Raw genomic sequence first — 57,410 nt, forward strand, 5'->3', positions numbered from 1 at the left:
GCCCTCGCCGATCGCCGCCTGGAGGGCGAGGAACACCAGCACGAGGACGGCGAGGGTGTCCCCGACTCCGCCCACGAGCTGTGCGCTCCACAAGCGTCGCAGCTGCGGTCGGCGCAGCAGGGCGCGGACGGCACGCTCGCGGGAGTCCGCGACAAGGGCGTCGTCGGGGGCCGGGTGGTGGCCCGTTGGCTGCTCGGCTCGCGTCATGCATTCAGCCTATCGGGACCGACCGACAGCCCGGGGCGCGCGTGCGGACGTGCGCACGCCCCGACACCAAAGCGATATCGGGGCGTTCGTTTTGCGAAGCGTCCGTGGAGGAAGGTGCCTCGGCTCAGTCGTCGTGACTCAGTCGTCCTGACTCAGTCGTCCTGACTCAGTCAGTCTGACTCAGTCATCTGTCGCCGTCTTCGAAGCCGTCGCCTTCTTCGCGGTGGTCTTCTTGGCGGCGGTCGTCTTGGCAGCCGTCTTCTTCGCCGTCGTCGTCTTCTTCGCAGCCGTCTTCTTGGCGGCCGTCGCCTTCTTGGCCGGGGCCTTCTTCGCGGGCGCCTTCTTCGCCGTCTTCTTGGCGGGCCCCTTGGCCCGCTTCTCGGCGAGCAGTTCGAAGCCGCGCTCGGGGGTGATCTCCTCGACACTGTCGCCGGAGCGCAGGGTCGCGTTGGTCTCCCCGTCGGTGACGTACGGCCCGAAGCGGCCGTCCTTGACGACCACGGGCTTCTCGCTGACCGGGTCGGTGCCCAGCTCCTTCAGCGGCGGCTTGGCGGCCGCGCGGCCACGCTGCTTGGGCTGCGAGTAGATCTGCAGCGCCTCTTCGAGCGTGATCGTGAAGAGCTGCTCCTCGGACTGCAGGGAACGCGAGTCCGTGCCCTTCTTCAGGTAGGGACCGTAGCGCCCGTTCTGCGCGGTGATCTCCTGGCCCTCGGCGTCCGTACCGACGACCCGCGGCAGCGACATCAGCTTGAGCGCGTCCTCGAGCGTCACCGTGTCCAGCGACATCGACTTGAACAGCGAGGCCGTACGCGGCTTCACGGCGTTCTTGCCGGTCTTCGGGGTGCCCTCGGGGAGCACCTCGGTGACGTACGGGCCGTAGCGGCCGTCCCGGGCGATGATCTGGTGGCCCGTCTGCGGGTCGGCACCGAGTTCGAAGTCGCCGCTCGGCTTGGCGAGCAGTTCCTCCGCGAGCTCGACGCTCAGCTCGTCCGGCGCGAGGTCCTCGGGCACGTCCGCCCGCTGGTGGCCCTCGGCGTCCTTCTCGCCGCGCTCGATGTACGGGCCGTAGCGCCCGACGCGCAGCACGATGCCGCTGCCCACCGGGAACGACGACACCTCGCGCGCGTCAATGGCGCCCAGGTCGGTCACGAGCTCCTTGAGGCCGCCGAGGTGGTCCCCGTCGCCGTTGCCGGCGTCGGCCGCGGTGCCGTTGGTGACGCCCTCGCCGAAGTAGAACCGCTTCAGCCACGGCACGGACTGCGCCTCGCCGCGGGCGATGCGGTCGAGGTCGTCCTCCATCTTGGCGGTGAAGTCGTAGTCGACGAGCCGCCCGAAGTGCTTCTCCAGGAGGTTGACCACGGCGAAGGACAGGAAGGACGGGACGAGTGCCGTGCCCTTCTTGAAGACGTAGCCGCGGTCGAGGATCGTTCCGATGATCGACGCGTACGTCGACGGACGGCCGATCTCGCGCTCTTCGAGCTCCTTGACCAGGCTGGCCTCGGTGTAGCGGGCCGGGGGCTTGGTGGCGTGCCCGTCGACCGTGATCTCCTCGGCGCTGAGCCGGTCGCCCTCGGCGACCTGCGGCAGCCGGCGCTCGCGGTCGTCCAGCTCGGCGTTCGGGTCGTCGGCACCCTCGACGTAGGCCTTCAGGAAGCCGTGGAAGGTGATCGTCTTGCCGGACGCGCTGAACTCGACGTCCCGGCCGTCGGCGGCCGTGCCACCGATCTTCACCGTGACGGAGTTGCCGGTCGCGTCCTTCATCTGGGAGGCGACGGTCCGCTTCCAGATCAGCTCGTAGAGCTTGAACTGGTCGCCGGTCAGGCCCGTTTCGGCAGGCGTGCGGAAACGATCACCCGAGGGCCGGATCGCCTCGTGCGCCTCCTGCGCGTTCTTGACCTTGCCGGCGTACGTCCGCGGGGCCGACGGCAGGTAGTCGGCGCCGTACAGCTGCGTGACCTGGGCGCGGGCGGCGGCCACGGCCGTGTCGCTCAGCGTCGTGGAGTCCGTACGCATGTAGGTGATGTAGCCGTTCTCGTACAGCTTCTGCGCGACCTGCATGGTGGCCTTCGCGCCGAAGCCGAGCTTGCGGCTCGCCTCCTGCTGCAGCGTCGTCGTACGGAACGGGGCGTACGGCGAGCGGCGGTACGGCTTCGACTCGACCGAGCGCACCGAGAACTGCGTGTTCTCCAGGGCGGCGGCGAGGGCGCGGGCGTTCGCCTCGTCGAGGTGGAGGGTGTTCGCGCTCTTGAGTTGTCCCAGGGAGTCGAAGTCGCGGCCCTGCGCGACGCGCCTGCCGTCGACGGTCCCCAGGCGGGCGACCAGCGACGACGGGTCCGACGGATCCCCCGCGCGGCCGGTCGCGAAGGTGCCCGTCAGGTCCCAGTACTCAGCAGAACGAAACGCGATGCGCTCGCGTTCCCGCTCCACCACAAGTCGTGTCGCGACGGACTGGACACGGCCGGCCGACAGGCGCGGCATGACCTTCTTCCACAGGACCGGCGAGACCTCGTAGCCGTAGAGACGGTCGAGGATCCGGCGGGTCTCCTGGGCGTCGACCATGCGCTTGTTGAGGTCGCGCGGGTTGGCGACAGCCTCGCGGATGGCGTCCTTGGTGATCTCGTGGAACACCATGCGCTTGACCGGGACCTTGGGCTTGAGCACCTCCAAGAGGTGCCAGGCGATGGCCTCGCCCTCGCGGTCCTCATCGGTGGCGAGGAAGAGCTCGTCGGAGTCGGCGAGCAGGTCCTTCAGCTTTTTGACCTGGGCCCTCTTGTCGGCGTTGACCACATAGACGGGCTGGAAGTCGTGCTCGACGTCCACACCGAGGCGGCGGACCTCGCCGGTGTACTTCTCCGGCACCTCCGCGGCACCGTTGGGAAGGTCGCGGATGTGCCCGACGCTCGCCTCGACGATGTAGCCGGGGCCGAGGTAGCCCTTGATCGTCTTCGCCTTGGCAGGCGACTCGACGATGACGAGTCGGCGGCCGCCGTGTGCGGTCTCGCTGGTCGGGGACAACTTCGCTCTTCTCTCCGGTCGACGCTGTGGCCTCCCCGGGGGCTTCTCGGTCCCGAGGGCGGGTCGTGGTGACGCTGCGGAGTGTGACGGTACATCCCGCCCCCGTGTCAAACGGGAAAAGCCCGCAACGGCCACTCGAACGGTAACCCGACTACCGCCATTCCTGCCGCCCGGAGTACCCACCGGCCTTTTCGAGCCAGTCCGGAGGATCACCTCTCAATTAACCAAGCCGCAGCTCCGGGGCTCCTTTCAGACCCGGGTCAGGCACCATGTTCCGAGGGCCAGCATGATCACCGAGGCAAAGCCCGCGAGGGTTGCCGATGCGACGGGGTTCACACCGTGGGCGACCGGCTCGCGGTGCCGTACCCGGGTCACGGTCCATGTCAGCAGCGCCCCTCCGAACAGGGCGAACACCACTCCTGCGAAGATCGCCGGTCCGCGCTCCATGGCTTGCCGTGCCCCTTTTCTCCGGTTCGCGAGTGCCCCGCCCGGCGAGACTGACACGCGTGGGCGGCGCACAGGCGAACCCTGGGTGAACGCGGAGCCGACGCACGCGTGGACTCACCCGGGACCGGGACCCCGCCCCGGCCTTCACCCGCGTCCCCAGCCGTTCCGGTCCGCCACGCAGCCGTGCCCGCTGCGCAGGGGCCGCGGCTCCCAGATCGACTCGAATTAGTTGCCGCACAGCTTGTTCCTGCACAACTCGTTCGCTTTGTCGACGGCCTTCTCGCCGCTCAATTTGCCGGGGCGCACGAACAGCCGCTGTGACAGACCCGCAAATCCGTGCCGGCGTCCCGAAAACGGCCCCCCTTCGCCGCCCCGCCCTACGCCGGCTCGAGGAATCCCTGCTCCACCAGCAGTCTGATCTGTGCCGGCGTACGGTCGCGCAGCAACACCGGATCCTCGCCGACCAGTTGGGCGATCGCGTCCAGAATGCGGCCCGCGCTCAGCGAGCCGTCGCAGACGCCCGCGAAGCCCGCGCCGACCGTGTCCACCTTGGTGGCCCGGCGCATGCCCCGGTGCTGGCGCAGTACGACGTGCTCCGGGTCCTCGGCGCCGGGCAGCCCGACCTGCTCCTGGACGACCTCGGAGGCGAGCTTGAAGTGCCCTTCCAGCAGCGCCGCGTCATCGTGCGCGCGCAGATAGTCGAGGCGGTCGAAGTGCGCCCGTACCGTGTCGCCGAGAGGCTGCTCGACCGGGTGCGGCCACTCCTCGACGGTGATCGAGGGCACGGCGGCCGTCGTCCTGCGCAGGGTGATCCAGCCGAAGCCGACGGCCTTCACCTTGCGCGTCTCGAACTCGTCCAGCCAGGCGTCGTAGCGCGCCTGGTACTCGGCGGGGTCGCCCCGGTGGTCACCGGCGTCCCTGAGCCACAGCTCGGCGTACTGTGTGACGTCCTGGGCCTCGCGCTGCACGATCCATGCGTCGCAGCCGCGCGGCACCCACGACCTGATCCTGTCCTGCCAGTCCTCCCCCTCCACGTGCTGCCAGTTGGCGAGGAACTGCGCGAACCCGCCCTCGTTCAGCCGCTCCCCCGCCTGCTGAACGAGCGTGCGGCACAGATCGTCCCCGCCCATCCCGCCGTCCCGGTACGTCAGCCGTGCGCCGGGGGAGATCACGAAGGGAGGGTTCGACACGATCAGGTCGTACGTCTCGTCCTCGCGCACCGGCTCGAACAGCGAGCCCTCGCGCAGATCGGCCGCCGGGGCGCCGGACAGCGCCAGCGTGAGCGCGGTGATGTGCAGCGCGCGCGGGTTGAGATCGGTCGCCGTCACGCGCGTGGCGTGCTGCGCGGCGTGCAGCGCCTGGATGCCGGAGCCGGTGCCGAGGTCGAGGGCGGCGGAGACGGGGGTACGGACGGTGATGCCCGCAAGCGTCGTGGACGCGCCGCCGACGCCGAGGACGACGCCCTCCTCCCGGCTGCCGATCCCGCCCGCTCCTCCGACCGCACACCCGAGGTCGGACACGATGAACCAGTCCTCGCCGCCGGGCCCGCCGTACGGCCGTACATCCACGGTGGCGGCCACGTTGTACCCGGAGGCTCCGCCGACGCGCACCAGCCAGCCGCTCTCCAGGCACTCCTCGATCGGCAGGACGTCGGCCACGCGCGCGTGCGGCACGGGCTGCTGCAGCAGGAACAGCCGTACGAGCACCTCCAGCGGTGTGTCCCCACGGGTCGCCCGCAGTGCGGGCACGGTCTCGCTGCGCGCCAGCGCCGCGTACGCGGGGGCGCCGAGCAGTTCGAGCAGCCCGTCGGCGGTGAAGGACGCCCCGAGCAGGGCGTCCCGCAGCCGGGCGGCGACGTCATGGCGGCCGGGAACAGGGGCAGCGGGCAGGGCGGGCAGGCCTGAGGTACTCACGCCCCCATTGTGGCGGGGCGGAGGGGTCGGCTGCAGCTTCGGCTCAGCTCCCGGCCGGTGAAGGGGCGGTGGAAGCGCTCTTGCAGCTGGACTGCTTGGCCATCGACTTGCCGACGTCGCCCGCCTCAAGGGTCTTCAGGGCGTCGTTGCCGCTCGTGCTCAGCTTGTCCAGCGAGGTCGCGATGCCCTTGAGGCCGTCGGCGAACTTGGCCTGGTCCTTGACGTCGAGCCCGTCCACCTGCTTCTTCAGAGCGGCGTACGACGCGGCGATGTCATTGAGTTCCTTGACCGCGTCCGTCTGCTTCTTCGCACCGTTGTCGACATCGGGGGCCCCGGCCTTCTGGACCGCGTCGCCGATCGCCTTGTAGGCGTCCGACATGTCCTGGAAGGCCTGGGCGTCGGTCTTGCGGACGTCGTCCGGCGTGCTGTTGTCCGAGGTCTGCTTCTGGATCGCGGCATTGGCGGCCCCGATCTTCTTGGCCTGCGGCTGCACCGCGTCGCAGACCTGCTTGGCCCAGGCATCCAGCTTGTCGTTGCCTTTGCTGCTGCTGGTGCATCCCGACAGCGCCAGTACCAGTACCGCACCGCCGGACAGTGCGGCCGCGAGCTTCTTGTTCACCGGATTGGTCCCTTCCATGGCTCTCGGCCCCGGAACATACACGCCGGGCGGGTGACAGCCGCATGCCGAACGACGACTATGGCACCTTTTGTGACCAATTACACCAGGCGAGAGAAGCCTCACGGTGAGGGTGTGAAAACACGAGGCGGGCGGGCGGCGCGTCAACACGCGCCGCCCGCCCGCCTCTTGAGCCGGACCTCGTGGAGCCGCCTACGAAACCACCGCAGGATCGGCCGAGTTGGACACCCGCTCGGCGCCGCCCTCGTCGCCCACGGCGATCCCGCGCCGCTTGGAGACGTAGACCGCCCCGACGATGACAAGCAGGGCGAGGATTGCGATGGCGATCCGTACCCCGAGGTTCTTGTCGTCGCCGTAACTGAACTTGATCACCGCGGGCGCGATGAGCAGCGACACCAGGTTCATCACCTTCAGCAGCGGATTGATCGCGGGACCCGCGGTGTCCTTGAAGGGGTCGCCGACCGTGTCGCCGATCACCGTCGCGGCATGGGCCTCGCTGCCCTTGCCGCCGTGGTGGCCGTCCTCGACGAGCTTCTTGGCGTTGTCCCAGGCGCCGCCTGAGTTGGCGAGGAACACCGCCATCAGCGTGCCCGAACCGATCGCGCCGGCCAGGAACGCGCCGAGCGCGCCGACACCGAGCGTGAACCCGATGGCGATGGGCGCCATGACCGCCAGCAGACCCGGCGTCGTCAGCTCCCGCAGGGCGTCCTTGGTGCAGATGTCGACGACCTTGCCGTACTCCGGCTTCTCCGTGAAGTCCATGATCCCGGGCTTCTCACGGAACTGCCGGCGCACCTCGTAGACCACGGAACCCGCCGACCGCGAGACCGCATTGATCGCCAGCCCCGAGAAGAGGAAGACGACCGCCGCGCCCGCGATCAGGCCGACGAGGTTGTTGGGCTGCGAGATGTCCATCATCAGGCTCATCGGGGCGCCCGCTCCGGAGAGCTTCTCGCCGACGTCCTGCGCGCCGGTCGTGATCGCGTCACGGTACGACCCGAAGAGCGCCGACGCCGCGAGGACCGCGGTGGCGATGGCGATGCCCTTGGTGATGGCCTTCGTGGTGTTGCCGACCGCGTCCAGGTTGGTGAGCACCTGGGCGCCCGCGCCCGTGACGTCGCCGGACATCTCGGCGATGCCCTGCGCGTTGTCGGAGACGGGCCCGAAGGTGTCCATCGCGACGATCACGCCGACGGTGGTGAGCAGGCCGGTGCCGGCCAGCGCCACCGCGAACAGCGCGAGCATGATCGACGTACCGCCGAGCAGGAACGCCCCGTACACGCCGAGGCCGATCAGCAGGGCGGTGTAGACGGCCGACTCGAGACCGACCGAGATACCGGCGAGGACGACGGTGGCCGGGCCGGTCAGCGAGGTCTTGCCGATGTCCATGACCGGCCGGCGGTTGGTCTCGGTGAAGTAGCCGGTCAGCTGCTGGATGACAGCGGCCAGCAGGATGCCGATCGCCACCGCGACCACCGCGAGGATCCGCGGGTCGCCGTCCTTGGCCTTGATGGCGGCGTCGGTGACGCCGTCGAGGTCCGCGTACGTGGACGGGAGATAGGTGAAGACGGCCGCCGCGACCAGCGCGAGCGAGATCACCGCGGAGATGAAGAAACCGCGGTTGATCGCGGACATGCCGCTGCGGTCCGCACGGCGCGGAGCCACGGCGAAGATGCCGATCATCGCCGTGATCACGCCGATCGCGGGCACCAGCAGGGGGAAGGCGAGTCCGGCGTCACCGAAGGCCGCCTTGCCGAGGATCAGCGCGGCGACCAGGGTCACGGCGTACGACTCGAACAGGTCGGCCGCCATGCCCGCACAGTCGCCGACGTTGTCGCCCACGTTGTCGGCGATGGTCGCGGCATTGCGCGGATCGTCCTCCGGAATGCCCTGCTCGACCTTGCCGACCAGGTCGGCGCCGACGTCGGCGGCCTTGGTGAAGATGCCGCCGCCGACACGCATGAACATGGCGATCAGGGCGGCCCCGAGGCCGAAGCCTTCGAGCACTTTCGGCGCGTCGGCCGCGTACACCAGCACCACGCAGGAGGCGCCCAGCAGACCGAGCCCCACTGTGAACATGCCGACGACGCCGCCCGTACGGAAAGCGATCTTCATGGCTTTGTGCGAGACGGCGGTGAGATCCTTTTCCGGCTCACCCTCCGCCGGGGTCGCTTCCCGGGCCGCCGCGGCGACACGGACATTGCTGCGCACGGCGAGCCACATACCGATATAGCCGGTGGCCGCCGAGAACGCCGCGCCGATCAGAAAGAAGATCGATCGTCCGGCGCGCTGATTCCAGTCGTCCGCGGGCAGCAGCATGAGCAGGAAGAACACGACGACGGCGAATACGCCGAGCGTGCGCAGCTGCCGGGCCAGATAGGCGTTCGCCCCTTCCTGGACCGCTCCTGCGATCTCCTTCATGCGGTCGGTGCCCTCGCCCGCCGCGAGCACCTGGCGTACCAGGATGCCTGCGACCACGAGCGCGGCCAGCGCGACGACCCCGATGGCCGTCACGATGATCCGGTTGTCGTCCGTCAGTACTGCGGCTGCGAGGGTCGTGGGGTGGTCAAACTGATGAGGGGTAGAAAGCCCCGCCATTCGTCCTCCTTGACGCTTGGGCTGAGCTCAAGATGTGGACGGATTGTAGGTACCGAGACCTGATCAAAACAGTCCGCGGTAAACGGAATTGGCCTTCACATGCTCTTCAGCAAATGATCGACGTCAAGCCACAGAACCCGAAAGAGGTAATGCCTCAAAGGCATTGACGCCTGCATTGACGCTTGATCCAATTATCAGGTAATGATCGTGAATTCCTTCACGAATTCCCGATAACGGCCGGAAAAACACCGAGGGCCCTGCTCAGCAGGGCCCTCGGAGGTCTTACGAAGGGGGAGTCAGGTGAGCACCGCGGTGGGCGGTGTGGTCGGCCAGGTCATACGGATCAGCCCGCCGTGCGCGCCGGCGGACACCTCCACGTCGTCGACGAGACCGCTGATGACCGCGAGGCCCATTTCGTCCTCCTCGGTCTCCACGTCCTCACCCGCCGAGCCCGGCGCCCCGTCTCCGGGGGACGAGCGTGGTGCCTCGTCGCCGACCTCGATGGAGAACTGTTTCTCCTCCTCGACCAGCTGCACCTTCACGGGCGCCGTGATTCCGGCGCTCTGGTGCAGTCCGACGGCACGACTGCAGGCCTCGCCGACGGCGAGTCTGACCTCGTCGAGGACGGCCTCGTCCACTCCGGCCCTGCGCGCCACCGCTGCCGCCACCAGTCGGGCGGTCCTGACGTGCTCGGGCAGCGCGCTGAAGCGGAGTTCAACGGTGGCCATGCATCCCCCTCAGAACTACGGGCGTGCTGTCGGGGGGCCGGGCTGCCGAAAGCCCGGACCCCCTCATTGAACTTCTTCCGCCTTGGGAACGGTCCTTGTCCCGCTCCGTGGGGCGGTGGTCAGTCGGTGGCCGCCACCGCTTCCTCGACCGAGGTGTGGATCGGGAACACCTTGGTGAGGCCGGTGATGCGGAAGATCTTCAGAATGCGCTCCTGGTTGCAGACCAGGCGCAGCGAGCCCTCATGGGCACGCACCCGCTTCAGGCCGCCGACCAGCACGCCGAGCCCGGTGGAGTCGAGGAAGTCCACGCCCTCCATGTCGACGACGAGGTGGAAACTCCCGTCGTTCACCAGCTCGACCAGCTGCTCACGCAGCTTGGGCGCGGTATATACGTCGATTTCGCCACCGACCTCGACGACCGTACGATCGCCGACGGTACGGGTCGACAGGGACAGGTCCACGGATCCTCCAGCACCTTGCTACTCGAGCGGTCGCCCCTCGGGACACCTCGGCAGAGCCCCCGGAACGGTTCGCCAGCCGCGATGGCATTCAATCACTTACGGCAGGCGTGCACGACGCCTTGGTCCCATTGTCCGTCACGCCGGTGACACACTCGGTGCCGATGGCCAAGAATCACCGATCCGATCGATCCCCGACGGAACCCGTCTCCCGGCTCGCCCCGGGCACGGTCCTGGGCCGGCTCGCCTCCGGGCCGAGCCGGGCTTCGCGCATCACTCATACGGAGCACTTGCCCCCGCGCGAGGGAAGGCATGCCGTCTGGCCTGACCGGATTCGCGCGGAGGTCATCGCCGCGGTGCAGGCCTGTGGCATCGAGCACCCCTGGGCCCACCAGGCATGCGCCGCCGAGCATGCGCTGGACGGCGACTCGGTGGTCGTCGCCACGGGCACGGCGTCCGGCAAGTCGCTGGCGTACCTCGTCCCGGTGCTCTCGACGCTCCTGGACGGCTCCGAGGCCCCCAACGGCCGCGGGAGCACCGCCCTGTACCTGGCTCCCACGAAGGCTCTTGCGGCGGACCAGTGCCGATCCGTGAAGGAACTTTCACAACCTCTGGGAAATGCCGTACGTCCTGCGGTGTACGACGGGGACACGCCGTTCGAGGAACGCGAATGGGTCCGTCAGTACGCCAACTACGTCCTGACCAACCCGGACATGCTGCACCGCGGCATCCTGCCGTCCCACCCCCGCTGGTCCTCCTTCCTGAAGTCGCTGAAGTACGTGGTCATCGACGAGGTCCACACCTACCGGGGTGTCTTCGGCTCGCATGTCGCCCAGGTGCTGCGCCGTCTGCGCCGCCTGTGCGCCCGCTACGGCGCCTCACCGGTCTTCCTGCTGGCCTCCGCGACCGCCGCGGAGCCCTCGGTCGCCGCCCGCCGGCTGACGGGCCTCCCGGTGGTCGAGGTGGCCGACGACGCCTCACCGCGCGGTGAACTGGTGTTCGCCCTCTGGGAGCCCCCGCTCACCGAGTTGCAGGGTGAGAAGGGTGCACCCGTCCGCCGTACCGCCACCGCCGAGACGGCCGACCTGCTGACCGACCTCACCGTGCAGGGGGTCCGCTCGGTCGCCTTCGTGCGGTCCCGGCGCGGCGCCGAGCTGATCTCGGTGATCGCCCAGGAACGCCTCGCCGAGGTCGACCGTTCCCTCGCCCGGCGTGTCGCGGCGTACCGCGGCGGCTATCTCCCCGAGGAGCGCCGCGCCCTGGAGCAGGCCCTGCACTCCGGCGAACTCCTCGGCCTGGCCGCGACCACCGCGCTCGAACTCGGCATCGATGTCTCCGGGCTGGACGCCGTGGTGATCGCCGGATATCCGGGCACCCGCGCGTCCCTGTGGCAGCAGGCGGGCCGCGCCGGACGCTCCGGGCAGGGCGCGCTGGCCGTCCTGGTCGCCCGTGACGACCCGCTGGACACCTTCCTCGTCCACCACCCCGAGGCCCTGTTCGACCAGCCCGTGGAGTCCACGGTCCTCGACCCCGACAACCCGTACGTCCTGGCCCCGCACCTGTGCGCAGCCGCCGCGGAACTGCCGTTGACCGACGAGGACTTCGAGCTCTTCGGCCCCGCCTGCGAGGAGCTGCTGCCGCAGCTGGAGGCCGCGCAGCTGCTCCGTCGCCGTACGAAGGCCTGGCACTGGACACGCCGGGAACGGGCCGCCGACCTCACCGACATCCGCGGCGAGGGCGGCCGGCCGGTCCAGATCGTCGAGTCCGGCACGGGCCGCCTGCTCGGCACCGTCGACGCGGGCGCCGCCCACACCACCGTCCACGAGGGCGCGGTCCACCTCCACCAGGGCCGTACGTATCTCGTGCGCTCCCTGGACCTGGAGGACTCGGTGGCCCTGGTCACGGAGGCGAGCCCGTCGTATTCGACGGTCGCCCGCGACACGACGTCCATCACCCTCCTGGAGACGGACACCGAGATCCCCTGGGGCGACGGGCGCCTGTGCTACGGCTCCGTCGAGGTCACCAACCAAGTGGTCTCCTTCCTGCGCCGTCGGCTCATCACCGGCGAGGTCCTGGGCGAGACGAAACTCGATCTCCCTCCTCGTACGCTGCGCACGCGCGCGGTGTGGTGGACGGTCACCGAGGACCAGCTGGACGAGGCCCGGATCGACCCGGAGATCCTCGGCGGCGCCCTGCACGCCGCCGAGCACGCGTCGATCGGCATGCTGCCCCTCTTCGCGACCTGCGACCGCTGGGACATCGGCGGGGTCTCCGTCCCGCTGCACCCCGACACCCTCCTCCCCACGGTCTTCGTCTACGACGGCCATCCGGGCGGCGCGGGCTTCGCCGAGCGCGCCTTCCACACCGCCCGTGCCTGGCTCACCGCCACCCGCCAGGCCATCGCGTCCTGCGAGTGCGAGGCCGGCTGCCCGTCCTGCATCCAGTCCCCCAAGTGCGGCAACGGCAATGACCCGCTGCACAAAAGGGGGGCGGTGCGGCTGCTCACGGTGCTGTTGCGGGGAGCGCCGGAGGAGAGGACCGTGGAAGACCCGGTGGCGGGAGCGCCGGACCAGAAGGCCGAGGCAGCGCCTGATCCGGGGGCCCCGCGGGTCCCGCCCGTGCCCTGACCTCCGCCGCGAACGGCCCCCGTCCCGACCCCGCCGTCACGTCCGAGACCTCGCCGACCACCACGCACCGCACCAGCCGGATGCCCTGCGCCCGGGCCACCCGGCCGGCCCGGGCGCAGGCCGTCGCGGTGCCGTCCGCCCAGTGGTCCGCCGCCGCGAGCGCCGCGAGGTCCGCACCGCCGGCTGCACGGTGCCGGACCACGACGGCCTGCCCCAGGGCGAGCACGACCCCGAACACCACGCACAGCACGGTGATCGCACCCAGGCTCCACACGGTGGCGGAACCGCGGTCCCCGCCCCGGACGGCGGCCCACCGACGGGTGAAGAAGCCGCCGGTCACGGCCCCACCCCCACGGTCTCCTCCGCCGCGGCCACGGCCTCCTCCCGTACGTCGAAGGGCAGACCGCGCAGCAGCAGCGGTCTGGCCACCACGACCACGCGGACCTGGTCCCCCTCCCGGTCGACCGTCACCCTCGCGCCGCGCGGGGCCGCCTCACGAGCCACCTGGACGACCTTGTCGCCCGGGTCCTGGCGGGCCGCCGCACGCGCTGCGGTCCGGGCCGCGTCCACGCACTGGATCTGTGCGGCCACGACCAGCAGCGCCCCCACCAGGGCCATCGCGCACATCACCAGCACGGGCAGCACCATGGCCGACTCCGCCGTCACGAACCCCCTGTCCCCGCCCCGCTCACATCTGCGCATCGAGCGCCCGCTTCACGATGTCCTGCAGCTCCGCGCTGACCTGTCCGCTGGTCACCACCTTGTAGAGGACCACCGCGAACGCCACCGCCGCGACGATCCCCATCGCGTACTCCGAGGTGACCATCCCCGCGTCCCTGCGCGCCGCACGCGCCCTGCACACCCAGGCACGCAGCCGCGCCCGTACTGCCTTGTCCATCTCAACCCCCGTGAGGTTCAGTTCCGTCGACCCTTCAGTGCTCGATGCCGGCGCCGTGCGCCGTCAGCCCCGTCCCGTCATCCACCACCCCCTCCCAGCACCCCGCCCGCGAGCCCGATCACCACGGGCACCACGCCGACCGTGATGAAGGCGGGCAGGAAGCACAGGCCCACCGGTGCGGTGACCATGACGGCCGCCCGCCGCGCGCGTGCCGTCGCGTTGCGCGACCGGTCGGCGCGGACGTCCGCCGCGAGCCGTGCGACCGGTGTGGCGGCGGGGAGTCCGGACACGTCGGCCCGTTCCAGCAGCCGGGCGAGGGCTCCTGCGCCCGGCAGCTCGGCCAGCCGCCGCCAGGCCTCGGCCGGTTCGCCGCCGAGCCGCACCTCGGCCGCACCTCGTGCCAGCGCGTCCCCGACGGGACCGCCCAGGGCTTCGCCCACGGCCTGTGCCGCGACCACGGGCCCGGCACCTGCGGCGATGCAGGCAGCCACCAGATCGGCCGAGAGCGGAAGTTGACGGGCCGCCTCCGCCGGGTCGTACGCTTCCGGGTCGCTCCCTGCCGCCTGCCGGCCACGCCACCGCCACAGCCCGCCCGCGACGGCCAGCCCCACCACGAGTCCGGTGGGGCCGCCGACCAGGACCCATCCGGCGCCCACCACACCCACCGCGGGCAGCCACCGCCGCGCCGCATCCCGTGCCTCGAAGCGCGGCCGGCTCTGCACCGCCTCGGCGGCCACCAGCCCGGCCAGCCGCCTGCGCACTCTCCGTTCACGCCGTACGGCCTCCAGCCGGCGCAGCAGCCACCCGAGGACGAGCAACATCCCCACGGCCGCCCCCAGCCTGTGGACAACTTCCGTGTTCACGCCGCCTCCGCCCGCCGCACGATCCGCATCGCCCAGCACATCCCGAGGCCCTCCAGCAGACCGCCGACCAGCAGACAGCCCAGCCCGGCCCCGGTGTGCAGCAGCACATGCAGGGGGTCGGCTCCGAGGGCCGTCCCCAGGGCGAGGCCCAGAGCGGGCAACCCCGCGAGCATCACCGCCGTGGACTTCGCCCCGGCCAACTGGGCGCGCAGATCCGCGCGTTGGTCCCGCTCGGCACGCAGCGCCCCCTCGAGCCGGTCGAGTCCGGCGGCGAGGCCCGCGCCCTGGTCCACGGCCACCCGCCAGCAGGCGGCGAGGCCCAGCAGTCCCTCGGCGCCCGGTTGCCGTGCCGCCCCCGCGAGCGCGTCCGGGACATCGCCGCCGAACCGCGCCGCCGCCAGCACCGCCGCCTGCGCGCTCCCGAGCCCGCCTGAGTCCCGCGCGGCACGCGGCAGCGCATCCCCCGGCTGCCGCCCGGCCCGCACCTCCCCGGCGAGCGCCCCGCACAGCGCGATCACCGCGTCCCCGCGGCGCTCCCGGGCCCGCCTGGCCTCCGCGGCCAGCCGCATGCGCCGCAGCAACGGCACCCCGGCCGCCCCCGCGACGACCGGCAGCACCGATGCACCCAGCAGCGCCAGCACCACCCCGACGGCCGCCGCCCACCACTCGGGCCGCAGCCGCCCGCGGATCCGCCGCAGCCCTCCGGCGACCTCCCGCCAGGGCGGCGGCCCGCTGCTCACCGCCCCGCCGCCCGCGAGCAACAGCTCCGCCCGCCGCGCCCCGGAGTGCCATCCGCCCCTCAGCAGCGCCGCCGCACCGACGCACAGCACTGCCGCCCCCATCGCCGTCTCACCCATGACGTCCCCCTTCCAAGGATTCGCCGGCCTCGCCGGACTCGCCGTGGAGCAACTCCCGCAGCCGCTCCCAGCCCTGCTCACGCACGAACGCCTTCTCCCCCCACCGCAGCGCCGGCACCGTCCGCACCAGCCCCGACGGATCCCGCTCCAAGACGTGCACCTCGGCGATCCGCCGCCGTCCGGTTCGGTCCCGCACCAGATGCAGGACCACCGACAGCGCCGCCGCCAACTGGCTGTGCAGCGCGGCCCGGTCGAGCCCGGCCGCCGTACCGAGCGCCTCGAGCCGGGCCGGTACACCGGCGGCGGCATTCGCGTGGACGGTGCCGCACCCGCCCTCGTGGCCGGTGTTCAACGCGGCCAGCAGATGCACCACTTCGGGCCCGCGCACCTCGCCCACCACCAGCCGGTCCGGCCGCATCCGCAGCGCCTGCCGCACCAGGTCCTGGAGCGTGACGAGGCCCGCGCCCTCCTGGTTGGCGGGTCTGGTCTCCAGCCGTACGACGTGCGGATGGTCCGGCCGCAGCTCCGCGGAGTCCTCGGCGAGCACGATCCGCTCGCCGCGTCCGACCAGGCCCAGCAGCGCGCTCAGCAGAGTCGTCTTGCCGCTGCCCGTTCCGCCGCTGACGAGGAATGACAGCCGTGCCTCGAGCAGTGCCCGCAGCACGCGGTCACCGCCGGGCGGTACCGTGCCCGCCGCGACCAGCTCGTCGAGCGTGAACGCCCGGGGCCGTACGACGCGCAGCGACAGACAGGTGCAGCCGACGGCCACCGGTGGGAGCACCGCATGCAGCCGCGTCCCGTCGGGCAGCCGGGCGTCGGCCCATGGCCGTGCGTCGTCGAGCCGCCGCCCGGCCACCGCGGCCAGGCGCTGCGCGAGACGTCGTACGGCGGCCGCGTCGGGGAAGGAGACCGATGTCAGCTCCAGTCCGCCGCCCCGGTCGACCCAGACCCGGTCCGGGGCGGACACCAGCACGTCGGTGACCGACGGATCGGCGAGCAGCGGTTCGAGTGGCCCGCTGCCGACGAGTTCGGACCGCAACTGCTCGGCCGCGCCGAGGACTTCGGCGTCCCCCAGGACCCGCCCCTGCTCCCGCAGCGCCTGCGCGACGCGGGCGGGTGTCGGCTCGGCCCCGCTCTCGACGAGCCACTGCCGTACGCCGTCCAGGAGACCGGAGGGCATCTCCGGAGCCACGGCCGCGGATGCCGGATCACCGCCCGGCCGCCATTGCCCCGCCGAGCCGGCGGGCCGCACATCACTCAGCCGCCCAACCACCCCCGGGGACAAACGCGGTCCAGCCCACGACGGCACCTGCGGCCTGTCGTCCGGCTGCCACACCGCTCTGGAGGCTCCCCTCGCCGAAGCGGCCCCGGAGCCGCCCGTCCCTTGGCCTCCGGCGTACGTGCTCATGCGCTCCCCGCCTCCGTCAGTGCCCGCTCCCAGAACTGCTTGCAGAAGCGCGCCAGGGGTCCGCGGCCGTCCGCGGCGGGCGGGGTCCTGCCCTCCCCGGGGCGCAGCAGCCCCGATTCCACGGGCAGCTCGCCGGCCAGGGGCAGTCCGAGCAGCCGGGCCACCTCGCGGTCGTCCAGCCCGGGCGCGTACGGCCCTCGTACCGCGACCCGCAGATCGCGCAGGACCATGCCGACGGCGGACGCCACCCGTCCGGCCGCAGCGACGGCGCGCAGTTCGCCGGGGGCGACCAGCAGGCCGAGATCGAGCTGGGCGAGCGCCTCGGCGACCCCGTCGTCGATGCGGCGCGGCAGATCGACGACGACGGTGCCGCCCCGACGTCTGGCCGCGGCCAGCACCGCCCGTACGGCCTGGGCCGGGACGGCGATGCGGTCGCCGCGGTCCCAGCTGAGCACCCGCAGCGAGTGGAGCTGCGGCAGCGACTCCTCCAGGGCGCCGCCGCCCACCCGGCCGCGGGAGGCGGCGAAGGCGGGCCAGCGCAGTCCCTCGGCGCTCTCGCCGCCGAGCAGTACGTCGAGTCCGCCGCCGAGCGGATCGGCGTCCACGAGCAGGGTGCGCAGCCCCTCGCGTGCGGAGGTGACGGCGAGGGCGCACGCGAGCGTGGACGCCCCGGCCCCGCCTCGGCCTCCGATGACGCCGACCGTGAGGGCGGGCCGGCCCACGCCCTCGGCCACATCGGCGATGCGGTCGACCAGCCACTGTTCGCCGTCCGGCAGCACCAGCACGTGGTCGGCGCCGATCTCGACGGCCCGGCGCCAGACCCCGGAGTCGTCCTGGTCGCGGCCGACCAGCACCACTCCTCGTCTGCGGGCGGCCCCGCGCACCCGCCGCGCGGCGTCGTCGCCGACCAGGACGAGCGGTGCTGCCTCCCAGCCGCCCGCGCGCTCCGGCACCGAGTGGTGGACCTCGGGTGTCGCTCCTGCCGCGGCGCACAGGCGCAGCAGGTCGTCGAGGAGTTCCACGTCCTCCGTGACGATCAATGGTCCTGCCTGCCGCCCCGAGGCGGCGGGCGGCGGTTCATGTGTGACGGCTCCGGCCACGGTCTGAGTCCCCCTTCGCTGCATCTCTCGCGCGGCCCCTGCGGCCCCGCGATTCCCAAACGTGTGAAGAACCGGCAACCGGTCTCCATATGAGCGGCCGATACGAACCGGCCGAACCCGCCCGACAAACCGGAACCGGTCTTGAACCCGGCGCGAGCGGGACGCGTTTGAATCACGGTGCAGCGATCCCGGAAATCCTGCGGATCATGGTCGATAACTGTGGACAACTCGGTGGTTGTGAATAACGCCATCACCCATACCGGTGACCCCTGTGCCCATCCATGCACGCCTTCCTCAGCGCAGCCCGGCGGCTACACACGGTGACGGATCATGGGCATGCGGAAGACGCGGCCGCGGCCGCGTCATGACGGCCGTACAGCCGCGCCAGGAAGTGAAAGAGAGCCGGAAAACCCGCCCGGACATGCGACGACCCCCACCGGGGGGGAGAGTGGGGGTCGTCTCCACGGCCGACTCGGGGGGGGGGAGGAGCCGGACCGGGTTAGCACGGTCGCGAACGATCCGTGACTTCCATGGTGTACCCGAGACCCTTCTCAGGCAAACCCACGCGCCCCACCTTACGCCGAATGGGCTGCGCCTATGCTCGGGGCGTGGAAAACCACTCCTTGCCCCGCACAGCGGCCTTCTTTGACCTGGACAAGACGGTCATTGCGAAGTCGAGCACGCTCACCTTCAGCAAGTCCTTCTACCAAGGCGGGCTGATCAACCGCAGGGCCGCCTTGCGTACCGCATATGCCCAGTTCGTCTTCCTCGTCGGCGGCATGGACCACCACCAGATGGAGCGGACGCGCGAGTACCTGTCCTCGCTCGTCCGCGGCTGGAACGTCCAGCAGGTCAAGGAGATCGTCGCCGAGACCCTGCACGACCTGATCGACCCGATCATCTACGACGAGGCCGCCTCCCTCATCGAGGAGCACCACACCGCCGGCCGCGACGTCGTCATCGTGTCGACCTCGGGTGCGGAGGTGGTGGAGCCGATCGGCGAGCTGCTCGGCGCGGACCGCGTGGTGGCGACACGCATGGTCGTGGGCGAGGACGGCTGCTACACCGGCGAGGTGGAGTACTACGCGTACGGCCCGACGAAGGCCGAGGCGATCAAGGAACTGGCCCGGTCCGAGGGGTACGACCTCGACCGCTGCTACGCCTACAGCGACTCGGCGACCGACCTGCCGATGCTGCGGGAGGTCGGCCTTCCGCATGCCGTGAACCCGGATCGCGCGCTGCGCCGCGAGGCACTCGCGCGCGGGTGGCCGATTCTCGATTTCCACCGGCCGGTGAGGCTCAAGCAGCGGATCCCCGCATTCTCCGTACCGCCCCGTCCGGCCCTCGTGGCGGCCGCGGCGATAGGCGCCGCGGCGGCCACCGCGGGTCTTGTCTGGTACGCCAGTCGGCGGCGGGCGGCGATCGTCTGACCTGTCGGTTCACCGGGACCAAGTCCCCGTTCGAGATCCCGGCGCCCGTTTATGGCCTATTTGAGACCAAAAGTAAAGAAGTGCAGCCGGGGGTTCCACTTGCTTCGGACCTGGAGTACAAAGGGGTTAACGGCCCGCGAGACCAAGGACATCCGAAAGGATCACCTTAATAACGCATTTGGCCCCACGGACCGAAGCATGAACACCGGGCACCCACGCGACGTCGACCCGTCGATTACGGGCCAGCCACACCAGGTGACGGGCAAAGTTCCCGGCCTGATGGGCAACATATCGAGGACGCTTGGTAACTCGGTGAGCATGCCAGCGGCGGTACGAATCCTCGTACCGCCGCAACCCTTTTCCGGACCCTGCTGGGGTCCCTACGCCGCCCCGCGTTGCAGCGCCTCGCACACGGCCGTCGACTCGCGCGCACCCAGCTCGACCGCCCTGCCGCAGTGGGCGATCCAGGCGGCCATGCCGTCCGGCGTGCCGGAGACGTACCCCTCGAGCGCCGCCAGGTAGGCCGCGCGCCCCAGCTCGGCGTGGCCCACCTCGGCCGGGCAGACGGACTTCGGGTCGAGGCCGCTGCCCACCAGGACGATGCGCTCGGCGGTGCGTGCGACCAGGCCGTTGTGGGACGCGAAGGGGCGCAGTGCGAGGAGTTCGCCGTGGACGACTGCGGCCGTCACCAGGGCGGGCGCGGAGCTGCCGGTGATGATCAGCTCCGCGAGGCCCTCGAGCCGGCCGTGCACCTCGTCCGCGCCCGGCAACGGCAGCTCGATCAGCGGCTCGTCGACCGGCTCGCCCGCCAGCCGCGGCCGTCCGACTTCCTCCCCGTTGGTGGCGGCGGCCACCAGGTGCAGCCGGGCGAGCACCCGCAGGGGCGACTGGCGCCAGACGGACAGCAGTTGGCCCGCCTCCGCGGTCAGCCTGAGGGCCGCGCCCATCACGCGCGCGTCGTCGTCACCGCTGAAGTCGGTGCGCCGCCGCACCTCCTCCAGGGCCCAGTCGGCGCCGGACAGCGCGGCAGAACCGCGGGCACCGCGCAGCGCCGCCTCGGAGGTGATCTCGTTGCTGCGGCGCCGCATGACCCGGTGCCCGTAGACCCGGTCCACGGCCTTGCGCACGGATTCCACGGACTCGGCCACCCCGGGCAGCGAGCCCAGGGCCGCGAGCGGATCGGCGTTCGCGCCTGTCGTACTCATGAGTACGACACTAGCCACCCCCGGGGCGCACCCCACGATTGAGTGGTCTTCCTCACGCCCGTCTGCCACACACAGCTATCGCCCGACTACCCTTCGTGAACATGAAAATTGCTTTCGTCGGGAAGGGCGGCAGCGGCAAGACGACCCTGTCCTCCCTGTTCATCCGTCATCTCGCGGCCACCGGAGCGCCCGTCCTCGCCGTGGACGCGGACATCAACCAGCACCTGGGCGCCGCGCTGGGCCTCGACGAGGCGGAGGCCGCCGCGCTGCCGGCGATGGGCGAGAGGCTGCCGCTGATCAAGGACCATCTGCGCGGCTGCAACCCCCGTATCACCTCCGCCGAGACGATGATCAAGACCACCCCGCCCGGCGAGGGTTCGCGGCTGCTGCGGGTGTGCGAGGACAACCCGGTCTACGAGGCCTGTGCCCGGCAGGTGGAACTCGACGGCAACGCCGTCCGTTTGATGGTCACCGGCCCCTTCACCGACGCCGACCTGGGGGTCGCCTGCTACCACTCCAAGACGGGAGCGGTGGAGCTGTGCCTGAACCACCTGGTGGACGGGCCCGGCGAGTACGTCGTGGTGGACATGACGGCGGGCTCGGACTCCTTCGCCTCCGGCATGTTCACCCGCTTCGACATCACTTTCCTCGTCGCCGAGCCGACCCGGAAGGGGGTCTCCGTCTATCGCCAGTACAAGGAGTACGCCCGTGACTACGGTGTCGTCCTGAAGGTCGTCGGCAACAAGGTGCAGGGGCCGGACGACCTCGACTTCCTCCGCGCCGAGGTCGGGGACGACCTGCTGATGACGGTCGGGCACTCGGACTGGGTGCGCGCCATGGAGAGGGGGCGGCCGCTCAGGTTCGAGTTCCTGGAGGGCGCCAACCGGCGTGCCCTGCACGCCCTCCAGCTCGCCACGGACGCGACGTACGAGCTGCGCGACTGGGAGCGCTACACGCGGCAGATGGTGCACTTCCACCTGAAGAACGCGGCCTCGTGGGGCGATGCCCGCACCGGGGCCGACCTGGCCGCGCAGATCGACCCCGGGTTCGTGCTCGGTGAGGGTGTCGCCGCCTCCGCCTGACGGCTACCGCCTCACGGCCGGTGCCCCGGGTGCGCCCTTCGGGGCCGGAGCCGGGTGGCCCGACAGGAAGGCCGCCCAGCCCTGCTTGGGCGCCTGGCCGACCTTGAGAGTGCGCAGTTTCGCCAGGATCCGCGGGTCCTGGGCGTCCAGCCAGTCGGCCAGCTGATGGAAGGACACACAGCGCACGTCGGGCTTGTTGCAGACCGTCTCGACGACCTCGTCGACGGCCCGCATGTAGGTGCCGCCGTTCCAGGACTCGAAGTGGTTGCCGATGACCAGGGGCGCACGGTTGCCCTCGTAGGCGCGGCGGAAGCCCTTGAGCAGGCCGTCGCGCATCTGGTCGCCCCAGTGGTCGAACATGTCGGGGTCGCCCTGGGTCTGCGTGCCGGACTGGTTGACCATGAAGTTGTAGTCCATGGTGAGCTGCTCATAGGAGTGCCCCGGGAAGGGCACGAGCTGCATCGACAGGTCCCACAGCCCTTCCCTCTTCTTCGGCCAGACCTGCTCGTTGACCCCGCTGGTGTCGTAGCGGAAGCCCAGCTTGCTCGCGGCCTTCATGAAGTTCTTCTGGCCCTCCAGACAGGGTGTGCGCGCACCGATGAGCTCCTTGTCGTAGTCGAAGGGCAGGGGGGCCGCCTTCTCCATGCCGGAGTTGGTCTTCCAGCTCTTCACGAACTTCTTGGCCTGTGCGATCTCGCTCATCCACTGCGCGACCGACCACTCGCCGACCCCGCCGTTCTTCCCGCAGAAGTGGCCGTTGAAGTGGGTGCCGATCTCGTTGCCCTCCAGCCACGCCAGACGCAGCTGCTTCACGGTGTCGGCGATGCCCTGCTCGTCGTTGAAGCCGATGTCCGAGCTGCCCACCGAGTGCTCCGGGGGCTTGTAGAGGTCGCGTTTGTCCTCCGGCAGCATGTACACGCCGCTGAGGAAGTACGTCATGGTCGCGTGGTTGGCCTTGGAGAGCTTGCGGAAGTGGGAGAACAGCTTCTGGCTGTCCTCGCCGGCGCCGTCCCAGGAGAAGACGACGAACTGCGGGGGCTTCTGGCCGGGCCGCAGACGCTCGGGTCTTGGCAGATGCGGCTGGGCGCCGGTGTACGCGGTGGAGCCGTCGCCGATCAGGCGGACCGCGCTCCCGTGCACATGGACCGGACGGACCTTCTGCGGACCGAGAGCACCTGTCTTGGAACCGTTGGAGCCGATCGCACAGCCGGCGACCCACGCGACACAGGACGCGGTGATCACGACGCCCACGGCGATCCTCTGGGTGGCGGTCATGTTCCGCTCACCTTCTTCCTTCTCTCAGGCCAACGCCGGTGAGGGCGTTTTCTGGTGGTTTGCCGGGGCAACCCGACAGCGCCGCCAAGGTCGCACGGGGCCGAGAAGGAATTAGTACGACAAGCCGATGAAATGACCGCTTCACTCATTGGAGTGAGCGATTACCCCATTTGCCAGGAAAGTCTATGCCTGGCCTTTACTCTGAATTACGATCCATTTACCGAGCGTTGATTCATCCCGCCGCTGCACGCCGTGACCCACGGCCGCGTCCCGACCCCCGCCCATCGGCGGGGACGACCTGATCCGCGACCGCGCTGCCCGGAGGAGACGGGAAACATGTCAGCCTGCGCCCCCATCCGCGCCACCGACCCGAGTCGGCCCCAGTCCGACCACCAGGCCCACAGCCCGCCACCGGGCCCGCGCCGCCGCTTCCGCATCGCGGGTGCCGACGTGTCCGCCGCGGTCGCGGTCTTCCTGATCGCCCTCCCGCTGTCGCTGGGCATCGCCCTCGCCACCGGCGCCCCGCTCCAGGCCGGCCTGGTGGCCGCCGGGGTCGGCGGGCTCGTCGCCGGCCGGATCGGCGGCTGTCCGCTGCAGGTCAGCGGCCCCGCCGCGGGACTCACGGTGGTCACCGCCGACCTCATCCACCGCTACGGCTGGCGTACCACCTGCGCCGTCACGGTCCTCGCCGGCCTCGCCCAACTGGGCCTCGGCTGCCTGCGCGTGGCCCGCACCGCGCTCGCCGTCAGCCCCGCCATCGTGCACGGCATGCTCGCCGGAATCGGCGTCACCATCGCCGTCGCCCAGCTGCACATCGTCCTCGGCGGCACCCCGCAGAGCTCCGTCCTCGCCAACCTCCGGGCACTGCCCGCCCAGTTGGCGAACCTGCACCCCGCCGCCGTGGCCGTCAGCGTGCTGACCCTGACCCTGCTGCTGCTCTGGCCGCGGATCCCCGGCCGGGCGGGGCGCCTGCTGCGCAGGATCCCGGCCGCGCTCGTCGCCGTGGCCGGCGCCACCGCGGCCGCCTCGCTCTCGGGGATCGGCGTGCCCAAGGTCGACCTGCCGTCCTGGAGCAGCCACGCCCTGGCCGGTCTTCCCGAGGGGCCTGCGCTCGGCCTGACCACGGCCGTGCTGACCACCACACTGGTGTGCAGCGTGCAGTCCCTGCTCGGCGCGGTCGCCGTGGACAAGCTGGTGGCCGCAAGACCAGGGCTGACCGCCCGCGTCAAACGCGCCGACCTCGACCGCGAACTGCTCGGCCAGGGAGCCGCCAACATCGTCTCCGGCGCGCTCGGCGGACTGCCGGTCGCCGGTGTGGCCGTGAGAAGTTCGGCGAATGTGAACGCGGGCGCGGTGAGCCGGAACTCCACGATGCTGCACGGCGTTCTCGTAGTGATCGCCGCGCTGCTGATGGTCCCGCTCCTGGAGCTCATCCCGCTCGCCTCGCTCGCCGCCCTGGTGATGGCCGTCGGCATCCAGATGGTGTCCCTGCACCACATCCGCACGGTGACCCGCCACCGAGAAGTGCTGGTGTACGCCGTCACCACACTCGGCGTGGTGTTCCTCGGCGTCCTGACAGGCGTGCTGCTCGGGATCGCCGTGGCCGTCGCCGTCGCCATGCAACGCCTCGCCCGCACCCGCATCACGCACGAGGAGAAGGAAGGAGTCCATCACGTACATGTCCGAGGGCAGTTGACGTTCCTCGCGGTGCCACGGCTCAGCCGGGCCCTGCATCTCGTACCCCAAGGCGCCCGAGCCGTCGTGGAGTTGGACGGGTCGTTCATGGACCACGCGGCGTACGAGTCACTGCAGGACTGGCAGAACACGCACACCGCACAGGGCGGCTCGGCCGAGGTGACCGGCCGCCGGACCGGAACCCGAACCCTCGCCGAACCCGCCCCGTTCCACGAGGAGCACGGCGAGTCCTCCGTCGACTGCCGCTGCCGTCCCTGGACGCCGTGGCGCAACCACCGGTGCGAGCGCCCGCAGTCCGCGCCGGACGCCGATCACCCCGGCGGGCCGACCGGTCCGGGTGTGCCCCATGGCCCCGCCGGCCGGAGCGGACACCAACTGGCGCGCGGCATCAGCGCGTTCCAGCGAAACACCGCACCGCTCGTGCGCAGTGAGCTGGCCCGGCTTGCCCGGGAGGGGCAGCGACCGTCCCAGCTCTTCCTCACCTGCGCCGACTCGCGGCTCGTCACGTCGATGATCACCTCCAGTGGTCCGGGCGACCTGTTCGTGGTGCGCAATGTGGGCAACCTCGTCCCCCTCCCCGGGGACGAGAGCGGTGACGACTCGGTGGCGGCCGCGATCGAGTACGCGGTGGACGTGCTGCAGGTGCGGTCCATCACGGTGTGCGGGCACTCCGGGTGCGGGGCCATGCAGGCGCTGCTCGACGCCGAGCCCGGCGGCGCCCGGACGCCGCTGAAGCGGTGGCTGCGGCACGGGCTGCCGAGCCTGGAGTGCATGGCCGACAAGAGCCGGCCGTGGGCCCGGCTCGCGGACCGGGCACCGGCCGACGCGGTCGAGCAGCTCTGCCTGACCAATGTGGTCCAGCAGTTGGAGCATCTGCGCGCCCACGAGTCGGTGTCCCGGGCCCTGCGGGACGGCGCGTTGGAGCTGCACGGGATGTACTTCCACGTGGGTGAGGCACAGGCGTATCTGCTCACCGAGGCGGACGAGGCCAAGGTGTTCGATCATGCGGAGGCGGCAGACCGGTCCGCCTGACCGGCACCGGTCCGCCACGGGTGTGCGGCTCGGCTCGGTGCGGGTCCGCACCCGTGGTGTGTCCGGCGGCCGGACTGTCCCGACACGCCCGGGCCAGGAAAGACGTGACCGTCTCCGTGCGGCACGGGTGCACTGGGACGTGAGAGTCGTGACACATGCTGAACTCGGCCCCGTCGGCGTCCGTGGGTACGGATGACTCCGGATGCCTCAGCACACCCATCCACAGGTCTAAACCAATTCCACGTCGGCCCTTGTCATCGGCACCCCGGGTCTGATGAGCTGTGGCCTGGGACACAACGGACACCCTGGGAAAGGGAGATGTCGTGAGCAACGAAAGCCTGGCCAACCTCTTGAAGGAGGAGCGACGCTTCGCGCCGCCGGCTGACCTGGCCGCCAACGCCAACGTCACGGCAGAGGCGTACGAACAGGCCAAGGCTGACAGGCTCGGCTTCTGGGCCGAGCAGGCCCGGCGGCTGACCTGGGCCAAGGAACCGACAGAGACGCTGGACTGGTCGAACCCGCCGTTCGCCAAGTGGTTCAAGGACGGCGAGCTCAACGTCGCGTACAACTGCGTGGACCGGCATGTCGAGGCGGGGAACGGCGACCGCGTCGCCATCCACTTCGAGGGCGAGCCCGGTGACAGCCGTGCCCTCACCTATGCCGAGCTCAAGGACGAGGTGAGCAAGGCCGCCAACGCGCTGCTGGAGCTGGGCGTTCAGGCGGGTGACCGGGTCGCCGTCTACATGCCGATGATCCCGGAGACGGCGATCGCGATGCTGGCGTGCGCGCGGATCGGTGCCGCGCACTCCGTCGTCTTCGGCGGCTTCTCGGCCGACGCGCTCGCCACCCGTATCCAGGACGCCGACGCCAAGGTCGTCATCACCTCCGACGGCGGCTACCGGCGCGGCAAGCCGTCCGCGCTCAAGCCGGCCGTCGACGAGGCGATCGGCAAGGTGGACAACGTCGAGCACGTGCTCGTGGTCCGCCGTACCGGCCAGGAAGTCGCCTGGACCGAAGGCCGCGACGTGTGGTGGCACGAGATCGTCGAGCGGCAGTCGGCCGAGCACACGCCGGAGGCGTTCGACGCCGAGCACCCGCTGTTCATCCTGTACACGTCCGGTACGACGGGTAAGCCGAAGGGCATCCTGCACACCTCCGGCGGCTACCTCACCCAGACCGCGTACACCCACCACGCCGTCTTCGACCTCAAGCCGGAGACCGACGTCTACTGGTGCACGGCCGACGTCGGCTGGGTCACCGGGCACTCGTACATCGTCTACGGTCCGCTGGCCAACGGCGCGACGCAGGTCATGTACGAGGGCACGCCGGACACCCCGCACCAGGGCCGCTTCTGGGAGATCATCCAGAAGTACGGGGTGACGATCCTGTACACGGCGCCGACGGCGATCCGTACGTTCATGAAGTGGGGCGACGACATCCCCGCGAAGTTCGACCTGTCCTCCCTGCGGGTGCTGGGGTCGGTCGGTGAGCCGATCAACCCCGAGGCCTGGATCTGGTACCGGAAGAACATCGGCTCCGACCGGACGCCGATCGTGGACACCTGGTGGCAGACCGAGACCGGCGCGATGATGATCTCGCCGCTGCCCGGTGTCACCGCCACCAAGCCGGGCTCCGCGCAGACACCGCTGCCCGGTATCTCCGCCACCGTCGTGGACGACGAGGCGAACGAGGTCCCGAACGGCGGTGGCGGCTACCTGGTCCTCACCGAGCCGTGGCCGTCGATGCTGCGCACCATCTGGGGCGACGACCAGCGCTTCCTCGACACCTACTGGTCCCGCTTCGAGGGCAAGTACTTCGCCGGTGACGGCGCGAAGAAGGACGACGACGGCGACATCTGGCTGCTGGGCCGCGTGGACGACGTCATGCTCGTCTCCGGGCACAACATCTCCACCACCGAGGTGGAGTCCGCGCTCGTCTCGCACCCGTCGGTCGCCGAGGCGGCCGTCGTCGGCGCGGCGGACGAGACGACGGGCCAGGCGATCGTCGCCTTCGTGATCCTGCGTGGCACGGCGAACGCCGAGGACGAGGGCCTCGTCGCCGGTCTGCGCAACCACGTCGGCGCCACCCTCGGCCCGATCGCCAAGCCGAAGCGGATCCTGCCGGTGGCGGAGCTGCCGAAGACCCGCTCCGGCAAGATCATGCGGCGCCTGCTGCGGGACGTCGCGGAGAACCGCCAGCTCGGTGATGTGACGACGCTGACGGACTCGACGGTCATGGACCTCATCCAGGCGAAGCTCCCGGCGGCGCCCAGCGAGGACTGAGGTTTCCCCAGCTCACAGGGGCGCCCGGCGCGAGAACGCGCCGGGCGCCCCTTTTAGGTAAACTAAGCAAAACTGCGTGACCCTCAAGGTGTGCCGGGAAGTCTGGTCGGCAAGCAGCACTTCCCTGCCCACCGACCGGAGGTCTCCCCCGTGACCGCGCCCCGCACCACCGCCCCCCGCAAGGTCCTCGGACGTCTGTCCCTGCCCGAGCGGACCTTCGTCGCGGACGCGCTGCGCACCGAGACCGTCGGCGGCGTACTGCTGCTCATAGCCGCGATCACGGCGCTGATCTGGGCGAACATCCCCGCGCTGCACGACAGTTACGAGAGCGTCAGCCACTTCCACTTCGGCCCCGCGGCCCTCGGCCTGCATCTGTCGGTCGCGCACTGGGCCGCTGACGGGCTTCTCGCGGTGTTCTTCTTCGTCGCCGGCATCGAGCTCAAGCGCGAGTTGGTCGCCGGTGATCTCCGCGACCCCAGGGCGGCCGCGCTGCCGGTCGTCGCGGCCCTGTGCGGGATGGCCGTACCGGCGCTCGTCTACACCCTCACCAACCTGAGCGGCGGCGGCTCGCTCCAGGGCTGGGCGGTGCCCACCGCAACCGACATCGCGTTCGCGCTGGCGGTGCTCGCCGTCATCGGTACGTCGCTGCCGAGCGCCCTGCGCGCCTTCCTGCTCACCCTCGCGGTCGTGGACGACCTCTTCGCGATCCTGATCATCGCGGTCTTCTTCACGAGCACCATCGACTTCGCCGCGCTGGGCGGCGCCGTGGTGGGCCTCGCCGTCTTCTGGCTACTGCTGAAGAAGGGTGTGCGCGGGTGGTACGTGTATGTCCCGCTCGCGCTCGTCATCTGGGCGCTGATGTACAACAGCGGCGTCCACGCGACGATCGCGGGCGTGGCGATGGGCCTGATGCTGCGCTGCCACCGCCACGAGGGCGAGGCGCACTCGCCGGGCGAGCACATCGAGCATCTCGTACGGCCGCTGTCGGCCGGCCTCGCCGTCCCGCTCTTCGCCCTGTTCAGCGCGGGTGTCGCCATCTCGGGCGGTGCGCTCGGCGACGTGTTCACCAGGCCGGAGACGCTGGGTGTCGTCCTCGGGCTCGTCGTCGGCAAGGCCCTCGGGATCTTCGGCGGTACCTGGCTGACGGCCCGTTTCACCCGGGCCTCGCTCAGCGAGGACCTCGCCTGGGCCGATGTGTTCGCGGTGGCGACGCTGGCCGGCATCGGCTTCACCGTGTCGCTGCTGATCGGCGAACTCGCCTTCGACGGGGACGCCGTACTGACGGACGAGGTCAAGGCCGCCGTGCTGACGGGCTCCCTCATCGCGGCAGGACTGGCGACGGTGCTGCTGAAGATACGGAACACCAAGTACCGCAAGCTGTGCGAGGCCGAGGAGCGCGACGAGGACCTCGACGGCATCCCGGACATCTACGAGGAGGACGACCCGGCGTACCACCTGCGGATGGCCGCGATCTACGAGAACAAGGCCGCCGAGCACCGCCGGACCGCCGAACGGAAGGCCGCCGAACGACGCGCGCTTGCCGAAGTGCCGGGCAGGGCAGGCGACGATGACGACCGTCCGGCATGATCTGACGAGACGGTACAAAAAGAGAGTGAGGGAGACCGCGATGAGCGCACCCGACGGCAGCCCGGTCGGCGCCGAACGCAGCATCGGCCAGCTGTTCGCCTCCGCGACGACCGAGATGTCGGCGCTGGTGCATGACGAGATCGCGCTGGCCAAGGCGCAGCTCAAGCAGGACGTCAAGCGCGGCGCGACGAGCGGCGGCGCCTTCACGGTGGCCGGCGCGGTGCTGGTGTTCTCCCTGCCGATGCTCAACTTCGCGCTGGCGTACGGCATCCGGACCTGGAGCGACTGGAACCTGGCAATCTGCTTCCTGCTGTCCTTCGCGGCGAACGTGCTGGTCGCGGTCGTCCTCGTGCTGATCGGCGTGCTCTTCGCGAAGAAGGCGAAGAAGGGCAAGGGCCCGCAGAAGGTCGCGGCGTCGATGAAGGAGACGGCGGGGATCCTGCAGAAGGCCAAGCCGCACCCGCGGCCGGAGCAGCCTCAGACCCCGGCGCTCGAGGACCGGGCCCCCGCGGCCATCGAGGCTGTGGCACGCTCGTCCTCATGACGGGCTCCTCCCCCTCCGCGGGGCAATCACCTTCGGCGCAACCCACCTCGGTCGTACGGCCGGACGCCCTGCCCGACGGGACGAAGGTGACCCATCGGGACGTGGCCGCCAACGGCGCCCGCTTCCACATCGCCGAGGCCGGCGACGGGCCGCTGGTACTGCTGCTGCACGGCTTCCCGCAGTTCTGGTGGACCTGGCGGCACCAGCTGACCGCGCTGGCCGACGCGGGCTTCAGGGCCGTCGCCATGGATCTGCGCGGTGTCGGCGGCAGCGACCGCACGCCGCGCGGCTACGACCCCGCGAACCTCGCCCTCGACATCACCGGCGTGATCCGCTCCCTGGGCGAGCCGGACGCCGCGCTGGTCGGCCACGACCTGGGCGGATATCTGGCGTGGACGGCGGCCGTGATGCGCCCGAAGCTGGTCCGCCGGCTCGCGGTCGCCTCGATGCCGCACCCCCGGCGCTGGCGCTCCGCGATGCTCTCGGACGTCAAGCAGACCCGCGCGGGCTCCTACATCTGGGGGTTCCAGCGCCCCTGGATCCCCGAGCGGCAGCTCACCGCGGACGACGGCGCACTCGTCGCCGAGCTGATCCGGGAGTGGTCCGGGCCGAACCTGCCGGACGAGGAGGCGGTGGAGACGTACCGCCTCGCGATGTGCATCCCGTCGACGGCGCACTGCTCGGTCGAGCCGTACCGCTGGATGGTCCGCTCCATGGCCCGCCCGGACGGCATCCAGTTCAACCGCCGTATGAAGCGCCCCCTGCGGGTGCCGACCCTCCATCTGCACGGCTCACTCGACCCGGTGATGCGCACCCGCAGCGCGGCCGGATCCGGCGAGTACGTCGAAGCGCCGTACCGCTGGCGGCTGTTCGACGGGCTTGGGCACTTCCCGCACGAAGAGGATCCGGTCGCCTTCTCGACCGAGTTGGTCAACTGGCTCAAGGACCCCGAACCGGACCGGTGAGACGCGCACTTTCTGTGCAGAACCGGTCAATTGGCCGAAAGACCCCGAGCCCGATCGGTGACCGAGCCGATGCGCCCGGTATCCGGACCTGAACATGTGTCCTACGAACAGCCAATTGCCCGGCGCATAGGCCAATTGGGGGCTCGGGGGGCGGTTATCGACCTTGGGGTGGGGGCAGACGTCGGGGTATGGGCTGGACGCACGACTACAGTGACGCAGCACGCAATCGCCGCTCGGCCAGTGGCCTGAGCTCCCACCAGCGAGGCGGTGCACCGCAGATGGCGGGTACAGATCTCAGGGTGGGCATTCCGCGCATTCTGCGCCGCCGGGCCCGCTGGGTCTCGGTACGCCTGCGCCATCCCCGGGGCTGACCGGCCCCACTTCTGCGCAACGGCGGCTCACAGCGCGCAGCTGTCGCTGTCCACCTGCTGGTTCGCGGTACGCCCCTTGGTGATGTCCTCCTGGATCTCGTCCGCGGTGAGGGCGTACCCCGTGTCGGCGTCGTCGAGGGACTTCGCGAACACCACGCCGTACACATTGCCCTTGGGCGTGAGCAGCGGGCCGCCGGAGTTGCCCTGGCGGACGGTCGTGTACAGCGAGTAGACGTCCCGGCGGACGGTACCGCGGTGATAGATGTCCGGGCCGTTGGCCGGGAGGCGGCCACGCACGCGTGCGGCCCGGACGTCGTACGACCCGTTCTCCGGGAAGCCCGCGATGATCGCGTCGTCGCCGCTGCGGGCGTCCGTGGTCGTGAACTTCAGGGCGGGCGCCTTGAGATCGGGTACGTCCAGTACGGCGATGTCGCGGTGCCAGTCGTAGAGGACGACCGTCGCGTCGTACTTCCTGCCCTCGCCGCCTATCTGGACGGTGGGCTCGTCGACGCCTCCGACCACGTGCGCGTTGGTCATGACGCGGCGGTCGCCGAAGACGAAGCCGCTGCCCTCCAGGACCTTGCCGCAGCTCTGCGCGGTGCCCATGACCTTGACGATGGAGCGCTTCGCGCGCGTGACCACGGGGCTGTTCGCGAGGGCCGGGTCGGGGGGACGGACATCGTTGATCGGCTCGTTCGAGAACGGGCTGAAGACCTGCGGGAAGCCGTTCTGCGCGAGGACCGAGGAGAAATCCGCGAACCAGGTGTCGGCCTGGTCGGGCAGGGCCCGGGCGACACCGAGGAGCACCTTGGAGCCGCGGACCTCCTTGCCGAGGGTCGGCAGCGTCGTACCGGCCAGGGCCGAGCCGATCAGCCAGGCCACCAGGAGCATCGCCACGACGTTGACCAGGGCGCCGCCGGTCGCGTCCAGGGCGCGGGCCGGGGACCAGGTGATGTGGCGGCGCAGCTTGTTGCCGAGATGGGTGGTCAGGGCCTGGCCGACGGAGGCGCAGACGATGACGACGACGACCGCGACGACGGCGGCCGTCGTGCTCACCTCGGCGTTGTCGGTCAGTGCGTCCCAGATGACGGGCAGGACGTAGACGGCGACGAGACCACCGCCCAGGAAGCCGATCACCGACAGGATTCCGACGACGAACCCCTGGCGGTAACCCACGATCGCGAACCACACGGCGGCGACCAGCAACAGGATGTCCAGCACGTTCACCGGTTCGAGCCTCGCCTCATCACTCTGCGGTCACCTCAGGTCGGCCGGGGGCCGGCCCGCCGCGCAGCGGCGACCGAGCACAGTGTCCCCCGGGAAGACACAGCACGGCAGACACCCTGTCATGACCGCCAGTCGAGCGGGACCTGCTTCTCCCGGTCCCAGGGCCGCTCCCAGCCCGCGTAGTGGAACAGACGGTCGATGATTCCGGCCGTGAAGCCCCAGACCAGGGCCGATTCGACCAGAAATGCCGGACCTCGGTGACCGCTGGGGTGCACGGTGGTGGCCCGGTTGGCCGGGTCCGTGAGATCCGCCACGGGGACGGTGAACACCCGGGCCGTCTCGTTCGGATCCACGACCCCGACCGGGCTCGGCTCGCGCCACCAGCCCATCACGGGGGTCACCACGAAGCCGCTGACCGGGATGTACAGCCTGGGCAGCACCCCGAAGAGCTGCACGCCGGAGGGATCGAGCCCGGTCTCCTCCTCGGCCTCGCGGAGAGCGGCCCGCAGCGGCCCGTCGGCCTTCGGGTCGCCGTCCTCGGGGTCGAGGGCGCCGCCGGGGAAGGACGGCTGCCCGGCGTGCGACCGGAGCGAACTCGCCCGCTCCATCAGCAGCAGCTCTGGGCCGCGCTCTCCCTCGCCGAACAGGATCAGTACGGCGGACTGCCGCCCCGCCCCGTTCTCCGGCGGCAGGAAGCGGCTGAGCTGCAGCGGCTGCACCGTCTCCACGGCCCGCACCACCGGGTCCAGCCACTCGGGCAGCCCCTCCTTGCTGAGGACCACCGGACCACCCTGCGTATTGCTCGTATTACTCGCGCGCGTCATCGCCACCCCCGTCCTGCCGAATCCAACGCCCGGAAGGCCCGAGATCGTTCCTGGACCCGGGGCTCTGCCGTGCCGCCCGTCATCCGGCCCCCAGCGGCGGCGCCGGCTTGCCGCCCGCGTCCAGGTACGACTGCGGGGGCTTGAGGCGCTGGCCGGGGAAGCCGCCCTTCTCGTACTTGAGCAGCTTCTTCGCCTTCTCCGGGTCCGTCTCGCCCTCGCCGTACGCCGGGCAGAGCGGGGCGATGGGGCAGGCGCCGCAGGCGGGCTTGCGAGCGTGGCAGATGCGCCGGCCGTGGAAGATCACGTGGTGCGAGAGCATCGTCCAGTCGCTCTTGGGGAAGAGTCCGCCGACGGCGGCCTCGATCTTGTCCGGCTCGGTCTCGTCCGTCCACTGCCAGCGCCGCACCAGCCGCTGGAAGTGCGTGTCCACGGTGATGCCGGGCCGCCCGAAGGCGTTCCCGAGCACGACGAAGGCGGTCTTGCGGCCGACCCCGGGCAGCTTGACCAGGTCTTCCAGACGGCCGGGGACCTCCCCGCCGAACTGCTCCACCAGCGCCTTCGACAACCCCATGACCGACTTGGTCTTGGCCCGGAAGAAGCCGGTCGGGCGGAGGATCTCCTCGACCTCCTCGGGGTTCGCGGCGGCCAGGTCCTCCGGCGTCGGGTACTTGGCGAACAGCCCGGGCGTCGTCTGGTTGACCCGGAGGTCCGTGGTCTGGGCGGACAGGACGGTGGCGACCAGGAGCTGGAAGGGGTTCTCGAAGTCCAGCTCGGGGTGGGCGTACGGATACACCTCGGCGAGCTCGCGGTCGATACGGCGGGCACGCCGAACGAGGGCGGTGCGCGACTCGTTCTTCGGCGGCCTGGCGGTGGCCTTCGCGGGAGGGGCGCCCTCGACCGCGGCGGACGCCTTCTTGGGCACGACGGCGGCTTTCTTGACGGCCGCCGTCTTTTTCACGGCGGCCTTTTTCGCCACGGTCTTCTTCGCTGCAACCTTCTTCGCTGCGGCAGCCTTCTTCACCGGAGCGCTTTTTGTCACTTTTGCCGGTTTCTTTCCGCCACCGGAGTTCTGTTCGCCCACAGCGGAATCACGACGTACAACCACCCGCCCAGCCCCCTTGGCCTGTGCTCTCACCGGCGATTTGGACACCCGGCCAGCCTAAAGCCCGGCACTGACATCCGCCCCGGACCCGGGAGATCGGCCCCCAATTGGACCCCTGCCGCTTACCTCGGGACAGGTGTGCGGCATCCTTGTGACAGATCACACTGTTTGGACCGTCCGGCAAAATGGGGAACACGGTCCCCTGGTACCAAGGGGGAGCAAGATCCCCTGAGCAGGTCGACAAGGAGAGAACTCGTGGACGACGTTCTGCGGCGGAACCCGCTCTTCGCGGCGCTCGACGACGAGCAGGCCGCGGAGCTCCGCGCCTCCATGAGTGAGGTCACCCTCGCGCGCGGTGACTCGCTCTTCCACGAGGGCGACCCCGGTGACCGGCTTTACGTCGTCACCGAGGGCAAGGTGAAGCTCCACCGCACCTCCCCCGACGGCCGCGAGAACATGCTCGCCGTCGTCGGCCCCAGCGAGCTGATCGGCGAGCTGTCGCTCTTCGACCCGGGCCCGCGCACCGCCACGGCCACCGCCCTGACGGAGGTCAAGCTCCTCGGTCTCGGCCACGGTGATCTGCAGCCCTGGCTGAGCGCTCGCCCCGAGGTGGCCGGCGCCCTGCTGCGCGCCGTCGCCCGCCGACTGCGCAAGACCAACGACGCGATGTCCGACCTGGTCTTCTCCGACGTCCCCGGCCGCGTCGCCCGCGCCCTGCTGGACCTCTCGCGCCGCTTCGGCGTGCAGTCCGAGGAGGGCATCCACGTCGTCCACGACCTGACGCAGGAGGAGCTGGCCCAGCTGGTCGGCGCCTCGCGCGAGACGGTCAACAAGGCGCTGGCCGACTTCGCGCAGCGTGGGTGGCTGCGGCTGGAGGCGCGGGCGGTCATCCTGCTGGACGTGGAGCGGCTGGCCAAGCGTTCGCGGTGACGGTCCCTGGGGGCTGCCGCCCCCAGACCCCCGCTTCGGCCTGAACGGCCTCGTCCTCGAACGCCGGACGGGCTGGTGTAGTGACCCCGTGTCCGAAAACCCGACCTCCAGAGGTCTCGACGCCCAGGGCTACATCGCGCGCGAAGGCTCCCTCGCGCGCGTGCCGTACGCCTTTTGGCCCGTCGTCACCGCCGCGCGCGACCGGCTGCTCGGGGTGTTCGGGGCGCGGCTGGACAGTGCGTACCTCTACGGGTCCGTTCCGCGCGGCAACGCGCGCGTGGGGCGCAGTGATCTGGATCTGCTGGTCGCGCTCCGGGAGGAACCCACGGACGCGGACCGGGAGGCAGCCCGGGCGCTCGGTGAGGCCGTCGACGAGGCGTTCTCGCAGATCGACGGGACCGGCACGGCATCCTGCTGTACAGCCGGGCGCGGCTGCTGAGCGAGCTGGAGACGTACGACCTGGGGTGGTTCGTCGCCTGTCTGTGCACGCCGTTGCTCGGTGAGGACCTCGCCGAGTACCTGCCGCGCTACCGTCCCGACTCCCTGCTCGCCCGCGAGACCAACGGGGACCTCGCCCTGCTGCTGCCCCGGTGGCGGCAGCGCATCGCGGCCGCCGAGGACACCGACGAGGCCCGGCGTCCCCTCGTGCGGTTCATGTCCCGGCATCTCGTCCGCACCGCATTCACACTGGTGATGCCCCGCTGGAACGGCTGGACCAGCGACCTCGCGGAGATGGCCGAGGCCTTCGGCACGTACTACCCGGAGCGGGCCGTGCAACTGCGGGCGGCGGCCGTCCTCGGGTACGAGCCCCATGGCGATCCCGCCGTGCTCCGCTCGTACGTCGACGACCTCGGGCCCTGGCTCGCCGAGGAGTACGCGCGCGTGCACGGCATCAAGGCGCGGCGCCCCGACTAGATGAGCCCGTGCTCCTCCAGATAGTCCAGCTGCGCCCGCACCGACAGTTCCGCCGCCGGCCACAGGGAGCGGTCCACGTCCGCGTACACGTGCGCGACGACCTCGCGCGGTGTGCGGTAGCCGTCCTCGACCGCCGTCTCGACCTGCGCGAGGCGATGGGCGCGGTGGGCCAGGTAGAACTCGACGGCTCCCTGGGCGTCCTCCAGGACGGGGCCGTGGCCCGGCAGGACCGTGTGGACGCCGTCGTCGACCGTCAGCGACCTCAGCCGCCGCAGGGAGTCCAGATAGTCGCCCAGGCGGCCGTCGGGGTGCGCCACGACGGTCGTGCCGCGGCCCAGGACGGTGTCGCCCGTCAGGACGGCCCGGTCGGCCGGGAGATGGAAGCAGAGGGAGTCCGAGGTGTGACCAGGGGTCGGTACGACCCTCAGTTCCAGGCCGCCGACCGCGACCACGTCCCCGGCGCCGAGCCCCTCGTCGCCCAGCCGCAGCGCCGGGTCCAGGGCCCGCACCTTCGTGCCGGTCAGCCCGGCGAAGCGGACGGCGCCCTCCGCGTGGTCCGGGTGGCCGTGGGTGAGCAGGGTCAGCGCGATGCGCTTGCCGGCCTTCTCTGCGGTGTCCACGACGTTGCGCAGGTGGCCCTCGTCCAGGGGGCCGGGGTCGACGACGACGGCCAGTTCGGAGTCGGGCTCGGAGACGATCCAGGTGTTCGTGCCGTCGAGGGTCATCGCCGAGGCGTTGGGCGCCAGGACGTTGACGGCCCGGGCGGTGGCGGGGCCGGTGAGCACCCCGCCCCGCGGCTGGCCGGGAAGGGCTGCTGCGTCGGTCATGCGGTGTTCTCTTCCGTCGGCGTCGGGCGGTCGAGTCGTCGGTCGGAGGCCTGCGCAGTGCTCCGCAGTGCTCGGCCCTGAAGGGCTGCTGCGTCCGTCATGCGGAGGCTCCACCGGCGGACAGGTCGGTAGGACGGTCGGTCGGGATGTGCTTCGTGAACTCGTCGTGACCGGGCCAGGACAGCACGATCTCGCCGTCCTTCAGCCGGGCCTCGGCGAGCACGGGAGTCAGGTCGCGGTCGGGGGCCGCCGCGAGCGCGTCGGCGGCCGTGGCGCAGGAGGCCAGCTGGCGCAGGGTCGCGATGGTGGGCGGCATCATCGTCAGCTCGCCCTTGTCGTACGAGGCCGCCGCCTCCCCGGGGCGGATCCACACCGTACGGTCGGCCTCCGTTGAGGCGTTGCGGGTGCGCTGGCCGTGCGGAAGGGCGGCCACGAAGAACCAGGTGTCGTAGCGCCGGGATTCGAACTTCGGGGTGATCCAGCGGGTCCAGGCGCCGAGCAGATCCGAGCGCAGGACCAGGCCGCGGCGGTCGAGGAACTCGGCGAAGGAGTACTCGCGGGCGGCCACGGCCGCACGGTCGGCCTCCCAGTCCTCACCCGTGGTGTCACCGACCACGGAGTCCGCGGACGGCCCGGCGAGCAGGACGCCCGCCTCCTCGTACGTCTCGCGCACGGCCGCGCAGACGATCGCCTGGGCCTCCCGCTCGTCGACGCCGAGCCGCTCGGCCCACCACGCGCGCGTGGGGCCCGCCCAGCGGACGTGCTGCTCGTCGTCACGGGGGTCGACGCCGCCGCCCGGATATGCGTACGCGCCTCCGGCGAAGGCCATGGAGGCGCGTCTGCGCAGCATGTGCACGGCGGGGCCGCGGTCGGTGTCCTTCAGGAGCATGACGGTGGCCGCGCGCTTCGGGACGACCGGGGTGAGCGTGCCGTCCGCGAGCCCGCGGATGCATTCCGGCCAGTCCTGCGGAAACCACTGCCCATTCGCCATGGGCGGAGGCTATCCCGTGGTGCGCGAATGTTCGAGAGGTCCCCGAGGTCAGAGCGCCGCTACGGGACGAGCTCGACCTGGATCTCCACCTCGACCGGTGCGTCCAGCGGCAGCACCGCCACGCCGACCGCACTGCGCGCGTGCACACCCTTGTCACCGAGGACCTCGCCGAGCAGTTCGCTCGCGCCGTTGACCACACCGGGCTGACCGGTGAAGTCCGAGGCAGAGGCGACGAAGCCCACGACCTTCACCACGCGCGCGATGCGGTCCAGGTCGCCGGTGACGGACTTCACGGCGGCCAGGGCGTTCAGCCCGCAGATACGGGCGAGCTCCTTGGCCTCCTCCGGCGTGACCTCCGCGCCGACCTTGCCGGTGACGGGCAGCTTGCCCTCCACCATCGGGAGCTGTCCGGAGGTGTACACGTAGGAGCCGGACTGCACGGCCGGCTGGTAGGCGGCCAGCGGCGGTACGACCTCGGGCAGGGTCAGGCCGAGCTCGGCCAGTTTCGCCTCGACGGCGCTCATGCCTTCTCCCGCTTCAGGTAGGCCACCAGCTGCTCGGGGTTGTTCGGCCCGGGCACGACCTGGACGAGCTCCCAGCCGTCCTCGCCCCAGGTGTCCAGAATCTGCTTCGTTGCGTGGACGAGCAGTGGCACGGTTGCGTATTCCCACTTGGTCATGTGGCCGACTTTAGCCGCTGCGCACCGACCGCCTGTGGTCGCGTTATCCACAGGCTGTCGCGTGGTTGGCACACAGACTGGTTAGGCTCGAAGACGTGAGCAGGCTCCAGGTCGTCAGCGGCAAGGGCGGGACCGGAAAGACCACGGTCGCCGCCGCTCTCGCGCTGGCCCTCGCGACCGAGGGGAAGCGGACGCTTCTCGTCGAGGTCGAGGGGCGCCAGGGCATCGCGCAGCTCTTCGAGACGGAAGCGCTGCCCTACGAGGAGCGGAAGATCGCCGTCGCTCCAGGGGGCGGGGAGGTGTATGCCCTCGCCATCGACCCCGAACTGGCCCTTCTGGACTATCTCCAGATGTTCTACAAACTCGGGGGCGCGGGCAGAGCCCTGAAGAAGCTCGGCGCGATCGACTTCGCCACCACCATCGCACCGGGCCTCAGGGACGTGCTCCTGACCGGCAAGGCGTGCGAGGCGGTACGGCGCAAGGACAAGGCCGGGCGGTTCGCGTACGACTACGTCGTCATGGACGCGCCGCCCACCGGCCGCATCACCCGCTTCCTGAACGTGAACGACGAGGTGGCGGGCCTCGCCAAGATCGGCCCGATACACAATCAGGCGCAAGCCGTGATGCGGGTGCTGAAGTCGCCGGAGACGGCTGTGCACCTGGTGACGCTGCTGGAGGAGATGCCCGTCCAGGAGACCGCGGACGGGATCGCCGAACTGCGCGCCGCGAGGCTGCCGGTGGGCCGGATCATCGTGAACATGGTGAGGCCCGAGGTGTTGGACGCGGAGGATCTGGAACTCGTACGCAGCGTGCCGCGTTCTTCTGTTGCCAGGTCGCTGTCGGCGGCAGGACTCGGCGGTGCGCGCCGCGGTGGGAACGCGGAGAAGCTGGTGGACCCGCTGCTGCAGCAGGCCGACGAGTACGCCGAGCGGTATGCGCTGGAGCACGAACAGCGGGCGGTGCTGGCCGAGCAGGGCCTGCCGCTGCACGAACTGCCGCTGCTCGCCGAGGGCATGGACCTGGCGGGGCTGTACGAACTGGCCACCGAGCTGCGGGAGCAGGGCCTGTCATGAGCCGGGGCACGCGGAGCACGAGCCGTCAGCAGCTGAAGCAGAAGCAGGGGATGTCATGAGTCCGGAGCCGGCCCACACACAGGACACCGCCCGCCACCACCTGACCCCCGCGCGTGTGCTAGACGTCGACCCGCTGCTCGACGATCCCGAGACGCGGATCGTGGTGTGCTGCGGCTCGGGCGGGGTGGGAAAGACCACGACCGCGGCCGCCCTCGGCCTCAGGGCCGCCGAGCGCGGGCGCAAGGTGGTCGTGCTGACCATCGACCCGGCGCGCAGGCTCGCGCAGTCCATGGGCATCGACTCGCTGGACAACACCCCGCGCCGGGTGAAGGGCGTCGACGGCGACGGCGAGCTGCACGCCATGATGCTCGACATGAAGCGCACCTTCGACGAGATCGTCGAGGCGCACGCGGACGGCGAGCGGGCCGCCGCCATCCTGAACAACCCCTTCTACCAGTCGCTCTCCGCGGGCTTCGCGGGCACGCAGGAGTACATGGCGATGGAGAAGCTCGGGCAGCTGCGCGCGCGGGACGAGTGGGACCTGATCGTCGTCGACACCCCGCCGTCCCGCTCGGCGCTGGACTTCCTGGACGCGCCCAAGCGGCTCGGCTCGTTCCTCGACGGCCGGCTGATCCGGCTGCTCACCGCCCCGGCGAAGCTCGGCGGGCGGGCGGGCATGAAGTTCCTGAACGTCGGGATGTCGATGATGACCGGCACCCTCGGCAAGCTCCTCGGCGGGCAACTCCTCAAGGACGTCCAGACGTTCGTCGCCGCGATGGACACGACCTTCGGCGGGTTCCGCACGCGCGCGGATGCGACGTACCGGCTGCTGCAGGCGCCCGGGACGGCGTTCCTCGTGGTGGCGGCCCCGGAGCGGGATGCGCTGCGGGAGGCCGCGTACTTCGTGGAGCGGCTGGCCGCCGAGGACATGCCGCTGGCCGGTCTGGTGCTCAACCGGGTGCATGGCAGCGGCGCCGCCCGGCTGTCGGCCGAGCGTGCGCTCGCCGCTGCGGAAAATCTTGTGGAGCCCCGCATTGTCGATCAGGACGGCGGGAAAGCTGGACTTCGTAACTCTCCCGACACGTACGGCAGTTCAGGCTCCCCCGCTTCCGAATCCCCTGCTGACGGGTCCGCCGAGCCTCCCGCGTCCGAGAACCACTCCCCCGGTCCGGATCAGGAGGACGAGGGCGCCCAGGGCGTCGAGCGGTTCACCGCAGGCCTGCTCCGGTTGCACGCCGAACGTATGCAGCTGCTCTCCCGCGAGCAGCGCACGCGTGACCGCTTCACGGCGCTCCACCCCGAGGTGGCGGTGGCCGAAGTGGCCGCGCTGCCCGGCGATGTGCACGACCTCGCAGGGCTCAGGGACATCGGGGACCGGCTCGCGACCAACCGGCCGGAGCTGCCCGAGGCTGCCGTCGACTGAGCCGAGGGGTGCCCTCAGCTCACCGCCGCGTAGTTCTCGTACATCTCGTCGTCGTCGAGCGGCAGGATCCCCACGCCGCGTTCGTACTCCAGACGAGCCGTCTCAAGGAGCCGGCGCCAGGAGGTGACGGTGGGTCGCCTGCGCAGCAGTGCGCGACGCTCCCGCTCCGTCATGCCTCCCCACACGCCGAACTCGACGCGGTTGTCGAGCGCGTCGGCCAGGCATTCCGTGCGTACCGGACATCCGGTGCACACCGCCTTGGCCCTGTTCTGCGCTGCTCCCTGAACGAACAGTTCATCCGGATCGGTAGTGCGGCAGGCGGCCTGCGCACTCCAGTCGGTTACCCAGCCCATACCGGCGCCGTCCTCTCCCGAATCGAGGCTCCCCCACGGCGGCAGCGGCATATTCACCGCCGCCAGTTGAGGACGTTACGGAAGGTGGGCACAGCGCAACACCCCCTTCGGGCCCAATCTTGAATGGCCCGAACGGACTATGCGTAAGCGGCAGATCACCCGGGGGAGTGAGCTGGTGACATACGTGACCTTCCCGGCGAAACGGGACAGTTCAGTTGAGTCACAACGGGCGCCAGGTGACACACAAGGCGGATTCGGACACGCCCCCATCAAAAAAAGTTGGGGAACCTCCGGAACGATTCGGGGTCGCCGGACGTATTGATACGTGGCCCTACTGCTGTGACAGTTGAGAGCAGCTTAGGCCAAGGCATATACGCGTGTCCGGCGAATGAGAACGTAGGCTGCCCTCATGCCAAAGAAGCGCTCGGGCGGTGGCCTGTCCCCCACGCAGCAGGCCGCCAAGTTCCTCGGTGTCAGTGTGCTCGCGGGGGCCGTCCTGGCCGGTATCGCGCTGCCGGCCGTCGGCGCGCTCGGACTTGCCGCCAAGGGCTCGGTGGAGAGTTTCGACGAGCTGCCCGCCAACCTCAAGACGCCACCCCTGAGCCAGCGCACCACGATCCTCGACGCCGACGGCGGTCAGATCGCCACGGTCTACTCGCGCGACCGCACGGTGGTCCCCCTCAAGGACATGTCCCCCTACATGCAGAAGGCGATCGTCGCGATCGAGGACTCGCGCTTCTACCAGCACGGCGCGGTCGACCTCAAGGGCATCCTGCGCGCGCTGAACAAGAACGTGCAGAGCAGCGGGGTGGCCCAGGGCGCCTCCACGCTCACCCAGCAGCTCGTGAAGAACGTCGCCATCGAGGAGGCCGGCGACGACCCGACGAAGGTCGCGCAGGCCACCCAGCAGACAATGGGCCGCAAGATAAGGGAGCTGAAGTACGCGATCCAGCTCGAGGAGGAGCTCGGCAAGAAGAAGATCCTCGAGAACTACCTGAACATCACGTTCTTCGGTGAGCAGGCCTACGGCGTCGAGGCCGCGTCCCAGCGCTACTTCTCCAAGCACGCCAAGGACCTGAACGTGCAGGAGGCCGCCCTGCTGGCCGGCATCGTCCAGTCGCCCAGCCGGTACGACCCGGTCAACGACTCGACGGAGGCCACCAGGCGCCGCAACGTCGTCCTGCAGCGCATGGCCGACATGGGTGACATCTCGCAGGCGGAGGCCGACAAGGCCAAGAAGACGCCGCTGGGTCTCAACCCGAGCCAGCCGAAGAACGGCTGCATCACCGCGGTCAAGGGCGCCGGCTTCTTCTGCGACTACGTGCGCGAGGTGTTCCTCACCGACCCGATGTTCGGCAAGACCAAGGAAGCCCGCGCGAAGGTCTGGAACCAGGGCGGTCTGACGATCCGTACGACGCTCGACCCGCAGGCCCAGACCTCGGTGCAGGCGTCCATCAAGGACCACGTCTACAAGACCGACGACGTGGCCACCGCGGCCACCCTCGTGGAGCCCGGCACCGGCAAGATCCTCGCCATGGGCCAGTCCCGCCCGTACGGCTTCGGCAAGCACGAGACGCAGATCGACCTGTCCGTGAACCAGGACATGGGCGGCGGCGCCGGCTACCAGCCCGGTTCGACGTTCAAGCCGATCGTGGCCGCGGCCGCCATAGAGGGCGGCACGCCGGCGACACAGTCGTACCCCTCGCCGTACGAGATGGACTATCCGAGCCCGGTCTCGATCTGCAACGGCCGGCAGTGGCGTGACGATCCGAACAATCCGAGCAAGGTGGCGAACGAGAACAAGTCGGAGCACGGCCCGTACAGCATGAAGCAGGCGACCGCGAAGTCGGTCAACACCTACTACGTGCAACTGATCAGCGACATCGGCATCTGCCCGGTCACCGAGATGGCCAAGAAGATGGGCGTGGAGCGCGCGGACGGCGGCAAGCTGCAGCAGGCACCCTCCATCGCGCTCGGCACCCAGGAGATGTCGCCGCTGACGATGGCGAACGCGTACGCCACCTTCGCCTCGCGCGGCATGTACTGCACGCCGGTCGCCATCGAGTCCATCAGCCAGCGGATCGGCGACAGGACGAAGTCGCTCCAGGTGCCCAAGTCGACCTGCACGCGCGCGATGTCGCAGAAGACCGCCGACACCGTGACGACGCTTCTGAAGGGCGTGGTCGAGGACGGTACGGGTCAGCAGGCGGGTCTCAGCGACCGCCCGAGCGCCGGTAAGACCGGTACGACGGACAACCGCTACGCGGCCTGGTTCGTGGGCTTCACGCCGAACATGGCGGGCGCGGTGTGGGTCGGCGACCCGACCCACAAGCGCCAGATGAAGCAGATCACCATCGGCGGCCATTACCACGACCTCGTCTACGGCGCCGACACACCGGGCCCGATCTGGAAGGACGCCATGACGGGCGCCCTGGACGGCAAGCCCGTAGAGAACTTCAATCTCGTCGACATCCCCGACGGCAACAAGGGCAAGGGCAACGACGACGGCCACAACGGTGACAACGGCGGCAACGCAGGCGGCGGCCTCATCGGCGGCCTGACCACCGGCGGCACGGACGGGGGCACGAACGGGGGCACCACCTTCCCGACGCCCACCTTCTCCTTCCCGGACAACCTGTTCCAGGGCACGAGCAACGGGAACGGGAACGGGGGGCGACGCGGCTGACGCCACGCTCCAAAAACGGCCGACGGCCCCTGTCCCACCGGCTCGCCGGGACAGGGGCCGTCCGGTTCAGCCGCAGTGGTCCCAGCCGCTGGAGTCGTAGGCGACGGTCCGGTCGTTGCGGATGATCGACCCTTCCCATCGCACGCACTTCCCGGCGGCGGCGACCTTCACCGGGCCCGCGTAGTACGCGTAGGTCCCGTTGTCGATGTCACTGCGCTCCGGGTTGGTGCTGGCCATGAGCTTGATGCTCATGGACGTGTTGACGCCGTAGAGCGGTCCCCCCGACTTGGTGAAGATCGCACAGTTGTACGTCCCGTCCCAGTAGAGCCGGACCTGGCCGACGTACTGTCCGGTGTAGGGGCTGTTGTCTCCGGTGACGTCGTACGTGTCGATGAGGCTTCCCGAGCAACTGCCGGCGGCCTCCGCCGTCCCCGAGAAGGTCAGCGTCGCGCCGATCACGGCCGCCGCGGTGACGGACGCCTGCACGATGCGCTTCGATCGGATCACGTTCAGCCTCGATTCAAACTGGAGTTCGGATCGCCTTGCCGACTGACCGTAGCACCGCATCGACGCTGTCGTCCCTTGAACCGCAGCACGCACACTCGGCGAACGGGCCACACGAGCAACGAAGTTGAGCGATAAGGAAGACCCGCACCGTGGGCAACGGCCCTCGGTGCGGTTCTGTTCGCCGTGCCGTGCCGTGCCGTGCCAGGGGGTCTCAGCCGGCCAGCAGCTTCTTCACCACCGCCGCGACCCGGCCGCCCTCGGCCAGGCCCGCGACCTTCGGGTTCACGATCTTCATGACGGCGCCCATCGCCCGCGGACCCTCGGCACCGGCGGCCCTGGCCTCGCCGACCGCCTGGGCGACGATGTCGTTCAGCTCCTCGTCGCTGAGCTGCTTGGGCAGGTACTCGGCGAGCACCTCGCCCTCCGCCTTCTCCCGCTCGGCGCTCTCGGCCCGACCACCCTGCGCGAAGGCATCGGCCGCCTCCCGGCGCTTCTTCGCCTCCTTGGTGATCACCTTCAGCACCTCGTCGTCGGAGAGCTCGCGCTTCTCCTTGCCCGCGACCTCCTCCTTGGTGATCGCGGCGAGCGTCAGCCGGAGCGTCGAGGAGCGGAGCTCGTTGCGCTCCTTGATCGCGGCGTTGAGGTCTTCCTGCAGCTTCGACTTGAGCGTGGTGGTCATGGATCTGATTGTCGCAGGTGCGCAACGTCCGACGCCCGTCCATTTAAAGGGCGGTGAGGCCCGGGTCGCCAAGGGGCAGCGCGGCTCAAGAGGTCCTGCGGGTCTGACACGATGGATGTATGCGCGCTCGATACGGAGTACCTCTGGGGATCGCGGCGGCCGGTGCCGCCGGTGTGGTGTACGCGGCGGGATTCGAGGCCCGCTCCTTCCGGCTGCGACGGGTGACCGTCCCCGTCCTGCCCGCCGGCATGCGCCCCCTGAGAGTCCTCCAGGTCTCCGACATCCACATGGTCGGCGGCCAGCGCAAGAAGCAGCGCTGGCTGCGGTCGCTGGCCGGCCTGCGCCCCGACCTCGTGATCAACACGGGCGACAACCTGTCCGACCCGGAGGGCGTACCCGAGGTCCTGGACGCCCTCGGCCCCCTGATGGACTTCCCGGGCGCGTACGTCTTCGGCTCCAACGACTACTACGGCCCCAGGCCGCGCAACCCCGCCCGCTACCTGCTGGAGAAGGTCCAGGGCCGGCACGGCCTGAACGGCAACCCGCCGGTGGTCGGCGCGATCCACAACCCGTGGGAGGACCTGCGGGACGGCTTCGACGCGGCGGGCTGGCTGAATCTCACGAACACGCGCGGCACCCTGAAGATCGAGGGCGTCACCCTGGAGCTGACGGGCCTGGACGACCCGCACATCAAGCGCGACCGCTACCAGCGGGTCTCCGGCGGCCCGTCCGCCGACGCGGACTTCTCGATGGGCGTCGTGCACGCCCCGTACCTGCGGGTGCTGGACGCATTCACGGCGGACGACTACCCCCTGATCCTGGCCGGCCACACCCACGGCGGCCAGCTCTGCATCCCCTTCTACGGCGCCCTGGTCACCAACTGCGACCTGGACCCGGCGCGGGTGAAGGGCCTGTCCAGGCACACGGCGGAAGGCCGTACGTCGTATCTGCACGTCTCGGCGGGCTGCGGCACCAACCGCTACACGCCGGTACGGTTCGCGTGCCCGCCGGAGGCCACTCTGCTGACGCTGGCGCCCAGGGAGTAACCCGGTCGCCCCACCCACATCGCGTCATATGCCCCCTTTGCCTAGCTTGGGGGCATGACCGCCCCCATACCCAGGGACATACCGGACCTCCCGGCACTGCCCGGTGGGTCACTGTTCGCGCCCTCCTACGTCCCCGCCTCCGCGGTGCTGACCCCCCTGCGCCGCCCCCTCGCCGCCGTGTACCGCCTGCTGGTCGCCCTGGCGGCAGCGGCGGCCGTGACGATCGACCTGCTCATCGGCAGCCCGGTCCACGTCCTGAGCTACTTCGCGATCCAGAGCAACATCCTGCTGGCCCTGGTCTTCACGCTCGCAGCCCGCCGCGCCTGGACGGCCCGCCGCCCGCTCCCCTCCGCGCTGACGGGTGCGACGCTGCTGTACATCACCATCACGGGGCTGGTGTACCACCTGCTGCTGAAAGGGGCCTCGCCCCCGTTCTCCATGACCGGCGGCACGACGCCCCCGGCCGGCTTGCAGTGGATCAGCAACCAGATCCTGCACACGGCCGTCCCCGCCGCCGCGCTGCTGGACTGGCTGCTCCTGACGGCCCCCGGCCGCCTCCACCTCCGCCAGGCACCGACGTGGCTGCTCTACCCCCTGGCCTACCTGGCGTTCTCCCTCGGCCGGGGCGAACTGATCATTCCCGGCACACCGGGCCGTTACCTCTACCCGTTCCTGGACGTCGGCCTGCACGGCTACAAGAGCGTCCTCGGCAACGCCCTCCTCCTCGGCCTCGCCTTCTACGGCCTCGCCATCCTCATGGTGGCCCTCGACCACATCCGCCCGAACCCCGTCCGCCACCGCGCGAAAACCGGATTTCGTCTCCAGCCACCAGTGGGCTAAAGTAAACGACGTCGCCGCGACAAGCAGCACAAGCGACGACATCGGGGTGTAGCGCAGCTTGGCAGCGCGCTTCGTTCGGGACGAAGAGGTCGTGGGTTCAAATCCCGCCACCCCGACAGCCGTAACACCAGGTCAGGCCCGGTGCTGAGAGATCAGCGTCGGGCCTGATTTGCTTTGTGGCCCCGTTTTGGGAGCCATTTGGGAGCCGACTTCGGATACGGCCCCCTGACCAGCAATGACTACCTAGCTCGCCGAGGGGTCCGCATAGCTGCCCCCATGCCGATCCAAGCTGCCACGTTGAGCGTCCTGATCGCGGTGCCGTAGCGGACGCGCCATCCACGGCTGGAACAACGACCACACCACGCGGCGCAAGATTCACCTGCTCCCGCTCCGCTGGGAGCTGGGTGCGGTGCCAACAGTAGGCAGACCTGAGCCAGGCACTCTCGCGTCGTGCCCAGTCCCCCAAGCCCACGGTCGTTGTCGCGGCAGGCCGAAGCTCGGGCTTACGCGGTGTGCAACAACGCATACGCCACGCCTGTAGACCGGTGATCAGGCCCGCACCCTGCAACATATGATGTGATGCAAGACACATGAGCTGGAGGGGGGTCCTGGTGCCAGCGGACCAGAAGCAACAGGAAGAGTCGGAGTTCGAGGCCGAGGTGCTGCGCATATCCCGTGCGCTCTTCGCCCCGGAGAATGAGTTTCAAGGGTCCACCTACATCGGCACTGCGGAACGCGACGGCGTCTTCATCGGGCCGGACTCAGTCACGATCGTCGAATGCACGGTCTCCCATCGCAAGGACAAGGCGCAGAAGGACGGCAAAAAGCTGCACGACGCTTGTGTTGCCATGGCTCGTCAACACCCGTTCAAATCCGTCAAGGGCTTCTTCGTCACTCACGACGAACCAACTGCTGACCAGCGCACGGTTATTAAGGGATTTGGCCCGCCGCTCGTAGCGTGCAGTTTCGCCCAGCTTCGGAGCCAACTCGTCGATTCAATGCGCTACTTGGAGCTGCGTTCTGCCTACCCGTTCGGCAGCGCACGCGAGCCGAGTAGTGGCGACCACGGCGACCTTAAGCCATACGTCGCAGTCGACCCCGTGGAGAGTGGCACAGACGAACCGGTCTCGATCGGTAGCGTGGCCCAGCGGGTGGAGGGCGGTACATCCGTCCTCCTCTACGGCGACTACGGGGCCGGTAAGAGCATGTTTCTGCGCGAGCTATACCAGCATCTGGCCAAGACCCACCGCAAGCACCCCTACCGCCCCTTTCCTATCCTCCTCAATCTGCGCGATCACCAGGGTCAGATCTATCCGGTCGAGGCCCTAGAACGCCACGCGCGCGCCATTGGGTTTCCCACACCCTCGCAGTTGGTCCGCGCGTGGCGGTCGGGCGATGTGACGCTCATCCTGGACGGCTTCGACGAGATCGCGACACCCGGTTGGATCGGGAAAACGTCTGCGATGCGCGACATCCGCCGCCGGTCTGTGGAACTCGTACGCCGGTTCTGCCAGGAGTCACGCACCTCGACGTCCATCGTCCTCGCGGGGCGGGCACACTTCTTCGACAGCGAGCGCGAGATGCGCACCGCGCTGGGCGCCCGTACCAACTCCCTCTTTCTGATGGCGGGCGAGCCAACGGAGGAGCAGGCGCAGAAGATACTCCACGCGTACGGATGGCACGACGCGCTCCCGGACTGGCTGCCCTCGCGCCCACTTCTCCTGAGCTACCTAGGCGCGTCGAGCGCCCTCCAGGGATCCATCGAGGGAACGTTCGGCCGCTCGGCAGGTGAGGGCTGGGACATGATGCTCGACCGCATCGCCGAGCGAGAAGCCGACATGGAGATGGGGGTGGACGGGTTCACCGTCCGCAAAGTGCTGGAGCGGCTTGCTACTCAGGTGCGACGCTCCGCCGACGGGCTGGGGCCCATCTCGCAGGACGAGCTGACGTCCGTGTTCCAGTCAGTGTGTGGCTACGCTCCGGACGAGGGCTCCTACCAACTTCTGCAACGGCTCCCCGGGCTCGGGGCAATGGATAGCGTGGATGGATCCCGGCGCTTCGTCGATGTCTCCCTCGCTGACGCCGCCCGTGCGGGCGACGTTGTGGGCTGTGTCCTAGAACCGAATACAGATAGCCCGCTGCTCGAAATGACTGGGACCGTCGCCTGCCTGGACGAGGTAGGCATTGACGTTGCCGCTGTGCGACTGGCCCGAGAGAGCTCCGCGAGTTCGGGGGCCGCCTACTCATCCGCTAACACCCTCCAGCGCCGCGGGGTCTCAGATGCCGTTATCGCGGACATCGTCCGGGTCGCCGCGCGGCTCTGGCCCGCTAACATCCCACGTACACCGATCTCCCTTCACGAGATCGAACTCCCCCTGTTCTCGTTGGCTGCTGACGCCAACAGCTATGACTGGCTGAGCTTCCAGGACTGCGTGATCCAAGAACTAGACTTCACTGATCACGACGGATATGCGCTCCCGCACTTTCACAGTTGCCTCATCGGACAGATGACGGGGGTGGCAGGGTGGTCGGCTCTCCCGACGGACCGCTTCGTCGACTGCGAGGTTGACCAGTTCGACGCGCAAATGTCGACAGCCAAGGGCATACTCGCGCTGACGACGACACCGATGAACAAGGTCTTGCTCACAATATTGAAGAAGGTCTACGCCCAGCGTGGCACGGGGCGGAAGGAGTCCGCGCTCTTCCGCGGACTGGACGCGAAGCACCGGGAACTCGTGCCGGAGGCAGTGCAGCGGCTCGCGGGGGCGGGACTCATCACTTCGGCCCGATCCAGCGGCACCCGGATCTACCTCCCGGTCCGGGGTATGGCGAGCCGGGTTCGGCGCATGCTCCAGGCCCCCCAATCGAGTGCCGACAGCGTCCTCGACTAGGAGAAGACTGACTCCGCCATAGGGGCTGCAACACGCAGGCGTTGCAGCCCCTACCGCGACGCCAGCCAGCGGGCTGAAGGGGTAACTCCGCAAAGCGGAGTGCGCGTCTAACTACACGGTTACGGGAGCGAACGCTGGCGTACACGCACGATCGGTCTGGTGCTGTTCACACAGGTCAGCACTACGCACGTGGCTGGACCGCCGCGCACCAAGATTGTTTCCGGGACGAAGAGGACGTGGGTTCAAGTCCCATCGCTTCGACAATGAAGCACCGGGCCTGACCTGTTGTATGCCCCTTGGCTTCGAGAATCGGCCCCCGTGGCTCCCAGCGACTGGCGTTCTGCCTTCAAACGCGCCGTGCGCCGCGTGCGCTCCGCAAGAGACGCCCCACGGCTTGTGCCGAGGAGACCACAGACGGTACGACGATCGACATGCACCGATGGTCTCCGTTGAATGACCGGCAGCTCGCACTCCTCACCCGCATCGGCGACGGAACCGACCCCGTCACGTCGGACAGCCCTGAGCTCGCTCTCACCGCCCGCGCGCTCAAGGACCGGCGCCTGATCACCATGCCCAAGCAGGATGGGAAGTGGCAGGCGGAGATCACTGACGCGGGGCGCTTCTACCTGGCACACGGCCATCACCCGGACCGACCGGAACCAGCTCAGCGCGGGCAGCGGTCAACTGGGTCCGACCAAAGGGCACGACCGGCCCCTCCACCACAGAAGCAAGTCACAGCCCCGTCCACGACGAAGCCGGCGCCACAGCGCGCCGCCAAGCCCTCGAGGCCATCCCCTGCTGAAGTCGGAGCCGCCTTGATCGCGGAGGTACAGCAGGCTGGACGGTTCCTCCGGATCCCCAACCCCAACGACGAGGAGCGAGCCCGCTATCGCAGGGCGTTCGACGCAGCCCGGCAGTGTGCCCCCGAGGGATACAGCCTGAAGTACAGCGGGCGGGCGAAGGGGGACTTCTTCCTCGGCCTGCTCCGGGTGACCGGCGAGGACGAGACCGAGTGGAACAGGATCCGGCTGGCGCGCAGCCGTGTGATGACCGATGTCGAGGACGTGATCGCAGCAATCACCGCGGACCACAGCGCCTTCGAAATCTCGGAGGAGGTCCTCCCTCGGGTGCTCTCGCTGCTCCGGCTCCTCGCTGAGCAAGCCCTCGCACGCCACGGCGAAATCGCGGTGTCCAAGAAGCGCAGGCAGCCGAGGCCGCTGCTCACCGTCCACGGCCGGACGTACGAGGTCAGCTTCCGCGAACGGCAGAAGCCGGTCCGGTACGTCCCCAAGCAGCCGGGCCGCCGTATGTACGACTGGCAACGTGTCACCCCCGCCCAGAAGTTCGAGCCGTCCGGCGAACTGGAGCTGCTGGTCAGCGAGAACTCGGGCTACAGCTACAACTACGGCTGGAAGAAAGAATGGGCCGATACCGCCAAGAAGCCGTTGGAGGAGCAGATCGGCTCCGTCTTCCGCGCCTTGAAGGCGCGGTCGGAGGAGCAGGAGCGAGCCCGGCTGGAGCGTGAGGCGGAGCAGCAGCGTCTGCGCGAGGAACGGGAGCGGCAGGAGGCGGAGCGCCGGCGCCTGGCAGCGGAACGGGAGGAGCGCGAGCGGCGGGAATGGAAGGCCGCTGTCAGCGCAGCTTCGGTCAAGGCGGTGCATGCGGTTCGGGCCGAGCACTTCGGCACGGCCCTTGAGCAGTGGCGGGCCGCGGGTGAGATCCGGGCGTTCTGTGCCGCTCTGGATGAGGCCGCGGCAGCGTCGCAAGATGCCCTCGAAGCTCGGAGGCTGCGTGAATGGTCGGCTTGGGGGAACACAGAGGCCGATCAGCTCGACCCCACCACAAACGGCGAGGGTCTGGCCGCCCGTGACTTCAACGTGGAGCCGACGAAGAAGCAGCTACGACCGTTCCTCGACGGCTGGCACCCGGACCGGCCGGAGAAGGAGAAACCTCCGGCACAGCCAGCACCACCCAAGCCGGAGCCAGACCCGTGGCGCGGGGTCATCGACGCACATCAGGATCAAGGGTGGCGATATGGACGCCAAGGTCGCGCTCAATGGTGGAGGCGATGACACCATGCCCGCGATCGCGTAGGGCTTTGACCGCCTTCTCTACGAGCTCCCCGAGCCTGATGACCTCGGCGCGCAGGGCGACCAACTCGTCGTAGCGCTCGGCCTTGTCCTCGCCGCACCACGCCCGGACGGTCCGCAGAACGGCCGCCTCCGCATCCAACTTGCGCTCGTCACGCCGACTGTAGGAGTACCAGGAGGGCTGGGCACGCTCCTGCTCGATGTCCCGCTGTTTGCGGTCCATCTCCGGGAGGATCTCGTCGGCGAGGCGGGCGGCAACGTGGCGGGCGACGCGCTCGGTGACCGGCCAACCAGCAAGGCACATGCCGTGGCGGTTCTCGAACACCATGGTCTCGCCGCGGAGTTCGGTGGCGTCCATGCCGATGAGCGGTGCCGTCTCATCGAGGCGGCTCAGCTCCAGAACTCCGGCGTCTGCCACCGTTCGGCGCAGGCGCAGCCTGTTCTTCGGACGGACGAATCCGAGGATCATGCGGGCGGCCTCAAATTCCGTGCTGCCCCGGACGTGGCGAGAGGACTCCACCAGTGCCAACTCCGCCGCGTCGTCCCGGCGGAACGTATCGACATCCGCCCACGGCGCTACGAGAGAGCCGGAACTGACCCACTCTTGCAGGCCGGCGGCATCACCTTCGAGAAACCGCACGTGGACCCAGCCAGACCTGCCAGGGCCACCCACGCGAACGACCTCCACCTGGCGGACCGCGCCGCCCAGCTCCTTCGGCCTTGCGCGGTAGGCCCAGTGCTCGCCAATCTCCATGTACCTATTGAGCCAGTTCTGTTGGACCCATCACTGGGCGTTTGCCATAACCACCGACGCCAGCTCCTCATCACCAGGTTGACACCGCCCCGCGAAGCATCGCGCGAGATAGCTTCGCCCCGGCAGCGACCACAAGAGGCACAGCAGCACGTCCGGCCATCCGAGCTGTTCCTCGCAGCGTTTCTCACCGGCCGACGCTCCCTCCACGTATGAGACTCAGTTGCTCGTCGACCAGTTCGCCGGCGGTGACGTCGTCGCGTTCCACCTGGAACCCATGTCCCTCGTCCAGAGAGACCCTCACGCATAGTCACAGCATGGTCACGAGGTCGAATATGCGGGTGATCTGGTAGCTGATCACGAAGAAAATGTCACTCTACGTTTGCCGGGATTGTCCGACGCCCTGTGGGCTGGGGAGCCCCAGGGGCGAGGGGGTGGGGAATGACTACTTACCGTTTCAATCCGCCGCCAGGTTGGCCTGTGCCACCCGCGGGATGGATGCCGCCGCCGGACTGGCGGCCCGACCCCTCGTGGCCCCCGATGCCAGAGGGATGGCAGTTGTGGGTTCCTGAAGCCGACTCCGCCACCGCCGCGCTCGCCGTCGGTCCTGCCACAGGCTCTACGCTGCCGGCTGTGGCCACTCCCGGGAGCGCGACGGCGGTGCCGGCGCCTCGGAAGGGCGGGCTGTTCGGACGGCGTCGTGCGGATGCCGTGTCCGAGGCCGAAGAGCTACGGGCGTGGATCGCAAGGACACAGGGCCTGGATGCCGCGCAGGTTGCGGGCCTCGTACGGCAGGTCGAGGCGGAGGCCGCCGCGCTGCGTGAGAAGGCGTCCGCCGAAGCCGCCGAGGAGGCCGATGGGATCATCAGGGACGCGCGCGAGACTGCGAAGGAGATCATCGAGGACGCGCGCCGGACGGCGAAGGAGACCGAGCGAGTACGCAAGGAGGCTGACCGTCACCACCAGAACATCGTGGAGGCGGAGCGGCGGCTCGCCGAACTGCAAGGCCGCATCGTCAACGCCGACGAGACCGCCATGCTGCAGGAGGCCGGGATCTATGCCTACCGGCACGCGCTGCACGACGCGATCGCCTACCGCAGCAGACTCGACACACTGCAGAACGAGATCAAGGGGCTCGCACGTGGAGGCCGCGCCGTCCAGGCGGCCACGGACTGGACGGTCAACGGCTCCAAGCGCGAGGGCCAGAAGATGGTCCGCGACTTCTCCAAGCTCATGCTGCGCGCCTACAACGCCGAAGCCGACTACGCCGTGCGGTCCATGCGCCCACACAGGCTGAGCTCCCTCGTCGACCGGCTCTACAAGAGCCGCGAGACGATCGCGAGGCTCGGCGCCACCATGCACATCCGGATCACCGACGAGTACCACAACGCGCGCGTACGGGAGTTGGAACTCACCGCCGACTTCCTGCAGAAGAAGGAAGAGGAGAAAGAGGCCCAGCGCGAGGTGCGCGCCCGTGAGCGGGAGGAGGCAGCGGTCCAGCGGGAACTCGACCGGCAGCGCGAGAAGCTGAACAAGGAACTCGGCCACTATCAGGCGGCACTTGACCGCCTGCGCGAGCGCGGTGACGAGGCGGGCGTGGCGGAGATGCAGGCCAAATTGGCCGAGATCGAGAACGCACTGCAGGATGTCGAGTCCCGTGCAGCCAACGTCCGCGCCGGCTACGTATACGTCATCTCGAATATCGGCGCCTTCGGCGATCGCATGGTGAAGATCGGCATGACGCGTCGGCTCGAACCTCTGGAGCGCGTCTACGAGTTGAGTGGCGCGGCCGTGCCCTTCCGCTTCGACGTGCACGCGCTGATCTTCAGCAAAGACGCGGTTGGCCTGGAGACAGAACTCCACCGGCAGTTCGCCTCGAAGCGCGTCAACCAGGTCAACAGCCGGAAGGAGTTCTTCTATGCCACCCCCGCGGAAGTGCGCAACGCGCTGCAACGGTTCGCCGGACAGCATCTGATCGAGTTCACCGAGGAACCCCAGGCGCTGGAATGGCGAGCCGGCAGGCACATGGGCGAAGCCGGTGCGCCCGTCGCAGGCCCAGGAGGAGTTACAGCCCGGACAGCATGATGTACGGCGAAGCATCACTACGATCACCGTCATGGATTGGCTGGAGCGTGCCGCGAAGCTGAGGCAGTGGAGCCGGGACGGGGTGCGGGCGCCGCACAAGCCGTTGCTGCTGCTGTATGCGCTGGGCCGGTTTCAGTCGGATGCCGAGGGCGAGTTGTTCTACAGCGCTGTGGAGGCGGATCTGAAGCAACTGCTGGCGGAGTACGGTCCGTCGCGTGGGACCACGCCCGCCTATCCCTTCCACCATCTGGTCAGCGACGGGGTGTGGGAAGTGCGGACCGACCACGGCGTCGGCAGCCCGGGCACCGGGGTGCGGGAACTGCGGGCGAGCAGGGCCGCCGGGCGGCTCGCCCCTGACCTGCGGGTGGCGTTGCGGCGGGAACCGTCGCTGCTGGGCCGCATGGCAAGGGTGCTGCTGGATCTGCACTTCCCGCCGTCGCTGCACCAGGACCTGTGCGACGCGGTGGGTCTGGAACTGGAGTTGGCGGAGACGGATGCCCTGGTGGCGCCCGAGCGGCGGCAGCGGGACCGGCGGATGCGGGAGATGGTGCTGACCGCGTACGAGTACCAGTGCGCCTTCTGCGGCTACGACGGCGTGATCGGCACGGTGCCCGTCGGGCTGGAGGCCGCGCACGTGCGCTGGTGGGCGTTCGACGGCCCGGACGACGTCGACAACGGGCTGTGCCTGTGCTCGCTGCACCACAAACTCTTCGACAAGGGCGTCCTCGGCATAGGAGACGGCCACCGCATCCTGGTCTCACAGCAATTCATCGGCCGCAGCCAGGCTGCCCGCGAGCATGTCACAGCGCTCGCGGGCCGTCCGCTCATCGGCCCTCAACCCGGCACCCGGCCCATCGCGGCAGCCCACCGCTCCTGGCATACCAGCCAGGTCTTCCACGGCAGCCCACGCCCGACCGCCGCCTGATCCGGTGTTCAATGCGGGATTTCAGAGGGCTGGGCGCACCAGGCATCCCTGATCACTCCTCATGCTGCTTTCAATGCGTCCGGTGATCGTGGGGCGCAGCTTGCGTAACCGAACAAAAACGGCGCAGTAAGCCGCTGGCCAGGCGATTCGCGCTCGGCGTCGCCTACGGCGCCAGCACCGCTGTCGGTGGACTCGTGATTTGGTGGATCACTTTGTAGCACCACGCAGATCGGCAGGAGAATCCCCTCCCTTTGGACTGTGACCAGAGGGCAACGCGACGGCTGCCGCAAGTTCGCGAGAACTCGAATCAGCTCGCCGCGCAGTGCAGTCTCCTCCCTGTCCCGGGGCGCCACCGGGCACGACCAGTGGACTTGCGCGGCTAACTCCCAGCCGGTCCAAGGTCTGTTCATCCATTCACCGCGTGCTGGCGCACGCACAAAAGCAAGGATTTGACATGTCCACATCATCCGATCTCTCGGATGGCTCGCAGGCGCACGACGTGCCGTCGAGCGAGCCACGTACGCCGGAGCGCACTCCCGCGAAAAGTTCACGCACAGAGATCGCTTATGCCTGGGCCACGCTCGCACTGTCTGGGCTCTTCTGCGCCGCCGGTACCGCCCTCTGTCTGAACGGCCACGGAGATGCCGGAAACGCCCTCATCGGAGCAGGGCTCTCGGCAAGGCGTAGCAACGCCCAGAGGTAGCGCAGTTTCGCAAAGCCCCTGCCACTGGACTCACGACGTCCGGTGGCAGGGGCGAGCTTCGTGCAGTGGCGCACCATCAGCCTGCGGTATCAGCCCGGACCTACGACTCCTCCGAGGAGCTATTGGCGGGTGCTGCGCGTTCACGCAAGAGATCATTGAGCACGCGCACCGGCGACGTCGGGCACATAGCCCGTCGGGCGTTGAGCGCCGTCTCCCACTGCTCGGTCAGCCCTGCCACGAGGCGCTTGCGCATGCCAGGAGTGACGTGGGCGTAGCGCGCGGAGACGGATCCGTCGATGTGGCCCATGCGTTCGTCCATGAGGACCTTCTCGGTACCCAGGTCCTCCATGGCGGTCCGGTGGGTATGGCGCAGGCCATGGGGCGTGAGGCCCTTGGCTATCGGAACCCAGCAGACGTCGGCCCGGTCGTTCGCGCCACGCCCTCGAGCCGGGACGCCGGGCCACGGTTCGCCGAGTACTGGTACGGGGCGGGCTTCCTGCGGTGCCTTCTTCGGATACCAGCCGGAGACCGCCGGAGTGAACAGCCAGGTCGCGAAGCCGTTTCGACGCCAGTGGGCGGCGTTCTCCGAGACCGCGCCACCTCGGACGAACCCCAGGTCCGCCATGGCCTGCTCCACCC

The 57,410-nt window shown here is 69.7% G+C and carries 47 protein-coding genes, 1 tRNA gene and 2 pseudogenes (2 of these 50 only partly in view); 21 read left to right on the forward strand and 29 right to left on the reverse strand.

Annotated features, from left to right (window positions below; genetic code table 11):
* From tmk to bldG, 8 genes are all read right to left on the reverse strand, one after another.
* Positions 1 to 207: the 5' portion of a dTMP kinase gene (tmk, locus tag ACWCRD_RS04425; protein WP_450964465.1), read on the reverse strand. The gene continues 3,051 nt to the left of window position 1, outside the view; only the first 207 of its 3,258 coding nucleotides appear in the window; the start codon lies at positions 205 to 207; its stop codon lies off the left edge, out of view.
* Between the two features lie 180 nt (positions 208 to 387).
* Positions 388 to 3,222, reverse strand: coding sequence for a type I DNA topoisomerase (gene topA / locus ACWCRD_RS04430; protein ID WP_450964466.1), 2,835 nt, complete (start codon positions 3,220 to 3,222; stop codon positions 388 to 390).
* Between the two features lie 249 nt (positions 3,223 to 3,471).
* The gene (locus ACWCRD_RS04435) at positions 3,472 to 3,669 is read right to left on the reverse strand and encodes a hypothetical protein (protein WP_450964467.1); all 198 of its coding nucleotides are present in this window, start codon (positions 3,667 to 3,669) and stop codon (positions 3,472 to 3,474) included.
* 377 nt (positions 3,670 to 4,046) lie between these two features.
* Positions 4,047 to 5,582, reverse strand: coding sequence for a DUF7059 domain-containing protein (locus ACWCRD_RS04440; protein WP_450964468.1), 1,536 nt, complete (start codon positions 5,580 to 5,582; stop codon positions 4,047 to 4,049).
* A 43-nt stretch (positions 5,583 to 5,625) separates the two neighbouring features.
* Positions 5,626 to 6,219, reverse strand: a complete 594-nt coding sequence (locus ACWCRD_RS04445) for a small secreted protein (RefSeq protein WP_450964469.1) — start codon at positions 6,217 to 6,219, stop codon at positions 5,626 to 5,628.
* A gap of 192 nt (positions 6,220 to 6,411) precedes the next feature.
* Positions 6,412 to 8,817: a sodium-translocating pyrophosphatase gene (locus tag ACWCRD_RS04450; RefSeq protein ID WP_450964470.1), complete on the reverse strand. Its 2,406-nt coding sequence runs from the start codon at positions 8,815 to 8,817 to the stop codon at positions 6,412 to 6,414.
* Between the two features lie 296 nt (positions 8,818 to 9,113).
* On the reverse strand, positions 9,114 to 9,545 hold the full coding sequence (locus tag ACWCRD_RS04455; protein WP_450964471.1) for an ATP-binding protein: 432 nt from the start codon (positions 9,543 to 9,545) through the stop codon (positions 9,114 to 9,116).
* A gap of 119 nt (positions 9,546 to 9,664) precedes the next feature.
* Positions 9,665 to 10,006, reverse strand: a complete 342-nt coding sequence (gene bldG, locus ACWCRD_RS04460) for an anti-sigma factor antagonist BldG (RefSeq protein WP_003975386.1) — start codon at positions 10,004 to 10,006, stop codon at positions 9,665 to 9,667.
* 161 nt (positions 10,007 to 10,167) lie between these two features.
* Between bldG and ACWCRD_RS04465 the strand changes: the two genes are divergently transcribed.
* Positions 10,168 to 12,630, forward strand: coding sequence for a DEAD/DEAH box helicase (locus ACWCRD_RS04465; RefSeq protein WP_450964472.1), 2,463 nt, complete (start codon positions 10,168 to 10,170; stop codon positions 12,628 to 12,630).
* On the opposite strand, the pseudogene ACWCRD_RS04470 reads toward ACWCRD_RS04465, so the two are convergent.
* The 7 genes and pseudogenes from ACWCRD_RS04470 to ssd all read right to left on the reverse strand — a co-directional run.
* Positions 12,572 to 12,970: pseudogene (locus ACWCRD_RS04470) on the reverse strand (Rv3654c family TadE-like protein); the annotation flags it as partial. The gene ACWCRD_RS04465 and the pseudogene ACWCRD_RS04470 overlap by 59 nt on opposite strands.
* Positions 12,967 to 13,332 (reverse strand): TadE family type IV pilus minor pilin, encoded by a 366-nt coding sequence (locus ACWCRD_RS04475; RefSeq protein ID WP_450964473.1) that lies wholly within the window; start codon positions 13,330 to 13,332, stop codon positions 12,967 to 12,969. The gene ACWCRD_RS04475 and the pseudogene ACWCRD_RS04470, both read right to left, overlap by 4 nt.
* Positions 13,319 to 13,528, reverse strand: a complete 210-nt coding sequence (locus tag ACWCRD_RS04480; RefSeq protein ID WP_450964474.1) for a DUF4244 domain-containing protein — start codon at positions 13,526 to 13,528, stop codon at positions 13,319 to 13,321. Before ACWCRD_RS04480 ends, ACWCRD_RS04475 begins: the two co-directional genes overlap by 14 nt.
* Before the next feature lie 77 nt (positions 13,529 to 13,605).
* Positions 13,606 to 14,391 (reverse strand): type II secretion system F family protein, encoded by a 786-nt coding sequence (locus ACWCRD_RS04485; RefSeq protein WP_450964475.1) that lies wholly within the window; start codon positions 14,389 to 14,391, stop codon positions 13,606 to 13,608.
* Positions 14,388 to 15,248 carry a type II secretion system F family protein gene (locus ACWCRD_RS04490; protein ID WP_450964476.1) on the reverse strand — a complete coding sequence of 287 codons (861 nt, stop codon included), beginning with the start codon at positions 15,246 to 15,248 and terminating at the stop codon, positions 14,388 to 14,390. The genes ACWCRD_RS04485 and ACWCRD_RS04490 overlap by 4 nt, the downstream gene beginning before the upstream one ends.
* Positions 15,241 to 16,428 (reverse strand): TadA family conjugal transfer-associated ATPase, encoded by a 1,188-nt coding sequence (locus ACWCRD_RS04495; RefSeq protein WP_450964477.1) that lies wholly within the window; start codon positions 16,426 to 16,428, stop codon positions 15,241 to 15,243. The genes ACWCRD_RS04490 and ACWCRD_RS04495 overlap by 8 nt, the downstream gene beginning before the upstream one ends.
* Positions 16,429 to 16,652: 224 nt before the next feature.
* The gene (gene ssd / locus ACWCRD_RS04500; RefSeq protein WP_344405929.1) at positions 16,653 to 17,756 is read right to left on the reverse strand and encodes a septum site-determining protein Ssd; all 1,104 of its coding nucleotides are present in this window, start codon (positions 17,754 to 17,756) and stop codon (positions 16,653 to 16,655) included.
* Between the two features lie 584 nt (positions 17,757 to 18,340).
* On the opposite strand from ssd, the gene ACWCRD_RS04505 reads away from it, so the two are divergent.
* On the forward strand, positions 18,341 to 19,186 hold the full coding sequence (locus ACWCRD_RS04505) for an HAD family hydrolase (protein ID WP_450964478.1): 846 nt from the start codon (positions 18,341 to 18,343) through the stop codon (positions 19,184 to 19,186).
* A 380-nt stretch (positions 19,187 to 19,566) separates the two neighbouring features.
* Here the strand turns inward: ACWCRD_RS04505 and ACWCRD_RS04510 are convergent, their stop codons facing one another.
* Entirely contained in the window at positions 19,567 to 20,391 is an 825-nt protein-coding gene (locus ACWCRD_RS04510; protein ID WP_450964479.1) for an oxidoreductase, read from the reverse strand.
* Positions 20,392 to 20,492: 101 nt separating this feature from the next.
* Here ACWCRD_RS04510 and ACWCRD_RS04515 point away from each other — a divergent pair, with 101 nt between their 5' ends.
* Positions 20,493 to 21,473 carry an ATP-binding protein gene (locus ACWCRD_RS04515; RefSeq protein WP_450964480.1) on the forward strand — a complete coding sequence of 327 codons (981 nt, stop codon included), beginning with the start codon at positions 20,493 to 20,495 and terminating at the stop codon, positions 21,471 to 21,473.
* A gap of 3 nt (positions 21,474 to 21,476) precedes the next feature.
* On the opposite strand, the gene ACWCRD_RS04520 is transcribed toward ACWCRD_RS04515, so the two are convergent.
* On the reverse strand, positions 21,477 to 22,748 hold the full coding sequence (locus ACWCRD_RS04520) for a hypothetical protein (protein WP_450964481.1): 1,272 nt from the start codon (positions 22,746 to 22,748) through the stop codon (positions 21,477 to 21,479).
* A gap of 336 nt (positions 22,749 to 23,084) precedes the next feature.
* Here ACWCRD_RS04520 and ACWCRD_RS04525 point away from each other — a divergent pair, with 336 nt between their 5' ends.
* From ACWCRD_RS04525 to ACWCRD_RS04550, 6 genes are all read left to right on the forward strand, one after another.
* Positions 23,085 to 25,475, forward strand: coding sequence for a SulP family inorganic anion transporter (locus ACWCRD_RS04525; RefSeq protein WP_450964482.1), 2,391 nt, complete (start codon positions 23,085 to 23,087; stop codon positions 25,473 to 25,475).
* 323 nt (positions 25,476 to 25,798) lie between these two features.
* The gene (gene acs, locus ACWCRD_RS04530) at positions 25,799 to 27,757 is read left to right on the forward strand and encodes an acetate--CoA ligase (RefSeq protein WP_450964483.1); all 1,959 of its coding nucleotides are present in this window, start codon (positions 25,799 to 25,801) and stop codon (positions 27,755 to 27,757) included.
* A gap of 150 nt (positions 27,758 to 27,907) precedes the next feature.
* Entirely contained in the window at positions 27,908 to 29,344 is a 1,437-nt protein-coding gene (nhaA, locus tag ACWCRD_RS04535; RefSeq protein ID WP_450964938.1) for a Na+/H+ antiporter NhaA, read from the forward strand.
* 40 nt (positions 29,345 to 29,384) lie between these two features.
* Entirely contained in the window at positions 29,385 to 29,888 is a 504-nt protein-coding gene (locus ACWCRD_RS04540) for a phage holin family protein (protein WP_450964484.1), read from the forward strand.
* Positions 29,885 to 30,853: an alpha/beta fold hydrolase gene (locus ACWCRD_RS04545; protein WP_450964485.1), complete on the forward strand. Its 969-nt coding sequence runs from the start codon at positions 29,885 to 29,887 to the stop codon at positions 30,851 to 30,853. Before ACWCRD_RS04540 ends, ACWCRD_RS04545 begins: the two co-directional genes overlap by 4 nt.
* Positions 30,854 to 31,041: 188 nt before the next feature.
* Positions 31,042 to 31,224: a hypothetical protein gene (locus tag ACWCRD_RS04550; RefSeq protein WP_078912721.1), complete on the forward strand. Its 183-nt coding sequence runs from the start codon at positions 31,042 to 31,044 to the stop codon at positions 31,222 to 31,224.
* A 27-nt stretch (positions 31,225 to 31,251) separates the two neighbouring features.
* Here ACWCRD_RS04550 and ACWCRD_RS04555 read toward each other — a convergent pair whose 3' ends face one another.
* The 3 genes from ACWCRD_RS04555 to nth form a co-directional block, all read right to left on the reverse strand.
* Entirely contained in the window at positions 31,252 to 32,451 is a 1,200-nt protein-coding gene (locus ACWCRD_RS04555) for a MarP family serine protease (protein ID WP_450964486.1), read from the reverse strand.
* 119 nt (positions 32,452 to 32,570) lie between these two features.
* A complete protein-coding gene (locus ACWCRD_RS04560) occupies positions 32,571 to 33,275 on the reverse strand; it encodes an NUDIX hydrolase (RefSeq protein WP_450964487.1) in 705 nt (234 codons plus the stop codon).
* 79 nt (positions 33,276 to 33,354) lie between these two features.
* Positions 33,355 to 34,296: an endonuclease III gene (nth, locus tag ACWCRD_RS04565; protein ID WP_450964488.1), complete on the reverse strand. Its 942-nt coding sequence runs from the start codon at positions 34,294 to 34,296 to the stop codon at positions 33,355 to 33,357.
* A 336-nt stretch (positions 34,297 to 34,632) separates the two neighbouring features.
* On the opposite strand from nth, the gene ACWCRD_RS04570 reads away from it, so the two are divergent.
* Positions 34,633 to 35,307, forward strand: a complete 675-nt coding sequence (locus ACWCRD_RS04570; protein WP_115906767.1) for a Crp/Fnr family transcriptional regulator — start codon at positions 34,633 to 34,635, stop codon at positions 35,305 to 35,307.
* A gap of 160 nt (positions 35,308 to 35,467) precedes the next feature.
* Positions 35,468 to 36,222: pseudogene (locus tag ACWCRD_RS04575) on the forward strand (nucleotidyltransferase domain-containing protein).
* Here ACWCRD_RS04575 and ACWCRD_RS04580 read toward each other — a convergent pair.
* The 4 genes from ACWCRD_RS04580 to ACWCRD_RS04595 form a co-directional block, all read right to left on the reverse strand.
* The gene (locus ACWCRD_RS04580) at positions 36,219 to 37,049 is read right to left on the reverse strand and encodes an MBL fold metallo-hydrolase (RefSeq protein WP_450964489.1); all 831 of its coding nucleotides are present in this window, start codon (positions 37,047 to 37,049) and stop codon (positions 36,219 to 36,221) included. The pseudogene ACWCRD_RS04575 and the gene ACWCRD_RS04580 sit on opposite strands and share 4 nt — an antisense overlap.
* Before the next feature lie 97 nt (positions 37,050 to 37,146).
* Positions 37,147 to 38,040, reverse strand: coding sequence for an NUDIX hydrolase (locus tag ACWCRD_RS04585; RefSeq protein ID WP_450964490.1), 894 nt, complete (start codon positions 38,038 to 38,040; stop codon positions 37,147 to 37,149).
* 59 nt (positions 38,041 to 38,099) lie between these two features.
* Complete coding sequence (locus ACWCRD_RS04590) at positions 38,100 to 38,564, reverse strand: Atu1372/SO_1960 family protein (RefSeq protein WP_115906770.1); 465 nt, start codon at positions 38,562 to 38,564, stop codon at positions 38,100 to 38,102.
* The gene (locus tag ACWCRD_RS04595; protein ID WP_003967454.1) at positions 38,561 to 38,719 is read right to left on the reverse strand and encodes a DUF4177 domain-containing protein; all 159 of its coding nucleotides are present in this window, start codon (positions 38,717 to 38,719) and stop codon (positions 38,561 to 38,563) included. The genes ACWCRD_RS04590 and ACWCRD_RS04595 overlap by 4 nt, the downstream gene beginning before the upstream one ends.
* A 95-nt stretch (positions 38,720 to 38,814) precedes the next feature.
* Between ACWCRD_RS04595 and ACWCRD_RS04600 the strand changes: the two genes are divergently transcribed.
* A complete protein-coding gene (locus tag ACWCRD_RS04600) occupies positions 38,815 to 39,792 on the forward strand; it encodes an ArsA family ATPase (protein ID WP_450964491.1) in 978 nt (325 codons plus the stop codon).
* 55 nt (positions 39,793 to 39,847) lie between these two features.
* A complete protein-coding gene (locus ACWCRD_RS04605; RefSeq protein WP_450964492.1) occupies positions 39,848 to 41,215 on the forward strand; it encodes an ArsA family ATPase in 1,368 nt (455 codons plus the stop codon).
* A gap of 14 nt (positions 41,216 to 41,229) precedes the next feature.
* Here ACWCRD_RS04605 and wblA read toward each other — a convergent pair whose 3' ends face one another.
* Positions 41,230 to 41,568 carry a transcriptional regulator WblA gene (gene wblA / locus ACWCRD_RS04610; protein ID WP_030942372.1) on the reverse strand — a complete coding sequence of 113 codons (339 nt, stop codon included), beginning with the start codon at positions 41,566 to 41,568 and terminating at the stop codon, positions 41,230 to 41,232.
* Between the two features lie 409 nt (positions 41,569 to 41,977).
* Here wblA and ACWCRD_RS04615 point away from each other — a divergent pair, with 409 nt between their 5' ends.
* Positions 41,978 to 44,254, forward strand: a complete 2,277-nt coding sequence (locus ACWCRD_RS04615; RefSeq protein ID WP_450964493.1) for a transglycosylase domain-containing protein — start codon at positions 41,978 to 41,980, stop codon at positions 44,252 to 44,254.
* Between the two features lie 66 nt (positions 44,255 to 44,320).
* On the opposite strand, the gene ACWCRD_RS04620 is transcribed toward ACWCRD_RS04615, so the two are convergent.
* Together ACWCRD_RS04620 and ACWCRD_RS04625 are read right to left on the reverse strand one after the other, a co-directional pair.
* A complete protein-coding gene (locus ACWCRD_RS04620) occupies positions 44,321 to 44,761 on the reverse strand; it encodes a hypothetical protein (RefSeq protein WP_450964494.1) in 441 nt (146 codons plus the stop codon).
* Between the two features lie 211 nt (positions 44,762 to 44,972).
* On the reverse strand, positions 44,973 to 45,440 hold the full coding sequence (locus ACWCRD_RS04625) for a GatB/YqeY domain-containing protein (RefSeq protein ID WP_115906774.1): 468 nt from the start codon (positions 45,438 to 45,440) through the stop codon (positions 44,973 to 44,975).
* A gap of 119 nt (positions 45,441 to 45,559) precedes the next feature.
* On the opposite strand from ACWCRD_RS04625, the gene ACWCRD_RS04630 reads away from it, so the two are divergent.
* The 5 genes from ACWCRD_RS04630 to ACWCRD_RS04650 all read left to right on the forward strand — a co-directional run bounded on the left by ACWCRD_RS04630 (position 45,560) and on the right by ACWCRD_RS04650 (position 52,289).
* Positions 45,560 to 46,486, forward strand: coding sequence for a metallophosphoesterase (locus ACWCRD_RS04630; protein ID WP_450964495.1), 927 nt, complete (start codon positions 45,560 to 45,562; stop codon positions 46,484 to 46,486).
* Between the two features lie 54 nt (positions 46,487 to 46,540).
* Positions 46,541 to 47,326 carry a Pr6Pr family membrane protein gene (locus ACWCRD_RS04635; protein WP_450964496.1) on the forward strand — a complete coding sequence of 262 codons (786 nt, stop codon included), beginning with the start codon at positions 46,541 to 46,543 and terminating at the stop codon, positions 47,324 to 47,326.
* 42 nt (positions 47,327 to 47,368) lie between these two features.
* Positions 47,369 to 47,442: transfer RNA gene (locus ACWCRD_RS04640), tRNA-Pro, on the forward strand.
* Between the two features lie 495 nt (positions 47,443 to 47,937).
* Positions 47,938 to 50,217, forward strand: a complete 2,280-nt coding sequence (locus ACWCRD_RS04645) for an NACHT domain-containing protein (protein ID WP_450964497.1) — start codon at positions 47,938 to 47,940, stop codon at positions 50,215 to 50,217.
* 815 nt (positions 50,218 to 51,032) lie between these two features.
* Entirely contained in the window at positions 51,033 to 52,289 is a 1,257-nt protein-coding gene (locus ACWCRD_RS04650) for a hypothetical protein (protein ID WP_450964498.1), read from the forward strand.
* On the opposite strand, the gene ACWCRD_RS04655 is transcribed toward ACWCRD_RS04650, so the two are convergent.
* Positions 52,219 to 53,061 carry a PE-PGRS family protein gene (locus ACWCRD_RS04655; protein ID WP_450964499.1) on the reverse strand — a complete coding sequence of 281 codons (843 nt, stop codon included), beginning with the start codon at positions 53,059 to 53,061 and terminating at the stop codon, positions 52,219 to 52,221. The genes ACWCRD_RS04650 and ACWCRD_RS04655 overlap by 71 nt on opposite strands.
* A 630-nt stretch (positions 53,062 to 53,691) precedes the next feature.
* Here ACWCRD_RS04655 and ACWCRD_RS04660 point away from each other — a divergent pair.
* Together ACWCRD_RS04660 and ACWCRD_RS04665 are read left to right on the forward strand one after the other, a co-directional pair.
* On the forward strand, positions 53,692 to 55,143 hold the full coding sequence (locus ACWCRD_RS04660) for a DUF4041 domain-containing protein (RefSeq protein WP_450964500.1): 1,452 nt from the start codon (positions 53,692 to 53,694) through the stop codon (positions 55,141 to 55,143).
* A 31-nt stretch (positions 55,144 to 55,174) separates the two neighbouring features.
* Positions 55,175 to 56,068 carry a phosphorothioated DNA-binding restriction endonuclease gene (locus ACWCRD_RS04665; RefSeq protein WP_450964501.1) on the forward strand — a complete coding sequence of 298 codons (894 nt, stop codon included), beginning with the start codon at positions 55,175 to 55,177 and terminating at the stop codon, positions 56,066 to 56,068.
* 803 nt (positions 56,069 to 56,871) lie between these two features.
* On the opposite strand, the gene ACWCRD_RS04670 is transcribed toward ACWCRD_RS04665, so the two are convergent.
* A protein-coding gene (locus tag ACWCRD_RS04670; protein ID WP_450964502.1) for a LacI family DNA-binding transcriptional regulator crosses the window boundary here: on the reverse strand, positions 56,872 to 57,410 show its 3' end. The gene runs 997 nt beyond the window's last position; 539 of the gene's 1,536 nt are visible here — the last part of the coding sequence; the start codon falls outside the window, past its right edge; its stop codon occupies positions 56,872 to 56,874.

The sequence above is a fragment of the Streptomyces sp. NPDC002092 genome (assembly GCF_053593775.1).

What these genes read in the sequence shown, in the direction of transcription:
- ACWCRD_RS04580 (WP_450964489.1), bottom strand. Translation starts at nt 37,049, where the DNA reads ATGACCGACGCAGCAGCCCTTCCCGGCCAGCCGCGGGGCGGGGTGCTC.
- ACWCRD_RS04505 (WP_450964478.1), top strand. Translation starts at nt 18,341, where the DNA reads ATGGGCTGCGCCTATGCTCGGGGCGTGGAAAACCACTCCTTGCCCCGC.
- ACWCRD_RS04475 (WP_450964473.1), bottom strand. Translation starts at nt 13,332, where the DNA reads ATGCGCAGATGTGAGCGGGGCGGGGACAGGGGGTTCGTGACGGCGGAG.
- ACWCRD_RS04545 (WP_450964485.1), top strand. Translation starts at nt 29,885, where the DNA reads ATGACGGGCTCCTCCCCCTCCGCGGGGCAATCACCTTCGGCGCAACCC.
- ACWCRD_RS04585 (WP_450964490.1), bottom strand. Translation starts at nt 38,040, where the DNA reads ATGGCGAATGGGCAGTGGTTTCCGCAGGACTGGCCGGAATGCATCCGC.
- ACWCRD_RS04495 (WP_450964477.1), bottom strand. Translation starts at nt 16,428, where the DNA reads ATGCCCTCCGGTCTCCTGGACGGCGTACGGCAGTGGCTCGTCGAGAGC.
- ACWCRD_RS04445 (WP_450964469.1), bottom strand. Translation starts at nt 6,219, where the DNA reads ATGGAAGGGACCAATCCGGTGAACAAGAAGCTCGCGGCCGCACTGTCC.
- ACWCRD_RS04520 (WP_450964481.1), bottom strand. Translation starts at nt 22,748, where the DNA reads ATGACCGCCACCCAGAGGATCGCCGTGGGCGTCGTGATCACCGCGTCC.
- ACWCRD_RS04465 (WP_450964472.1), top strand. Translation starts at nt 10,168, where the DNA reads ATGGCCAAGAATCACCGATCCGATCGATCCCCGACGGAACCCGTCTCC.
- ACWCRD_RS04560 (WP_450964487.1), bottom strand. Translation starts at nt 33,275, where the DNA reads ATGACGCGCGCGAGTAATACGAGCAATACGCAGGGTGGTCCGGTGGTC.
- ACWCRD_RS04635 (WP_450964496.1), top strand. Translation starts at nt 46,541, where the DNA reads ATGACCGCCCCCATACCCAGGGACATACCGGACCTCCCGGCACTGCCC.
- ACWCRD_RS04550 (WP_078912721.1), top strand. Translation starts at nt 31,042, where the DNA reads ATGGGCTGGACGCACGACTACAGTGACGCAGCACGCAATCGCCGCTCG.
- ACWCRD_RS04510 (WP_450964479.1), bottom strand. Translation starts at nt 20,391, where the DNA reads ATGAGTACGACAGGCGCGAACGCCGATCCGCTCGCGGCCCTGGGCTCG.
- wblA (WP_030942372.1), bottom strand. Translation starts at nt 41,568, where the DNA reads ATGGGCTGGGTAACCGACTGGAGTGCGCAGGCCGCCTGCCGCACTACC.
- ACWCRD_RS04435 (WP_450964467.1), bottom strand. Translation starts at nt 3,669, where the DNA reads ATGGAGCGCGGACCGGCGATCTTCGCAGGAGTGGTGTTCGCCCTGTTC.
- ACWCRD_RS04540 (WP_450964484.1), top strand. Translation starts at nt 29,385, where the DNA reads ATGAGCGCACCCGACGGCAGCCCGGTCGGCGCCGAACGCAGCATCGGC.
- ACWCRD_RS04590 (WP_115906770.1), bottom strand. Translation starts at nt 38,564, where the DNA reads ATGAGCGCCGTCGAGGCGAAACTGGCCGAGCTCGGCCTGACCCTGCCC.
- ACWCRD_RS04665 (WP_450964501.1), top strand. Translation starts at nt 55,175, where the DNA reads ATGGATTGGCTGGAGCGTGCCGCGAAGCTGAGGCAGTGGAGCCGGGAC.
- ACWCRD_RS04525 (WP_450964482.1), top strand. Translation starts at nt 23,085, where the DNA reads ATGTCAGCCTGCGCCCCCATCCGCGCCACCGACCCGAGTCGGCCCCAG.
- ACWCRD_RS04615 (WP_450964493.1), top strand. Translation starts at nt 41,978, where the DNA reads ATGCCAAAGAAGCGCTCGGGCGGTGGCCTGTCCCCCACGCAGCAGGCC.
- ACWCRD_RS04605 (WP_450964492.1), top strand. Translation starts at nt 39,848, where the DNA reads ATGAGTCCGGAGCCGGCCCACACACAGGACACCGCCCGCCACCACCTG.
- ACWCRD_RS04450 (WP_450964470.1), bottom strand. Translation starts at nt 8,817, where the DNA reads ATGGCGGGGCTTTCTACCCCTCATCAGTTTGACCACCCCACGACCCTC.
- ACWCRD_RS04515 (WP_450964480.1), top strand. Translation starts at nt 20,493, where the DNA reads ATGAAAATTGCTTTCGTCGGGAAGGGCGGCAGCGGCAAGACGACCCTG.
- ACWCRD_RS04655 (WP_450964499.1), bottom strand. Translation starts at nt 53,061, where the DNA reads ATGGAGATTGGCGAGCACTGGGCCTACCGCGCAAGGCCGAAGGAGCTG.
- ACWCRD_RS04455 (WP_450964471.1), bottom strand. Translation starts at nt 9,545, where the DNA reads ATGGCCACCGTTGAACTCCGCTTCAGCGCGCTGCCCGAGCACGTCAGG.
- ACWCRD_RS04480 (WP_450964474.1), bottom strand. Translation starts at nt 13,528, where the DNA reads ATGGACAAGGCAGTACGGGCGCGGCTGCGTGCCTGGGTGTGCAGGGCG.
- ACWCRD_RS04490 (WP_450964476.1), bottom strand. Translation starts at nt 15,248, where the DNA reads ATGGGTGAGACGGCGATGGGGGCGGCAGTGCTGTGCGTCGGTGCGGCG.
- ACWCRD_RS04595 (WP_003967454.1), bottom strand. Translation starts at nt 38,719, where the DNA reads ATGACCAAGTGGGAATACGCAACCGTGCCACTGCTCGTCCACGCAACG.
- ACWCRD_RS04630 (WP_450964495.1), top strand. Translation starts at nt 45,560, where the DNA reads ATGCGCGCTCGATACGGAGTACCTCTGGGGATCGCGGCGGCCGGTGCC.
- ACWCRD_RS04625 (WP_115906774.1), bottom strand. Translation starts at nt 45,440, where the DNA reads ATGACCACCACGCTCAAGTCGAAGCTGCAGGAAGACCTCAACGCCGCG.